Annotated in this window: 51 protein-coding genes and 3 tRNA genes (1 of these 54 cut by a window edge); 41 read left to right on the top strand and 13 right to left on the bottom strand. The window is 74.2% G+C overall.

The window, feature by feature from the left end:
- Both AB0442_RS00725 and AB0442_RS00720 read left to right on the top strand, forming a co-directional pair.
- On the top strand, nucleotide 1 holds a 1-nt sliver of the coding sequence (locus tag AB0442_RS00725; RefSeq protein WP_366159804.1) for a VOC family protein. 383 nt of this gene lie to the left of the window's left edge; only 1 of the gene's 384 nt is visible here; its start codon lies beyond the left edge, outside the window; its stop codon straddles the left edge of the window (only 1 of its three bases is visible, at nucleotide 1).
- A 77-nt stretch (nucleotides 2–78) separates the two neighbouring features.
- Nucleotides 79–1026, top strand: coding sequence for a glycoside hydrolase domain-containing protein (locus tag AB0442_RS00720; protein WP_366159803.1), 948 nt, complete (start codon nucleotides 79–81; stop codon nucleotides 1024–1026).
- Between the two features lie 28 nt (nucleotides 1027–1054).
- Here the strand turns inward: AB0442_RS00720 and AB0442_RS00715 are convergent, their stop codons facing one another.
- Together AB0442_RS00715 and AB0442_RS00710 are read right to left on the bottom strand one after the other, a co-directional pair.
- Nucleotides 1055–1771 (bottom strand): MOSC N-terminal beta barrel domain-containing protein, encoded by a 717-nt coding sequence (locus tag AB0442_RS00715; protein ID WP_366159802.1) that lies wholly within the window; start codon nucleotides 1769–1771, stop codon nucleotides 1055–1057.
- Nucleotides 1772–1824: 53 nt separating this feature from the next.
- Nucleotides 1825–2565 (bottom strand): cyclase family protein, encoded by a 741-nt coding sequence (locus tag AB0442_RS00710; RefSeq protein WP_366159801.1) that lies wholly within the window; start codon nucleotides 2563–2565, stop codon nucleotides 1825–1827.
- An 89-nt stretch (nucleotides 2566–2654) separates the two neighbouring features.
- Between AB0442_RS00710 and AB0442_RS00705 the strand changes: the two genes are divergently transcribed.
- The 6 genes from AB0442_RS00705 to AB0442_RS00680 all read left to right on the top strand — a co-directional run bounded on the left by AB0442_RS00705 (nucleotide 2655) and on the right by AB0442_RS00680 (nucleotide 8534).
- A complete protein-coding gene (locus tag AB0442_RS00705) occupies nucleotides 2655–3296 on the top strand; it encodes a UbiX family flavin prenyltransferase (protein WP_344621385.1) in 642 nt (213 codons plus the stop codon).
- A gap of 119 nt (nucleotides 3297–3415) precedes the next feature.
- Entirely contained in the window at nucleotides 3416–3877 is a 462-nt protein-coding gene (locus AB0442_RS00700) for an Lrp/AsnC family transcriptional regulator (RefSeq protein ID WP_344621386.1), read from the top strand.
- A 27-nt stretch (nucleotides 3878–3904) separates the two neighbouring features.
- Nucleotides 3905–4867: a threonine/serine dehydratase gene (locus AB0442_RS00695; protein WP_366159800.1), complete on the top strand. Its 963-nt coding sequence runs from the start codon at nucleotides 3905–3907 to the stop codon at nucleotides 4865–4867.
- A 282-nt stretch (nucleotides 4868–5149) separates the two neighbouring features.
- Nucleotides 5150–6313, top strand: a complete 1164-nt coding sequence (mqnE, locus tag AB0442_RS00690) for an aminofutalosine synthase MqnE (protein ID WP_366159799.1) — start codon at nucleotides 5150–5152, stop codon at nucleotides 6311–6313.
- A gap of 236 nt (nucleotides 6314–6549) precedes the next feature.
- A complete protein-coding gene (locus tag AB0442_RS00685) occupies nucleotides 6550–7485 on the top strand; it encodes a hypothetical protein (protein ID WP_366159798.1) in 936 nt (311 codons plus the stop codon).
- A gap of 104 nt (nucleotides 7486–7589) precedes the next feature.
- The gene (locus AB0442_RS00680) at nucleotides 7590–8534 is read left to right on the top strand and encodes a beta-ketoacyl-ACP synthase III (RefSeq protein ID WP_344621390.1); all 945 of its coding nucleotides are present in this window, start codon (nucleotides 7590–7592) and stop codon (nucleotides 8532–8534) included.
- A gap of 189 nt (nucleotides 8535–8723) precedes the next feature.
- Here AB0442_RS00680 and AB0442_RS00675 read toward each other — a convergent pair whose 3' ends face one another.
- Nucleotides 8724–9365 (bottom strand): TetR family transcriptional regulator, encoded by a 642-nt coding sequence (locus AB0442_RS00675; protein ID WP_344621391.1) that lies wholly within the window; start codon nucleotides 9363–9365, stop codon nucleotides 8724–8726.
- Between the two features lie 424 nt (nucleotides 9366–9789).
- On the opposite strand from AB0442_RS00675, the gene AB0442_RS00670 reads away from it, so the two are divergent.
- On the top strand, nucleotides 9790–12081 hold the full coding sequence (locus AB0442_RS00670) for a PQQ-binding-like beta-propeller repeat protein (RefSeq protein ID WP_366159797.1): 2292 nt from the start codon (nucleotides 9790–9792) through the stop codon (nucleotides 12079–12081).
- Nucleotides 12082–12109: 28 nt separating this feature from the next.
- On the opposite strand, the gene galE is transcribed toward AB0442_RS00670, so the two are convergent.
- A complete protein-coding gene (gene galE / locus AB0442_RS00665; RefSeq protein ID WP_366159796.1) occupies nucleotides 12110–13084 on the bottom strand; it encodes a UDP-glucose 4-epimerase GalE in 975 nt (324 codons plus the stop codon).
- A 152-nt stretch (nucleotides 13085–13236) separates the two neighbouring features.
- On the opposite strand from galE, the gene AB0442_RS00660 reads away from it, so the two are divergent.
- From AB0442_RS00660 to AB0442_RS00650, 3 genes are all read left to right on the top strand, one after another.
- Nucleotides 13237–14874: a glycosyltransferase family 2 protein gene (locus AB0442_RS00660; RefSeq protein WP_366159795.1), complete on the top strand. Its 1638-nt coding sequence runs from the start codon at nucleotides 13237–13239 to the stop codon at nucleotides 14872–14874.
- Between the two features lie 192 nt (nucleotides 14875–15066).
- A complete protein-coding gene (locus tag AB0442_RS00655; protein WP_366159794.1) occupies nucleotides 15067–18006 on the top strand; it encodes a bifunctional glycosyltransferase family 2 protein/CDP-glycerol:glycerophosphate glycerophosphotransferase in 2940 nt (979 codons plus the stop codon).
- Complete coding sequence (locus AB0442_RS00650) at nucleotides 18003–19145, top strand: glycosyltransferase (RefSeq protein WP_366159793.1); 1143 nt, start codon at nucleotides 18003–18005, stop codon at nucleotides 19143–19145. Before AB0442_RS00655 ends, AB0442_RS00650 begins: the two co-directional genes overlap by 4 nt.
- Before the next feature lie 296 nt (nucleotides 19146–19441).
- Here AB0442_RS00650 and AB0442_RS00645 read toward each other — a convergent pair whose 3' ends face one another.
- A complete protein-coding gene (locus tag AB0442_RS00645) occupies nucleotides 19442–20629 on the bottom strand; it encodes a sensor domain-containing protein (protein ID WP_366159792.1) in 1188 nt (395 codons plus the stop codon).
- 337 nt (nucleotides 20630–20966) lie between these two features.
- Between AB0442_RS00645 and AB0442_RS00640 the strand changes: the two genes are divergently transcribed.
- The 15 genes from AB0442_RS00640 (at nucleotide 20967) to AB0442_RS00570 (ending at nucleotide 36490) form a co-directional block, all read left to right on the top strand.
- Nucleotides 20967–21374, top strand: coding sequence for an NADH-quinone oxidoreductase subunit A (locus AB0442_RS00640; protein ID WP_263104867.1), 408 nt, complete (start codon nucleotides 20967–20969; stop codon nucleotides 21372–21374).
- Nucleotides 21365–21988: an NADH-quinone oxidoreductase subunit B family protein gene (locus AB0442_RS00635; RefSeq protein ID WP_366159791.1), complete on the top strand. Its 624-nt coding sequence runs from the start codon at nucleotides 21365–21367 to the stop codon at nucleotides 21986–21988. The genes AB0442_RS00640 and AB0442_RS00635 overlap by 10 nt, the downstream gene beginning before the upstream one ends.
- A 128-nt stretch (nucleotides 21989–22116) precedes the next feature.
- Nucleotides 22117–23097: an NADH-quinone oxidoreductase subunit C gene (locus AB0442_RS00630; RefSeq protein WP_366159915.1), complete on the top strand. Its 981-nt coding sequence runs from the start codon at nucleotides 22117–22119 to the stop codon at nucleotides 23095–23097.
- Complete coding sequence (gene nuoH / locus AB0442_RS00625; RefSeq protein WP_366159790.1) at nucleotides 23094–24053, top strand: NADH-quinone oxidoreductase subunit NuoH; 960 nt, start codon at nucleotides 23094–23096, stop codon at nucleotides 24051–24053. The genes AB0442_RS00630 and nuoH overlap by 4 nt, the downstream gene beginning before the upstream one ends.
- Nucleotides 24053–24604 (top strand): NADH-quinone oxidoreductase subunit I, encoded by a 552-nt coding sequence (locus AB0442_RS00620; RefSeq protein ID WP_363540512.1) that lies wholly within the window; start codon nucleotides 24053–24055, stop codon nucleotides 24602–24604. Before nuoH ends, AB0442_RS00620 begins: the two co-directional genes overlap by 1 nt.
- Nucleotides 24601–25287 carry an NADH-quinone oxidoreductase subunit J gene (locus AB0442_RS00615; protein ID WP_366159789.1) on the top strand — a complete coding sequence of 229 codons (687 nt, stop codon included), beginning with the start codon at nucleotides 24601–24603 and terminating at the stop codon, nucleotides 25285–25287. The genes AB0442_RS00620 and AB0442_RS00615 overlap by 4 nt, the downstream gene beginning before the upstream one ends.
- Before the next feature lie 5 nt (nucleotides 25288–25292).
- Nucleotides 25293–25652: an NADH-quinone oxidoreductase subunit NuoK gene (nuoK, locus tag AB0442_RS00610; RefSeq protein WP_366159788.1), complete on the top strand. Its 360-nt coding sequence runs from the start codon at nucleotides 25293–25295 to the stop codon at nucleotides 25650–25652.
- Complete coding sequence (locus tag AB0442_RS00605; RefSeq protein ID WP_363540509.1) at nucleotides 25649–27625, top strand: NADH-quinone oxidoreductase subunit L; 1977 nt, start codon at nucleotides 25649–25651, stop codon at nucleotides 27623–27625. Before nuoK ends, AB0442_RS00605 begins: the two co-directional genes overlap by 4 nt.
- A 52-nt stretch (nucleotides 27626–27677) precedes the next feature.
- Nucleotides 27678–29231 carry an NADH-quinone oxidoreductase subunit M gene (locus tag AB0442_RS00600; RefSeq protein ID WP_366159787.1) on the top strand — a complete coding sequence of 518 codons (1554 nt, stop codon included), beginning with the start codon at nucleotides 27678–27680 and terminating at the stop codon, nucleotides 29229–29231.
- 48 nt (nucleotides 29232–29279) lie between these two features.
- A complete protein-coding gene (locus AB0442_RS00595) occupies nucleotides 29280–30797 on the top strand; it encodes an NADH-quinone oxidoreductase subunit N (protein WP_366159786.1) in 1518 nt (505 codons plus the stop codon).
- A gap of 126 nt (nucleotides 30798–30923) precedes the next feature.
- On the top strand, nucleotides 30924–31781 hold the full coding sequence (htpX, locus tag AB0442_RS00590) for a zinc metalloprotease HtpX (protein WP_363540506.1): 858 nt from the start codon (nucleotides 30924–30926) through the stop codon (nucleotides 31779–31781).
- A gap of 223 nt (nucleotides 31782–32004) precedes the next feature.
- A complete protein-coding gene (gene ctaD, locus AB0442_RS00585) occupies nucleotides 32005–33717 on the top strand; it encodes a cytochrome c oxidase subunit I (protein WP_366159914.1) in 1713 nt (570 codons plus the stop codon).
- A gap of 152 nt (nucleotides 33718–33869) precedes the next feature.
- Complete coding sequence (locus AB0442_RS00580) at nucleotides 33870–34289, top strand: YciI family protein (RefSeq protein WP_366159785.1); 420 nt, start codon at nucleotides 33870–33872, stop codon at nucleotides 34287–34289.
- A gap of 70 nt (nucleotides 34290–34359) precedes the next feature.
- A complete protein-coding gene (locus tag AB0442_RS00575) occupies nucleotides 34360–35676 on the top strand; it encodes an RNA polymerase sigma factor (protein WP_366159784.1) in 1317 nt (438 codons plus the stop codon).
- A 49-nt stretch (nucleotides 35677–35725) separates the two neighbouring features.
- Nucleotides 35726–36490 (top strand): hypothetical protein, encoded by a 765-nt coding sequence (locus tag AB0442_RS00570; protein WP_366159783.1) that lies wholly within the window; start codon nucleotides 35726–35728, stop codon nucleotides 36488–36490.
- Between the two features lie 150 nt (nucleotides 36491–36640).
- On the opposite strand, the gene AB0442_RS00565 is transcribed toward AB0442_RS00570, so the two are convergent.
- Both AB0442_RS00565 and AB0442_RS00560 read right to left on the bottom strand, forming a co-directional pair.
- On the bottom strand, nucleotides 36641–37879 hold the full coding sequence (locus AB0442_RS00565) for a cation:proton antiporter (protein ID WP_366159782.1): 1239 nt from the start codon (nucleotides 37877–37879) through the stop codon (nucleotides 36641–36643).
- A 4-nt stretch (nucleotides 37880–37883) separates the two neighbouring features.
- Nucleotides 37884–38369, bottom strand: coding sequence for a TrkA C-terminal domain-containing protein (locus AB0442_RS00560; protein ID WP_366159781.1), 486 nt, complete (start codon nucleotides 38367–38369; stop codon nucleotides 37884–37886).
- A 178-nt stretch (nucleotides 38370–38547) separates the two neighbouring features.
- On the opposite strand from AB0442_RS00560, the gene AB0442_RS00555 reads away from it, so the two are divergent.
- The 3 genes from AB0442_RS00555 (at nucleotide 38548) to AB0442_RS00545 (ending at nucleotide 40579) form a co-directional block, all read left to right on the top strand.
- The gene (locus AB0442_RS00555) at nucleotides 38548–38949 is read left to right on the top strand and encodes a YccF domain-containing protein (RefSeq protein WP_366159780.1); all 402 of its coding nucleotides are present in this window, start codon (nucleotides 38548–38550) and stop codon (nucleotides 38947–38949) included.
- 132 nt (nucleotides 38950–39081) lie between these two features.
- Complete coding sequence (locus AB0442_RS00550) at nucleotides 39082–39984, top strand: squalene/phytoene synthase family protein (RefSeq protein ID WP_366159779.1); 903 nt, start codon at nucleotides 39082–39084, stop codon at nucleotides 39982–39984.
- Between the two features lie 79 nt (nucleotides 39985–40063).
- On the top strand, nucleotides 40064–40579 hold the full coding sequence (locus AB0442_RS00545; protein WP_366159778.1) for a YbaK/EbsC family protein: 516 nt from the start codon (nucleotides 40064–40066) through the stop codon (nucleotides 40577–40579).
- A gap of 15 nt (nucleotides 40580–40594) precedes the next feature.
- Here the strand turns inward: AB0442_RS00545 and AB0442_RS00540 are convergent, their stop codons facing one another.
- The gene (locus tag AB0442_RS00540) at nucleotides 40595–41593 is read right to left on the bottom strand and encodes an NADP-dependent oxidoreductase (RefSeq protein ID WP_366159777.1); all 999 of its coding nucleotides are present in this window, start codon (nucleotides 41591–41593) and stop codon (nucleotides 40595–40597) included.
- 134 nt (nucleotides 41594–41727) lie between these two features.
- On the opposite strand from AB0442_RS00540, the gene AB0442_RS00535 reads away from it, so the two are divergent.
- Nucleotides 41728–42666 carry a LysR family transcriptional regulator gene (locus tag AB0442_RS00535; protein ID WP_366159776.1) on the top strand — a complete coding sequence of 313 codons (939 nt, stop codon included), beginning with the start codon at nucleotides 41728–41730 and terminating at the stop codon, nucleotides 42664–42666.
- Here AB0442_RS00535 and mug read toward each other — a convergent pair.
- Nucleotides 42639–43223 (bottom strand): G/U mismatch-specific DNA glycosylase, encoded by a 585-nt coding sequence (gene mug / locus AB0442_RS00530; protein WP_363540496.1) that lies wholly within the window; start codon nucleotides 43221–43223, stop codon nucleotides 42639–42641. The two genes, AB0442_RS00535 and mug, sit on opposite strands and share 28 nt — an antisense overlap.
- Nucleotides 43224–43300: 77 nt before the next feature.
- On the opposite strand from mug, the gene AB0442_RS00525 reads away from it, so the two are divergent.
- Entirely contained in the window at nucleotides 43301–43777 is a 477-nt protein-coding gene (locus tag AB0442_RS00525) for a hypothetical protein (RefSeq protein ID WP_344621419.1), read from the top strand.
- A 40-nt stretch (nucleotides 43778–43817) separates the two neighbouring features.
- On the opposite strand, the gene AB0442_RS00520 is transcribed toward AB0442_RS00525, so the two are convergent.
- Together AB0442_RS00520 and AB0442_RS00515 are read right to left on the bottom strand one after the other, a co-directional pair.
- Nucleotides 43818–44375: a hypothetical protein gene (locus AB0442_RS00520; protein WP_366159775.1), complete on the bottom strand. Its 558-nt coding sequence runs from the start codon at nucleotides 44373–44375 to the stop codon at nucleotides 43818–43820.
- Nucleotides 44376–44591: 216 nt separating this feature from the next.
- A complete protein-coding gene (locus AB0442_RS00515; RefSeq protein ID WP_363540493.1) occupies nucleotides 44592–45080 on the bottom strand; it encodes a YajQ family cyclic di-GMP-binding protein in 489 nt (162 codons plus the stop codon).
- Between the two features lie 213 nt (nucleotides 45081–45293).
- On the opposite strand from AB0442_RS00515, the gene AB0442_RS00510 reads away from it, so the two are divergent.
- A tRNA-Tyr gene (locus tag AB0442_RS00510) sits at nucleotides 45294–45374 on the top strand.
- A gap of 107 nt (nucleotides 45375–45481) precedes the next feature.
- Here AB0442_RS00510 and AB0442_RS00505 read toward each other — a convergent pair.
- Nucleotides 45482–46408: a hypothetical protein gene (locus tag AB0442_RS00505; RefSeq protein ID WP_366159774.1), complete on the bottom strand. Its 927-nt coding sequence runs from the start codon at nucleotides 46406–46408 to the stop codon at nucleotides 45482–45484.
- A gap of 463 nt (nucleotides 46409–46871) precedes the next feature.
- Complete coding sequence (locus tag AB0442_RS00500) at nucleotides 46872–48113, bottom strand: hydrolase (protein ID WP_366159773.1); 1242 nt, start codon at nucleotides 48111–48113, stop codon at nucleotides 46872–46874.
- Between the two features lie 231 nt (nucleotides 48114–48344).
- On the opposite strand from AB0442_RS00500, the gene AB0442_RS00495 reads away from it, so the two are divergent.
- From AB0442_RS00495 to AB0442_RS00460, 8 genes are all read left to right on the top strand, one after another.
- A tRNA-Thr gene (locus AB0442_RS00495) sits at nucleotides 48345–48417 on the top strand.
- 42 nt (nucleotides 48418–48459) lie between these two features.
- Nucleotides 48460–48532: transfer RNA gene (locus AB0442_RS00490), tRNA-Met, on the top strand.
- A gap of 84 nt (nucleotides 48533–48616) precedes the next feature.
- Nucleotides 48617–48781: a 50S ribosomal protein L33 gene (gene rpmG / locus AB0442_RS00485; protein WP_004571794.1), complete on the top strand. Its 165-nt coding sequence runs from the start codon at nucleotides 48617–48619 to the stop codon at nucleotides 48779–48781.
- Between the two features lie 92 nt (nucleotides 48782–48873).
- Nucleotides 48874–49332, top strand: a complete 459-nt coding sequence (locus tag AB0442_RS00480; protein WP_363540488.1) for a MaoC family dehydratase N-terminal domain-containing protein — start codon at nucleotides 48874–48876, stop codon at nucleotides 49330–49332.
- A 5-nt stretch (nucleotides 49333–49337) separates the two neighbouring features.
- Entirely contained in the window at nucleotides 49338–49760 is a 423-nt protein-coding gene (locus AB0442_RS00475) for a MaoC family dehydratase (protein WP_030263677.1), read from the top strand.
- A gap of 758 nt (nucleotides 49761–50518) precedes the next feature.
- A complete protein-coding gene (locus tag AB0442_RS00470; protein WP_234443387.1) occupies nucleotides 50519–50791 on the top strand; it encodes an acyl carrier protein in 273 nt (90 codons plus the stop codon).
- Nucleotides 50775–51671: an alpha/beta fold hydrolase gene (locus AB0442_RS00465; RefSeq protein ID WP_366159772.1), complete on the top strand. Its 897-nt coding sequence runs from the start codon at nucleotides 50775–50777 to the stop codon at nucleotides 51669–51671. The genes AB0442_RS00470 and AB0442_RS00465 overlap by 17 nt, the downstream gene beginning before the upstream one ends.
- A 79-nt stretch (nucleotides 51672–51750) precedes the next feature.
- A partial coding sequence (locus AB0442_RS00460) for a beta-ketoacyl synthase N-terminal-like domain-containing protein (protein WP_366159771.1) occupies nucleotides 51751–55575 on the top strand: 3825 nt, incomplete at its 3' end.

Genomic DNA, 55575 nt, shown 5'->3' with positions numbered 1-55575 from the left:
AGCGGCCCTGCCGCGGCGCCCCGCGGCGGCGGGTGATAGGTCTTCGTGCCACCTGTCGTCCGTCCCGGAGGGGCCCGCGTGCCGAAGGAACGATCCCCGCGCCGCCGTACCGCCGCGCTGTCCGTCGCGGCCGTGGCCGTGCTCGGCGGTGCGGCGCTGACCGCCCGGGCCGGGGTCGTCGGAGCGGCCGACCGGACGGCCGCGGTCGCCCCCGCCGGCGGGACCTCCGCGCCGCCGCCCGCACGGACCTCGCCCACCGCCTCCGCCGCGGCCCCGCCGGGATCGGCCTCCGCCCCGGCCCCGACAGGCGACCCGGCGGTCTTCACCGGCCTCGCCTTCGACACCTGCACCGCCCCCGCACCGTCGGCGATGAAGGCCTGGCACGGCACCTCGCCGTACGGCGCGGCGGCGGTCTACATCGGCGGCAGGAACCGCGGCTGCGCCCAGCCGCAGCTGACCCCGTCCTGGGTGGCCTCGGTGACGGCCACCGGCTGGCGGCTGATCCCGCTGTACGTCGGCGCGCAGCCGCCCTGCCGGAGCGGCAGCGACCCGGAGAAGCTCACCGCCGGCACGGCGGTCGACCTCGGGTCCGCGGACGGCGCGGACGCGGTGGCCGCGGCCGGGGCCCTCGGCATGAGGCCCGGCAGCACCCTCTACCTGGACGTGGAGTCCTACGACGCCGCCGACACCGCGTGCGCGGCGGCCGTCCTCGCGTACACCCGGTCCTTCGACCGGGCGGTGGAGGCGCGCGGCTACCGGCCGGGCTTCTACGGCTTCGCCGCCTCCAGCGCCGCGGGCATCGCCCGGGCGGCGGCGGACGGCACCCCGGACCTGCCGACGGCGCTCTGGTACGCGGAGTACGACGGCGTGGAGGACACCGTGACGGGCTTCCCCTTCGCCGCCGGGCTCTTCACCGGCCACCGCCGCGGCCACCAGTACCGGGTCGACCGGAGGGAGACCCACGGCGGAGTCACGCTGACCGTCGACCGCAACGCCTGGGACGCCCCGGTCGCCGTCGTCGGCTGAAGCGTGCCGCCGACGGCGTACGGCTGCGTTACCCGGCGGTGAGGACCAACGGGTCGCCTACCCTCAGCCGGCCGGGGGAGACCACGGTGGCCAGGGCGTCCAGCCGGTTGTCGTGGCCGCGGGCGACGGCGCGGAGGATCTCCGGTGCGTGCGGCAGCCCGGGCTGCGGCGCGCCGACCATCGCGCACCGCTCGTTGGCCCGGACGAAGGCCAGCCGGACGCCGTCGCCGAACCGGCCCTCACGGCCGAACCAGCCGTCCTCGGTGAACGGCGGGGTGCCGGGCGGGGTGCGCAGCAGGACGTTGGGGCGCAAGCGCCGTTCGTCGACGACGGCGTCCGGGACCTCGGCGCGCACCCAGTCCAGGGTGGCGGTGGTGAGCACCGAGACGGGCAGCTGGTCGAAGTGCGAGACGGAGTCCTCGCGGGCGAGCGCGACGTCCTCGCGCTCCAGGTAGGCGCGGAGGAAGGCGTCCGGGTCCTCGACGGGGCTGCCGAGCGGGTCGAGGAGCTCCGGGGCGTCGAGCCGGTGGCCGAGCCGGGAGGAGAGCCGCAGCAGGCCGTCCATCCGCCGGAAGCGGCGGGTGTTCTTGCCGGAGCCGAACCTGCCGGAGCCGTCCCGCACCGCGTAGAGCCGGTCGCCGGCCAGGCCGCGCCCGTCCACCTCGACCGCGTCGAGGAGTTCGCCGCCGGTGGACTTCACCGGGTAGCGCCAGATGCGCTCCACGACACCGGAGATCTCTGCCATGGCGGGAGCCTATCCGGCCCTCCCGATCGTGGTCTAGACCTATTGGCGGACCGTCAGCCCACCCGCGCGACCGCCCGGACGGGCGCGCCGTCCGCCGCCGCCAGCCGCAGCGGGAACAGCGACACCTCCACCGGCGCACCCGCCTCCCGGGCCGCCAGCAGCGGGGTCAGGTCGGTGAGGTTCTCGGCGATCACCCCGCCGCCGTCCCTGCCCAGCAGCACCCGGTGCGCGGCCAGCGAGGGCTCCTGGCCCGCCGGGTCGTGCTCGTCCGCCAGCTCCGCGAGCAGCGCCGCCACCGCCGGATCGGCCGGTCCCTGCTCCGGCGTCGGGTCCACCGACAGCGCGTCCACCCCGACGGTGCGCACCCCCGCCGCCACGATCGCCTCCGCGGCCTCCCGGGACAGGTAGGGGTGCGCCAGGTACAGCTCGCTGCCCCAGTGCCGCGGCCAGCCGGTGGCCAGCAGCAGCACCGCGCCCGGCGTGCACTCGGCCAGCGCCGGGGCGAGCTGATCCGCCGTCACCGCGGTGCGCGGGGCCAGCCCGCGCAGGTCCGCGACCACCGCCGGGCCGGTGAACAGCTCCAGCGGCAGCCCGTCCAGCGTCGGCCAGGTCACGTCCACGTGGTACGGGGCGTCCACGTGCGTGCCCGCCTGCGAACCCAGGTGCATCGCCAGCACGTTGACCCCGGCGGTGTCGGTGGTGAGGGCGGGCCGCAGCTCCACCTCCGGGTCGCCGGGGTAGACCGGCATGCCGGTGGTGAGCGGATGGGTGAGGTCGATCAGCGTCGGCGCCATGCCGTCCATCCTGCCCCGCCCGGCCCGCCCGGCGCAGCGCTCCCGGGCCACTGCTCCGCCCCCGGCGCCCCACGGCCTAGGGTCGGAGCATGAACGATTCGCAGGTGCGCAGGCCGTGGGTGGTGGGGGTGTCCGGCGCGTCCGGGACGCCGTACGCGGCGTCGGTGATCCGGGCGCTCCTCGCCGCCGGCGAGGCGGTCGACCTGGTGGTCTCCCGCGCCGCCCGGCTGACCATCCTCGACGAGACCGGCATCGCCTACCGGGACGCCCACTGGCGCGAGGACCTGGCCCGCTGGATCGGCACCGACGACCTCGACGGCGTGCGCCACTGGTCGGCCGGCGACTTCGCGGCCGGCCCGTCCTCCGGCTCCTACCCGGCCAAGGGCATGCTGGTCGTCCCGGCGACCACCGGCGCGGTGGCCGGCATCGCGCTCGGCCTCAGCAAGGACCTGCTGCAGCGGGCCGCCGCCGTCACCCTGAAGGAGCGTCGCCCGCTGGTGGTGTGCCTGCGCGAGACACCCCTCAATGGGGTGACGTTGAAGCACCTGGTCGAGCTGGACGCGCAGGGCGCCGTGGTGCTGCCCGCCTCGCCGGGCTTCTACGCGGGTGGCTCCACCGCCCGCGAACTGGTCGACTTCGTGGCCGGCCGGGTGCTCGACGCGGTCGGCGTGCCGCACGCGCTCTACCGCCGCTGGGACGGCGAACTGGGCGCTGCGGCCAAGGCAGAGTGAGACCGTGCGGATCGGGAGAGTATGTTCATTGCGATATCCGGGTTGACGGGCGTACGCCGCCTTCGAATCCGGATAATGATCTCGGGTCCGGTGAGGTTCGGAAGGGCGCTGGCAGGTATATGGACACAGTGGACAGACAGCTCATCCAGGCACTGCGGGAGAACGGCCGCGCCTCGTACGCGGAGCTCGGCCGACTGGTCGGCCTGTCGGGTCCGAGCGTCACCGACCGCATCAACCGGCTGGAGCAGGCCGGGGTGATCACCGGCTACCGCGCCACCGTCAACCCGGCGTCGCTGGGCTTCGGCGTGACCGCCCTGATCGGTCTCCAGCTCACCGACGCCGCCGACCACGAGGACGTCGCCCACCGCCTCAAGGACCTCTCCGAGGTCGAGGACTGCTGGTTCATCGCCGGCGACGACTCGTACATGCTCAAGGTGCGCGTCCCGGACGTGGAGGGGCTGGAATCGGTCGTCAAGCGGATCTCCGGCACCAAGGGCGTGGCCCGCACCCGTACGACCGTCGTACTGTCCACCAAGTGGGAGAGCCGGGTCAGCGACCTGCCGCTGGGCTCCGGCGAGTGACCCCGCGGACGACGGAGGAGTGACACGATGACGCTGGTCGGACTGGAGGAGCTGCGCGCCGCGCAGCGGCGGATCGCCGGGGTGGCCGTACGGACCCCCCTGCTGCCCTGTCCGTGGGCGGCGGACGGCGAGCGCCGCCTCTGGCTCAAGCCGGAGAGCCTCCAGCCGACCGGCGCGTTCAAGATCCGCGGCGCCTACAACCGGCTCGCGGCGCTGACCGCCGAGGAGCGGGCGCGCGGCGTGGTCGCCCAGTCCAGCGGCAACCACGCGCAGGCGGTCGCCTACGCGGCCGGACTGCTCGGCATCAAGGCCGTCATCGTGATGCCGGACACCTCCCCGGCGGTGAAGGTCGAGAACACCCGCGGCTTCGGCGCCGAGGTCGTCCTCGTCCCGCCGCACGAGCGCGACACCCTGCCCGCCGAGCTGGTCGAGAAGCACGGCTACGTCTGGGTGCCCCCGTACGACGACCGCCACGTCATCGCCGGCCAGGGCACCGTCGGCCTGGAGATCGCCGAGGACGCCCCCGACGAGCTGGACACCGTGCTGGTGCCGGTCAGCGGCGGCGGCCTGATCTCCGGCACCGCAGCCGCGCTCAAGCTCGCCTGCCCGGGCGTGCGGATCGTCGGCGTCGAACCCGAACTCGCCGCCGACGCGCAGGCCAGCCTGCGGGCCGGCGAGCACCTCGCCTGGCCGGTCGCCGACACCTACCGCACCGTCGCGGACGGCCTACGCACCCCCTCGGTCGGCAAGCTGCCCTTCCGGCACCTGCAGGCGTACGTGGACGACATCGTCACCGTCACCGAGGACGAGATCCGCGACACCGTCGCCCTGCTGGCCCGCCGCGGCCGGCTGGTCGCCGAGCCGTCCGGCGCGGTCGCCCCCGCCGCATGGTTCCACCGCGCCTCCGAGGTCGGCGGCCGGGTCGCCGCGGCCGTGGTCAGCGGCGGCAACCTCGACCCGGCCCTCCTCAGCGAGCTGCTCGCCCGCTGAGCGGTCCCCGGGGGCATGCGGCGGCGCCCATCGGCCGAAGGGCCGGGGGAACTGCGCAGTCCGGGGCGGTGGTCCTGGCGAATCCGGCACCCACTCAGGGGCGCGGGGAACTGCGCAATTCGGGAGCGGCATTCCCGAAGGAACCGGGCTCGCCCCCGGTCCGTACGGTGGCCCGCATCCGAATCGCGCAGTTCCCCGCGCCCCTGTGGCCGGGCCCCGCATACCGAGGCGTAGGCTCGGTTCCGGCATTGTTTCGGCAGGTACGAGAGGCGGGGTCACCGCATGGACGCAGGGCTGAAGCGCGAGCTGGAGGCGAAGGTCTACGCGGGCGAGCGGCTCACCCGCGAGGACGGCATCGCGCTCTACGAGAGCGACGACCTGGCCTGGCTGGGCGGTCTCGCCCACCACGTGCGGACGCAGAAGAACGGCGACGTCGTCCACTTCAACGTCAACCGCCACCTCAACATGACCAACGTGTGCAGCGCCTCCTGCGCGTACTGCTCCTTCCAGCGCAAGCCGGGCGAGAAGGACGCGTACACCATGCGCATCGAGGAGGCCGTCCGCCTGGCCAAGGCCATGGAGGTCGAGTCCCTCACCGAGCTGCACATCGTCAACGGCCTGCACCCGACGCTGCCCTGGCGCTACTACCCGCGCTCGCTGCGCGAGCTGAAGGCCGCGCTGCCGAACGTCTCGCTGAAGGCCTTCACCGCCACCGAGATCCACTGGTTCGAGAAGATCAGCGGTCTGACGGCGAGCGAGATCCTCGACGAACTGATCGACGCCGGTCTGGAGTCGCTCACCGGCGGCGGCGCGGAGATCTTCGACTGGGAGGTCCGTCAGCACATCGTGGACCACGCCACCCATTGGGAGGACTGGTCGCGGATCCACCGCCTGGCGCACGAGAAGGGTCTCAAGACCCCGTGCACCATGCTGTACGGCCACATCGAGGAGCCCCGGCACCGGGTCGACCACGTGCTGCGGCTGCGCGAGCTGCAGGACGAGACGGGCGGCTTCCAGGTCTTCATCCCGCTGCGCTACCAGCACGACTTCCACGACTCCAAGGACGGCGTCGTGCGCAACCGGCTGATGGACCGCACCGAGATGGCCACCGGGGCCGAGGCGCTGAAGACCTTCGCGGTCTCCCGGCTGCTCTTCGACAACGTCCAGCACGTCAAGGTGTTCTGGGTGATGCACGGCGTCACCACCGCGCAGCTGGCGCTCAGCCACGGCGCCGACGACATGGACGGCTCGGTCGTCGAGTACAAGATCACCCATGACGCGGACAACTTCGGCACGCCGAACAAGCTCGGCCGTGACGACCTGCTCGACCTGATCCGCGACGCGGGCTTCCGCCCGGTCGAGCGGAACACCCGCTACGAGGTCATCCGCGAGTACGACGGCCCGGACCTGTCCCGCCGGGAGACGCCGCAGGCGATGCGCCTCTGACACCCCGCCAGTCGCGGGCGGCCGTGCCACGCCGCCGCACCGGGGCCCGTCGGCACCGAGCCGACGGGCCCCGGCGCGTGTCCGGCGCCCGCGCGCCCCGGCCGCGACAACACCCCTGCGGGGTTTGTCCGATCGGCGCAGCCTTTCCACTGGCGCCCCGCCGACCGCGTATGCTCACAGGCTCACCACACGCCCCGGGTTTCTTCCAGGCCCGGGACTTTGGGAGGATCGTCCCCATGTCCGGTTCCCATCGCGCCACCAGCCACGTCCACCCGGCCGACGTGCCGGGTCCCCGCAGCAGTGCGGACGGTCAGGCACCACGGCCGCGCGGACACCGGCGGAAGGCCAAGCCGAAGCGCCGCGGCGGCAAGGCCCTGATGGGCGGTACGGCGGTGCTGCTGGCCGCCACGGCCGGCTGGTTCACGGTCGGCCAGGGCCGGTCCCTCCCCTCGTTCACCAGTGCCGGCGCGGCCGAGCGGCCCGAGGCCGACACCACGCACGCCGACATCGCCCCGCTGTCGGCCGGCGGCCACACCGAGGGCCCGTCCACCGCGGACCGCTCCGACCGCACCGACGGGACGGTCGCGACGATCCCGGGTCTCGGCCCGTCCTTCCTCGCCAAGATCCCGGCCGAGACCAAGCAGGTCGTGGTCGCCTCCGGCAAGGACAAGGACTCCGCCGACACCGTCGTCACGCTCTGGACGCGCACCCCGGACGGTCGCTGGCGGGCCGGTCAGGCGTGGGCGGCCCACAACGGCTACAAGGGCTGGTCCGCGGAGAAGCGGTCCGGCGACCTGCACAGCCCGATCGGCGTCTTCGGCCTCACCGACGCCGGCGGCCGCAAGGCCGACCCGGGCAGCAGGCTGCCCTACGACAAGGACCCGAACTTCGTGGTCGGCGGCAAGGGCTTCAACGGCGAGCCGCTGGCCGGCTCCTTCGACTACGTGGTGGCGATCAACTACAACAGGGTGGCCGGCCGCTCCCCGCTGGACACCGCGTCGCCCGAGGGCAAGGCCAAGGGCGGCGGCGTCTGGTTGCACGTCGACCACGGCGGCCCCACGCACGCCTGCGTCTCGCTGCCCGAGGCGAACATGATCGAGCTGATCCGCGCCCTCGACCCTGCCGCCCACCCGGTCATCGCGATGGGCGACGCCGCGGCACTGGCCGTCTGACCCTGCGGTTTGCGGGGATTTGTCACCCTTCTACAGCCAAACTCCCCGGATACTGTTCCGGTGCGTCACCGGGCGACTGATGGGTAACCCGGTTGAGTTGATGTATGACCGCCTCCCGCATCGTGGCGCTCGGCCACTACCAGCCGCCCAAGGTCCTCACCAACGACGACCTGGCGAAGCTGGTCGACACCGACGACGAGTGGATCCGCTCCAGGGTGGGCATCCGCACCAGGCACATCGCGGTCGACGAGACACTCGTCGACCTCGCCGCCGAGGCCGCGCAGAAGGCGCTCGCCGCGAGCGGGCGCCAGGCCCACGAGGTCGACCTCGTGGTGGTCGCCACCTGCACGGCGGTCGAGCGCAGCCCCAACACCGCCGCCGCGGTCGCCGCCCGGCTCGGCATCACCGCCCCGGCCGCGTACGACATCAACACCGTCTGCTCGGGCTTCTCGTACGCGCTGGCCACCGCCGACCACGCGCTGCGGGCCGGCGCGGCGACCCGGGCCCTGGTGATCGGCGCCGAGCGGATGTCCGACACCATCGACTGGACGGACCGCTCCACCTGCGTGATCTTCGGCGACGGGGCCGGCGCGGCGGTGGTGGAGGCCGTCCCCGACGAGCAGGCCGGCATCGGCCCGGTCGTGTGGGGCTCGGAGCCCGCGAAGGGCGACGCGGTGGTCATCACCGGCTGGGACCCGACCATCAGCCAGCAGGGCCAGGCGGTGTTCCGCTGGGCCACCACCCGGATCGCCCCGCTGGCCCGCGAGACCTGCCTCAAGGCCGGGCTGGACCCGTCGGAGCTGCGCGGCTTCGTCGCGCACCAGGCCAACCTGAGGATCATCGACGCCATCGCGGCCAAGCTCGGCACCGCCCCGGACGCGGTGATCGCCCGTGACGTGGTGGACTCCGGCAACACCTCGGCCGCCTCGATCCCGCTCGCCCTCAGCAAGCTCGTCGAGCGCGGGGAACTGCGCTCGGGCGACCCGGTGCTGCTGTTCGGCTTCGGCGGCGGTCTGGCGTACGCCGGCCAGGTGGTGCGCTGCCCGTAGCACGCCGGGCGCGCGTCCGACCCGGACGGACAGCAGTGGGGCGCCGGAATCCGCGGATTCCGGCGCCCCACTGCTGCTCGGGCACGTCACGGTGCGTCGGCGAACCTCCCCCGAGGACACGGCCGCCGCCCGCCACGCCCCGGACAGGAGGCCGGGGCGAACGTGCGAGGTGGACGGTGGTGGAGCGGGCTACTTGGGCGGCTTCTTGCCGGCGACGCCCAGGTAGACCTGGAGGGCCAGGTTGGGCTTGAGGTCCTTCACCTTCACGCCCCACGAGGTGAAGGCCTTCTGGTGCTCCGCCGCGGAGGCGAGCAGGGAGACCAGCGAGCCCGCCACGGCGGCCGGATCGATCGTCTTGTCGGTCTTGCCCTGGTTCGACCGGACGGCCTCGGTGAGCGGGGCGACCACCGAGTTGAGCACCTTCATCCGGATCTTGAAGAACCGTTTGTCCCCCTCGGCAGCACCGAGAGTGACCACTCGAAGAATGGCATCGTTCTTGCGCCAGAAGGCGAGGAAACCGTCCACCAGTTCTTCCGAAGTGGCGGCGCCGGTCTTTCCCGCCCAGGACTTTCCTTCGACGAGCTCTTTGAGCCCGCCGCTGTCCTCGGCCATTTCCTCTGCGATCTCGAGGACAGCGCCCTCGACATCCGGGAAGTACTGGTAGAAGGTCGCGGGGGAGGTACCCGCCATACGGGCGACGTCGATGACCTTGACGTCCCGGTAAGGCGACGTGCTGAGCATCTCGCGGAGGCAGTCGAGCAGCTTCTGCCGCGTCTCCTGTCCGCGTCGCCCGGCGACGCGACCGTCGACGGTGCGAACTTGTCCTGTCATGCCGTCAGCTTACCGTGGCACGATCTTGGCGCGATTCGGTGATGCGACAATTAGGCCGCTCGTGGCGGTAATGGAGCGCCCGGACGGATATTCAGCGCTCCTGTTGTAGCCCCCCCGTGCACTGATGACCCCACAGCGTGACGACCGGTCTGCTGAGGGGTGGTCGGATGACAGGCAGTGATCGCCGCGGCGGTCGGACCCGGCTCCGCCGGAGGGGTCGGCCGGCCCGTGCGCGGTCGCGTCCGGGGCGTGTCCGGGCCCGCCCGGGGCGGCGCCGGGCGCACGTCCGGAGCGGACGCGGCCCGTCCGGAACGGCCTGCCCCGCGCGGCGCGGGCGGGGGAGATTGGCTCCCGGGGGGTGGGCATTGGAGAATCGGGTGCGCACCCCGGACGGGGGACGGCACAACGGGGAGGTGGCAGCTCAGTGGACCAGCTGACGGCGCACGATCCAAGGCGGATCGGGCCCTTCGAGGTGCTGGGACGGCTCGGCGCGGGCGGGATGGGGCTGGTCTACCTGGCGCGCTCCGCATCGGGCCGGAGGGTCGCCATCAAGACCGTGCGCACCGAGCTGGCCGAGGACGACCTGTTCCGGGTCCGCTTCGCCCGCGAGATCGCCGCCGCCAAGACGGTCGGCGGCTTCTACACCGCCGCCGTGGTCGACGCCGACGCCGACGCCCGGGTGCCCTGGCTCGCCACCGCGTACGTGCCGGCGCCCTCGCTGGAGGACCTGGTCAACCACTGCGGTCCGCTGCCGGTGGACGCGGTGCGCTGGCTGGTCGCCGGCATCGCCGAGGCGCTCCAGTCGATCCACGCCGCCGGCCTCGTCCACCGCGACCTCAAGCCGTCCAACGTGCTGGTGGTCGAGGACGGCCCGCGGGTGATCGACTTCGGCATCGCCGCCGGCGTCTCGCACACCCGGCTCACCATGACCAACGTCGCGGTCGGCACCCCGGCGTACATGTCGCCCGAGCAGGCCCGCGACAGCCGCAGCGTCACCGGCGCCAGCGACGTCTTCTCGCTCGGCTCGCTGCTGGTCTTCTGCGCCACCGGCCACCCCCCGTACCGCGGCGCCAACCCGGTCGAGACGGTGTTCCAGCTGCTGCGCGAGCAGCCGGACCTGTCCGGGCTGCCGATCGAGCTGGCCGACCTCGTCCGGGCCTGCATGCGGCCCGCGCCGGAGCACCGGCCGACGCCCGCGCAGATCCAGGCCGAGCTCGCCCCGCACCTGTTCTCCCGGGACGACGCCCTCGGCGACGCCGGCGACTGGCTGCCGCCCAGCGCGCTGCAGCTGATCGAGCAGAAGCGCGGCCGCCGCTCGCTCGCCCCGCCGGTCGCGCCCCCCGTCGCCCCGCCGCCCGTGCCGCCGGTGCTGCCGCCGCAGCCGTCCGCGCCCCCGGCCGACAGCCGGGGCAACGGTTCGCTCGGAGGCGAGGCCGCCACCGAGCGGATGGCGCCCGGCCGCCGGCCCGCCCGGCAGGAGGAGGTCCGGCTCTCCGGCGGACCCGTCCGGATAGGGCCGGGCCCGCGCGCCGACCAGTCCGTGGCCGGGCAGTCGGCCGCCGCGCCGGCCGCGCCCGCGGCCACCGACTGGGTCCGCCGCGCACCCGTCCCGGCGCCCGCCCCGGTGCCGCGCTGGCGGCCCTGGCGGTTCCGGATGTCCAACGACGTCTGGGGCACCCCGGTGGTCGCCGACGGCACGCTCTTCGTCTCCAGCTTCGAGGTGCACGCCCTGGACATCGCCTCCGGCGAGCGGCGCTGGAAGACCCGCGACGTCGCCTGGGCGCTCGCGGTCGCCGACGGCCGGGTGCACGCCGCCGACGGCCCGCACCTCTACACCGTGGACGTCGCCGACGGCACCGAGCGCTGGCGCAACTCCCTCGACGGCTGGGTCTACTCGCTGGACGCCGCCGACGGGGTGCTCTGCTGCGGCATCAGGGGCGGCGGCGTGCAACTGCGTTCGGCCGCCAACGGCGCGGAGCTGTGGCGCGCCGACGACGCCCAGCAGGACTACGAGAACCCGCAGTCCGGGCCCGCCCTGGTCGGCGGCTGCGCCTACTACTACGGCGGCGGGCGGCTGCGCTGCGTCGACCCGCGGGGCGGCGGGCTGCGCTGGTCCGTGCCGGTCGGCGAGGACGTGCCCTCCCGCCCGGTCGAGCGCGGCGGCGTGCTGTACGTCACGGCCGGCCCCCGGGTGTACGCCCTGGACGCCGCCACCGGCGCCGAGCGCTGGCGCTTCGACGCGCCCGTGGTGCTGTTCACACCACCCGCGCTGGACGCCGGCGCCGCGTACGTCGCCGACTACCTCGGCACGCTCCACGCCGTCGACCTCGCCACCGGGCGGGAGCGCTGGCGCGGGCGGACGGGCAGCCGGCAGGGCGCCGAGCCCGCCGTGGTCGCCGACGGCGCCGTGCTGCTCGGCTCGGGGGAGACCCTCCACGCCTTCGACACCGCCACCGGGCGGGAGCGCTGGCGGTACGCCGCCCGCGGCGAGATCGTCGGCTCCCCGGCCGTCGCCGACGGCCTGGTGCACCTGGGCAGCCGGGACCACTCGCTGCACACCGTGGACCTCGCCACCGGCCGGCTCCGCTGGGAGCTCGGCACCAAGGGCGAGCTCACCGGCTCGCCGGTGGCCGTCGCGGGACGGGTGTTCGCGGGCAGCAAGGACCGCTGCGTCTACGCGCTGGACTCCTACTACGGCACCGCGGTGCCGCAGTAGGACGCAGAAAGACCCCGGGGCCGGCCCGTCACAGCCCCGGGTGGCGGGCCCGCCAGCCCGCCCAGGCGGACTCGATCATGTCGTCGACGCCGTACCGCGCCGACCAGTCCAGCTCCTTGTGGATGAGGTCGGCCGCGGCGACCACCCGGGCCGGGTCGCCCGCGCGGCGCGGGGTGACCTCGGGCTCCACCGCGAGGCCGGTGATCCGGGCGATCGCGTCCAGCATGCCGAGGACGGAGACGCCCTCGCCGCGGCCGATGTTCAGGGTCAGGCTCACCGGCTCCCCGGCCGCGTCCAGCCGGCGGACGGCGGCCAGGTGCGCGGCCGCCACGTCCTCCACGTGGATGTAGTCCCGGATGCAGGTGCCGTCCGGGGTCGGGTAGTCGTCGCCGAAGACCAGCGGCGGCAGGCCGTCGGTGAGCCGCTGGAAGACCATCGGCACCAGGTTGGTGACCCCGTCGTCGGCCAGCTCCGGCGAGGCCGCGCCGGCCACGTTGAAGTACCGCAGCGAGACCGCCGACAGCCCGTGCGCCTTCGCGGCCGCGGCCAGCAGCCACTCGCCGATCAGCTTGGTCTCGCCGTACGGGTTGATCGGCTCGCACGGGGTGGACTCCGTCACCAGGTCGGTGTCCGGCATGCCGTAGACCGCGGCGGAGGAGGAGAACAGCACCTTGCGGACGCCGCCCGCGACGGCCGCCTCCAGCACCGTCCGCAGGCCCTCGACGTTCTCCCGGTAGTAGAGCAGCGGCTCCGCCACCGACTCGCCGACCTGCTTCTTGGCCGCGACGTGCAGCACCCCGGTGACGCCGTGCTCGCGGACGGCCGCGTCCAGCAGCTCCCGGTCGAGCGTCGAACCGACCACCAGCGGCACCCCGGCGGGCAGCCGGTGGGCCGAACCGGAGCTGAGGTCGTCGAGGACGACCACCCGCTCGCCGGCCTCCGCCAGCTGCCGCACGACATGTCCGCCGATGTAACCGGCGCCGCCCGTGATCAACCAAGTCATGCCCGAGATCCTATGCGGCACCCGTTCGAAACCCCGGTGACCGGCGGCCGGTGCGGGCCGGGCGTGTTCGAGTCGAGTTGTCCGACACCCCGATAAGTACGGTCCGGTACGATCGCAGGCGGTTATCGTCAGCGGGAGGAGCAGGTCGCGGGATGACCGCCAGCACTCCCGGCACGGCGCCCAGCACGTCACCCCAGGTCAGCGTCGTGGTGATCGTCTTCGACGACGCCGCGCACATCACCGCTGCGGTGCGCTCGGCGCTCGCCCAGGGGGACTCCGTGGCCGAGGTGATCGTCGTCGACGACGCCTCCACCGACGCCACACCCGAACGCCTGGCCAGGCTCGCCGCCGCCGACCCCCGCGTGAGAGTGATCACTCGCACGGAGAACAGCGGCGGCTGCGGCACCCCCCGCAACCAGGGCCTCGCCGCGGCCCGCTCGCCGTACGTCATGCTGCTCGACAGCGACGACGTGCTCGCCCCCGACGCCGCCCGGACGCTGCTGCGGACCGCCGTCGCCGAGCAGGCCGAGGTGGTCGCCGGGGTCTGCGTCCGCCGCGAGCTGCCCGCCGGCACCGACACCCCCTGGCAGCGCGACCTCTTCCCCGCGGCCGGCGCCCCGGCCCGCCGCTACGAGGGCATCGACGAGCGCCCCGAGTTCCTCCGCGACACCCTCTGCGTGAACAAGCTCTACCAGCGGGACTTCCTCGACAAGCACCAGGTGAGGTTCGCCGAGGGCCCGGTGCACTACGAGGACTTCGTCTTCACCGCCCGGCTGTACGCGGCCCGGCCGCGGCTGGTCGCCGTCGGCGACACCGTCTACCTGTGGCACGTCCGCCGGGAGGCCGGCCGCCAGTCCATCTCGCTCCGCCGCGACGAGGTCCGCAACTGGCAGGACCGGGTGGACGCGCACGCCGATGTGGTGCGGATCCTCGCCGAGGCCGGCGAGCCGGACCTCGCGGACGCCGCCCGCACCAAGTTCATCGACCACGACCTGCGGATGTACATCCGCGAACTGCGGCAGAAGCCCGCCGCCTACCGCGCCGCCTGGTGGCGGATCGCCCGCACCCACCTGGCCGGCTTCGGCCCCGCCCCGCTGCGCGGCGCCACCCCGGCAGGCCGCTGGCTGAGCGAACTGCTGCTGGCCCGCCCCGAACCGGTCGAGGGCACCGACCTGGCCCGCGCCTGCGAGCTCGCCGCCGCCCCGCCCCGGCTCGCCCCGCCCTACCTCGCCGACGAGGACGGCCGCCCCGTCCTGGTCGACGGAGTGCCGCTCACCGGCCTCGACGAGCTGCCCCCGGCCGGGCTGCCGCTGGCCGTCGACGGCACCGTCCGGCTCGGCCCGGTCTGCAGCGTCCGGCTGCGGCTGCACGACCCGTACGGGCTGGCCTCCGCCGCCCGCCCGGTCCACGCCCGCCTGGAGCTGCGCACCCGGCTCGGCCCGCCGCTCACCGTCGGCCGCGCCCTGGAGCTGGACGCGCACCCCGACGGCGGCTGGACGGCCGAGACCACCGTGGACGCCTTCGAACTGCGCGACGTCGGCGAGATGACCGCCTGGTCGCTGCGGGTCGTGCTGGGCTTCGAGAACGGTGACCGCGCCGCCACCGCCGTCCGCGCCCCGGGCCTCGGCAAGCGGCACGCCGTCGTGTACCGGCCGCTGCTGCGCCTCGCCCTCGTCCAGGCGTACGGGACGACCAACGGCGAGCTCGGGATGCGGGTCGCCGACGGGGTGCGCGGCGGCTGGGAGGTCGTCCGGGCCCGGCTGCGCCGGGTGCTGGCCCGCCTCGGCTGAGGGCGAACGGCCCGCCCCGGCCGGGCGTGCGACGGCCGTCGGGGCGCCCGCGGGACGGGGCACTCCCCGCGCGGTGGGAGAATTCATCCCATTCCCATGATGCCGTGGCTCAATCGGCAGAGCCGCCGCGGCAGCGTCGGAGACCCTCAGCACGCACCCTCAAGCACCACCCGACGACAAGGACCCCCGTCCATGCCCTCCAGTCAGGCGCAGCCGCTGGTCAGCGTCATCGTGATCGTCTACAACGACGCCGCCCGGCTGCCCCGGGCGGTGGCCTCCGCCCTCGGACAGTCGCTGCGCGGCCTGGAGGTGCTGATCGTCGACGACTGTTCGACCGACGACAGCTTCGCCGTGGCCCGGCGGCTGGAGCAGGAGAACCCGGGCCGGGTGCGGGCCCTGCGACTGCCCGCCAACAGCGGCGGCTGCGGCGCCCCGCGCAACCACGGCGTGGCCGAGGCCCGCGGCGAGTACGTGATGTTCCTGGACAGCGACGACGAGCTCGCCGAGCACGCCGCCCGCAACCTGTACGAGGCTGGCTCCCGCACCGGCGCCGACCTGGTCTCCGGCCTGAGCGTGCGGCGCTTCCTCGGCAACCGGTACGGCAAGACCGACGCCTGGTACCCGTGGATCTACTCGCGCACCCGCACCCTGGAGTCGATCGCCGAGCTGCCCGACCTGCTGGTCTGGGACACCCTCTCCACCAACAAGGCCTACCGCCGGACCTTCCTCGCCGAGCACGCGCTGACCTTCCCGGTCGGCATCCTCTACGAGGACCTGCTCTTCTCCTCGCAGGCGTACCTCGCCGCCGAGCGGATCACCCTGATCCCCAACCGGGTCTACTGGTGGGACGTCGCCCCGCCGACCAAGGGCGAGCGCTCGCTCTCCAACCGCCGCCACGAGATCCGCAACTTCACCGACCGGCTGGAGATCCACCGCCGGATCGACGCGATGCTCGCCGACCGCGGCATGGTCGAGCTGAAGTACCGCAAGGACGTGAAGTTCCTCAAGCACGACCTGGTGCTGCACCTGCGCGACCTGCCCTTCCTGCCCGAGGACTTCCGCAAGGAGTTCGCCGAGCACGCCCGCGGCTACCTGGCCGGGCTCGCCCCGGAGGCGTACGAGGAGGTCGGCAGCCCGCAGCGGATCTGCGCCTACCTGCTCGGGCAGGACGACTGGGACAACCTGCTGCCCGCCGTCGACACCCTGATCAACCGGGACAAGCTCGCCGCCCCGCTCACCGAGCAGGACGGCCGGGTGTACTTCTGCGCCGAGCACCTCGACGACCCCGAGGGCCGCAAGGTGCTCGACGTCACGGCGCACGGCTACCACGCGTCCCCGCTGCGCAAGCTCTTCCTGCGCAACCGGCTCACCCACTACGCGGCCGGGCCGCAGGGCGTCGAGCTGGCCGGCCGGATCGTCAACCCGCTCGGCCGGATCCCCGCCGACGCCAAGCTCGCCGCCCGGCTGGAGTTCTCGCCGCGCCGCAAGGGCCTCAAGTCGTTCACCTTCCCGGTCGCCGAGGTCCGGCACGACGGCGACGGCATCGCCTGGCGCGCCACCGCCGACCTCGCCCGCCGGCTGCGCCCGCTCGGCATCCTGGACGCCGTCTGGGACGTCCGCTGCGTGTTGACCGCCAACGGCGAGCGCACCACCACCCGGCTCACCGTCGGCGACCTCGACCTCGCCTCGGCGGCGGCCCCCGCCGTCCGGCCCCGGCTGACCCGGCTCACCGGCGACCGGCTGGCCCCGCACGCCACCGCCCGCGGCCACCTAGCCTTCGAGATCGCGGCGGAGGGCGCGGCCGCCCGGCGCGGCACCGACCTCGTCGAGCGGGCCCTGCGCGGCGAGGCCTCGGCGCTCGCCAACACCGCCGCCGACCGGGCCCGGCGCACCGCCCGCGGCGCGCTGCAGCTCAAGCGCACCCTGAACAGCGGCGACACCAAGCTGAAGGTCTACCACCGGCTGCTGCAGCGGCTTCCCGTGGTCAAGGGCCAGGTGGTCTTCGAGAGCCAGCAGGGCCGGCAGTTCAGCGACAGCCCGCGCGCGGTCTACGAGGAGCTGGTGCGCCGCGGTGCGCCGATGAAGCCGGTCTGGTCGTACGCCAAGTCGACCGAGGGCTTCCCGTCCGGCGCCGCCCTGGTGCGCCGCTGGTCCTGGAAGTACCTGCGGGCGCTGGCGCAGGCCGAGTTCTGGGTGGACAACCAGGGCTACCCGTACCGGCTGCGCAAGCGCCCGGAGACCACCTACATCCAGACCTGGCACGGCTCGGCGCTCAAGAAGATGGGCTTCGACCTGGCCTCGCTGAAGCGGCAGACGCCCGTCCAGCAGGCCGAGTACCTGGCCGGGCTGAACCGCTTCGACCACTTCGTCGTCCGCTCCGAGCACGACGTGCGCACCCTCGCGCCGGCGTACCGGATCGGCGAGGAGCGGCTGCTGCGGGTCGGCTACCCGCGCAACGACGTTCTGCTGCGCGAGGACGCGGGCAAGGACCGGCAGCTCGCCGGCGAGCTCGGCATCGACCTCACCAAGCCGGTGGTGCTGTACGCGCCGACCTTCCGCGCGGACGCCCGCGGCAGGGTCCGCGCCTTCGAGCTGCCCTTCGACGTCGAGGAGTTCGCCGAGCGGTTCGGCGACCGGATCACCCTGCTGGTGCGCTGCCACTACCTGAACCGGGTGGTGCTGCCGCCGTCCGTCCGCGGCCGGGTGATCGACGTCTCCGAGGTCCAGGACGTCACCCCGCTGTACCTGCTCTCCGACGCGCTGATCACCGACTACTCGTCCCTGATGTTCGACTACGCGCTGCTCGACCGGCCGATGCTGTTCTTCGCCCACGACTGGGAGGAGTACGCCGAGGACGTCCGCGGCACCTACTTCGACCTGCTGCGCGAGGCGCCCGGCCCGGTGCTGCGCGACGCCGGCGAGCTGTACGCGGCCCTGGACGAGCTGGAGGCCACCGGCAAGGAGTACGCAGACCGGCGGCGGGAGTTCGCCGCCGCCTACGGCGAGTACGACCGGGGCGACGCCGCGGCCCGGATCGCCGACCTGATGTTCGGGCCGGCCCCGGCGGCCGCACGCCCCGGGCACGACGAGCAGGACCAGCAGGACCAGCAGGAGCGGGAGGCCGGCCGGTGAGCCGCGACATCTTCATCGTCAGCAACAGCGTCGACGAACTGGGCGGCGTCGCCAGCTGGTCGCACCGGATGGCCGAGCTGCTGACCGGCCGCGGCCACCGGGTCGAACTGATCGGCATCTGCCCAGCCGTGCTGCACAAGGACTTCGGCGACGGCCTGCCGTACGGGATGACCACCCTGTACGACGGCCAGCCGCCCGCCGCCTGGACGCCCGCCTACCCGTGGCAGCGGCTGGACGTCGGGGCCCGCCGCCGGCAGTCCGCCCGCGCGGCCGGGATGCGCGAGGCCGCCGAGCGGATGAGCGCGATGTTCCGCGCCGCCCGGCCCGGCGCCGTGGTGATCGTCACCCAGGTCTGGGCGATGGAGTGGGTGGCGCTCGCCGACCTGAAGGGCCTCCAGGTCGTGGGCATGAGCCACGAGTCCTTCGAGACCTGCCGGGCCTCCTCGCGGTTCGGCCGGGTGCAGCGCCACTACGCGGACGTCGACCGCCTGGTGGTGCTCACCGACGAGGACGCGGACGCCTGGATCCGCCAGGGCATGAACTCGACCTGCGGCATCCCCAACCCGCTGCCCTTCCCGGTGCCGGAGACGGCCGCCCCCGCCGCCCGCACGGTGGTCTCGATCGGCCGGCTCGCCCAGGAGAAGGGCGTCGACCTTCTGCTGGAGACCTGGGCCGAGGCGATCCGCGGCCGCGAGGGCTGGCGGCTGAAGGTCTACGGCCTCGGCGAGGAGGAGGAGGCGCTGCGCGCGCAGTGCACCGCCCTCGGCCTCGACGACTCGGTCGAGTTCTGCGGGCGGACGGACGACGTGCCCGGCGCGCTCGCCGGCGCCGGGATCTTCGTGCTCTCCTCGCGCGGCGAGGGCTTCCCGATCTCGCTCATGGAGGCGATGGCCTGCGGCGTGCCCTGCGTGGCCTTCGACTGCGCGCCGGGCGTGCACGAGATCGTCCGGGACGGCGAGGACGGCCTGCTGGCCCCGGTCGGCAACACCTCCGCGCTGGCCCGCCAGCTCGGCCGGCTGATGGACGACGACGAGCTGCGCGACACCATGGGGGCGCGGGCCCGGGAGGCGATCGTGCGGTACTCGCCGGAGCGGGTGCTGGACCGGTGGGAGGAGCTGTTCGCCCTGCTGGAGGCATGAGCCGGGCAGGTGCGGCGTGCTCGGGCGCGCCGCGGCGGTGATTCGGACATACAGCTGAAATGCTGACAAAGTCGGCCCGTCCGTCGCGCCCGCGCACAGCCTCGGGAGGAGCCCCGGTGCGCCCGAAGAAGGAACCCACCCGACCGTCGCCGGCCGGCCCGCGCCCCACCGGGCCGAGGCTCCGGGTGCCGACCGGCGGCTGACCCCCGCCACCGGGGCCGGGCCCGGCGACCGCACCGCGCAAGGGTGGCGGTTGCCGGGCCCTCCAACGCCCGGCCCTCCGGCGATCGGCGCCGTCAGACCCGTGCGGCCCGCGTCCGCCAGGGCAGCTCGATCGTCACCGAGGTCGGGCCGCCGGCCGGGCTCTCCACCAGGAACACCCCGTCCACCGCGCCCACCCGCTCGGCCAGCCCCGCCAGGCCGCTGCCCGTGCGCGGGTCGGCCCCGCCCCGGCCGTCGTCCTGCACCACCAGCATCAGCCGGTCGTCGGACCGCCAGACGTCCACCGTCGCCGTCCGCGCCCCGGCGTGCTTGGAGACGTTGGTGAGCAACTCGCTGACCGTGAAGTAGGCGATTCCCTCGACCGCCGGGTCCGGCCGCTCGGCCCCCTTCAGGTCGACGTGCACCTTCACCCCGCCGGGCACCGTGCAGCGGGCCGCCACCGCCGAGAGCGCCGCGTCCAGCCCGCGGTCGGTGAGCACCGCCGGGTGGATGCCCCGGGCCAGGTCGCGCAGCTCCCGCAGGGCCAGCTTCACCTCGCCGTGCGCCGCGTCCACCATCCGCGCGGCCCCCGCGACCGCCTCGGGCGTCGTGCTCTCGGAGAGCCGCTCCTTGGCCAGGCCGAGGTCCATCGCCAGCGCCACCAGCCGGGCCTGGGCACCGTCGTGCAGGTCCCGCTCGATCCGGCGCAGGTCCGCCGCCGCGGTGTCGACCACCGCGCCGCGGTCCTCCTCCAGCTCCCGCACCCGCTCGGTCAGCGCGCTCGGGCACAGCAGCACCCCGACCAGCATCCGCTCGACCGCCGCCAGCCCCCGCATCGCCCACGGCAGCACCGGCCAGCCGACCAGGACGAGCACCAGCGTCACGGCGAAGCCGATGATCCCCCACGGCAGCAGCAGCACCCCGTACAGCACCGAGCGCCAGCTCAGCCCGTCCGTCAGGCAGGCGATCACCCAGCCCGCCGGCCCCGGCCGGACCGGCGCCAGCGGGGCGGCCTCCGGCACGTCCGAGCCCAGCGCGGCCCGGGCCCGCCGCCGGGCCAGCGCCCCCAGCCACCGGCTGCCGGCCAGGCCCGCGGCCAGCAGCGGCAGGCCGAGCACCGTCACCGCCAGGCCCAGGCCCACGCACAGCGTCACCACCGTGAAGACGAAGCCGGCGATGCCGAGCGGCAGGTTCAGCAGCATGTGCTGCACCTGGAGCCACAGCGGCCGCCCGTACAGCGAGGGCCGGGCCGCCGCCTCCTCCTGGCCGACCTGGTCCTTCATCCGTGCACCGCCCTCCCGACGGACCTCGCCCCGTCACCGCCGGCGGACCGGGCGCCCCCTCGGCGCCCCGCCGTCCGCTGCCCGACCAGCATCGCGGGTCGCCGCGGGCCGCCGCCATGGGGGTGGACGCCGTCCCCGCCCGGGGGTTAACCCCACCCCGGGACACCCGCTCCGGGTGGTGCCGGCGGGGCGGGTGTCCAGCATGCGTCTTGCGGATCGGGCGGGTTCAGGAGTAGACGGGCGGTGCACTTAGACTCACGCCTGAGCAATGGTTATGAGCGCGTAAAGAGATCGGATCCCGCCGCGCGGCGGGCCCGGCCGATGTGGAGGCGAACGCATGGAGGGGCAGCTGGCTGCTGCCGGCCCTGCCGCGGGCAGTGGCTACTTCGACGCGTACGCGGCGGTGGGCTTGCTCGCCGTCGTCGGCGTGCTGTTCGTCGCGGTGTCGTTCACCGCCAACCGCCTGCTGCGCCCCGTCGTGTACTCGCCGGAGAAGCTGCTGGCGTACGAGTGCGGAGTGGACCCGGTCGGCGAGGGGTGGGCGCAGACCCACATCCGGTACTACGTCTACGCCTTCCTTTACGTGATCTTCGCGGTCGACGCGATCTACCTCTTCCCGTGGGCGACGGTCTTCGCCGCCGCGGGGTACGGGGCGGCGACGCTGGTGGAGATGTTCGTCTTCATCGGCTTCCTCGCGGTCGGACTGCTCTACGCCTGGAGGAAGGGCGTTCTGGAATGGACGTGACCCACGCCCACGCGCACGGCGGCGACGGCCCCGTGCCGCTCGGCATCCCCGACCCGGCCCACCCGGGCGCCGTCGAGCCGCGCCGGCTCGGCCCGCTGGCCCGGCTCGCGCCGGACCCGGTCAAGGTGGTCCTCAACTGGGGCCGCCGCTACAGCCTCTGGTGCTTCAACTTCGGCCTCGCCTGCTGCGCGATCGAGTTCATCGCCGCGTCGATGGCCAAGCACGACTTCATCCGGATGGGAGTCATCCCGTTCGCGCCCGGCCCCCGCCAGGCCGACCTGATGATCGTCTCCGGCACGGTCACCGACAAGATGGCCCCGGCCGTCAAGCGGCTCTACGAGCAGATGCCCGAGCCCAAGTACGTGATCTCCTTCGGCGCCTGCTCCAACTCCGGCGGCCCCTACTGGGACTCGTACTCCGTCACCAAGGGCGTCGACCAGATCGTCCCGGTCGACGTCTACGTGCCGGGCTGCCCGCCGCGGCCCGAGGCGCTGCTCCAGGGCATCCTCAAGCTCCAGGAGAAGATCGCCGCCGAGTCGCTGCCGCAGCGCTACACCGCGCCCACCTCCGCGCTCCGCCGCGGGCTGGTCGCCGGACCGGAGGGCGCGCAGTGACCACCCCCGAGCAGCCCGGGACCGAGCCCGTGCCGGGCGCCGAGCCCGCCGGGCAGCCCGCGGCCGAGCAGCCGGTCGCCGAGCAGCCCGCCGCCGAGCCGACCCCGGCCGAGCGGACGGCCGCCGGGATCGGCCCCTGGGCGAGCGCCACCGAGGCGTACGGCCTGCTGACCGTCGACGTCCCGGCCGAGCACTGGATCGAGGCGCTGACCGCCGCCCGCGACGGCCTCGGACTCAGCTACTTCGACTGGCTGAGCGCCGTCGACGAGCTCGCCGAGGGCTTCTCCGTCTCCGCCCACCTCGCCGACGTCGCCACCCCCGGCGCCGTCCGCCATCTGCTGGTGCGCACCCGGGTGCCGCGCGAGAAGGCCGCCCTGCCCACCGCCGTCGGCGTGTACGCCGGCGCGGCCTGGCACGAGCGGGAGACCCACGAGATGTTCGGCATCGACTTCGCCGACCACCCGCACCTGGTCACCCTGCTCCTTCCGGACGGCTTCGAGGGCCACCCGCTGCGCAAGGACTTCGTGCTCGCCGCCCGGGTCGCCAAGGCCTGGCCCGGCGCGAAGGAGCCCGGCGAGTCCGACCACGGCGACGGCCCCGCCCGCCGCAAGATGCAGCCCCCCGGCGTGCCCGACCCCAACGAGTGGGGCCCGCTCAAGGGCACCCTGCCGCCGGTGGCCGAGCGCCCGGCCCGGGCCGCCCGCACCCCGCGCGCGGCCGGCGCCGCCCCCCGCGCCGCCGGAGCCGGTCCCCGGGCGGCCGCCGCCGGGGCCGAGGGCGCACCCGTCCGGGCCGACCGGCCGCGGCGGACCCGCTCGATCAGCGAGGGCTCGGTCAGCCAGACCGCGCCCGAGGCACCCGCGGCCCAGCCCGAGGCCCCCGCCGAGGAGCGGCCGCGCCGGACCGCCCGGACGCAGTCCTCGGACGCACCCTGGCACGCACCCGTCCCGGCCCACGACGAACCCCCGGCCGAGCCCGCGAAGCCCGAGCCCGCGAAGCCCTCCGAGCCCGTGGAGCCCGAGCCCGCGAAGCCCGAGGCCGCCGGGCCCGAGGCCCCGCAGGACCCCGACACCCCGCAGACCCCCGGCCAGGACGGAGACGGCGCGTGAACCTCCTCGACACGCTGCTGCGCTGCGTCGCCACCCTGGTGGTCTTCCTGGTGCTGCCGCTGGTGATCGGCCAGACCGAGCACAAGGTCATGGCGCACATGCAGGGCCGTCTCGGCCCGATGTACGCCGGCGGCTTCCACGGCTGGGCCCAGCTCGTCGCCGACGGCGTCAAGTTCGCGCAGAAGGAGGACGTCGTCCCGGCCGGTGCCGACCGGCGGGTCTTCCGGATCGCCCCGGCCGTCGCCCTGCTGCCCTACCTGCTGGTGCTGCTGGCGATCCCGGTCGGCCCGAACGGCTTCGTCGGCCAGGCGATCGACGCCGGCATCTTCTTCGTGCTGGCCGTGATGGGCATCGGCGTGCTCGGCTCGCTGATGGCCGGCTGGGCCTCCGCCAACAAGTTCTCGCTGCTCGGCGGCCTGCGCACGGCCGCCCAGCTGATGTCCTACGAGCTGCCGATGCTGCTCGCGGCCGCCTCGGTGGCGATGGCCGCCGGCACGGTGTCGCTGCCCGGCATCGTGGACGCCTTCCACTGGTGGTGGATCCCGTGGCAGGCGATCGGCGCCTTCGTCTTCTTCACCGCCGGCCTCGCCGAACTCCAGCGGCCGCCGTTCGACATGCCGATCGCCGACTCGGAGATCATCTTCGGCGCCTACACCGAGTACACCGGCCTGCGGTTCGCGCTCTTCCTGCTCTCCGAGTACGCGGGCATCCTGGTGGTCTCCGGCCTGACCACGGTGCTCTTCCTCGGCGGCTGGCACGGCCCGCTGCCGGACTCGCTCGGCTGGCTGTGGACGCTGCTCAAGACCTTCGCGCTGGCCTTCGTGGTGATCTGGCTCCGGGTCACCTACCCGCGGCTGCGCGAGGACCAGCTGATGCGCTTCGCGTGGACGGTGCTGATCCCGCTCGCGCTCGTCCAGCTGGCCCTCACCGGCATCGTCAAGGTGGCGATCTCCTGATGGCTCTCAACATCCCCGGCACCGGCCTCGCCAAGGGCCTGGCCGTCACCCTGCGGACCATGACGCGCAAGAGCGTCACCGCGCAGTACCCCGAGGTGCAGCCCGTGCTGCCGCCGCGCTCCCGCGGCGTCATCGCGCTGCTGGAGGAGAACTGCACGGTCTGCATGCTCTGCGCGCGCGAGTGCCCGGACTGGTGCATCTACATCGACTCCCACAAGGAGACGCTGCCCGCCGCCGACCCGAACGCCCGCGCCCGCACCCGCAACGTGCTCGACCGCTTCGCGATCGACTTCTCGCTCTGCATGTACTGCGGCATCTGCATCGAGGTCTGCCCCTTCGACGCGCTGTTCTGGTCCCCGGAGTTCGAGTACGCGGAGACCGACATCCTGGAGCTCACCCACGAACGGGAGCGACTGCGCGAGTGGATGTGGACGGTGCCCGCGCCGCCCGCCCTCGACCCCGCCGCCGAGGAGCCCAAGGAGATCGCGACCGCCCGCAAGGCGGCCGAGAAGCTGGCCGCCGCGGCCGCACAGGAGGGTGAGGACGCATGAGCACCCTGCTCGCCGCCACCGGCTCGCTGGAGCCGGCCGCCCGGTCCTTCCTCTCCCCGACCGGGGCCGAGGTCGTCTTCCTGCTCGTCGGCCTGGCCGTGCTCGGTGCCGCCGTCGTCTCGGTGACCACCAAGCAGCTGGTGCACGCCGCGCTCTGGCTGGTCGTCGCGCTCGGCGGGCTCGCCGTGGAGTTCCTGCTGCTGACCGCCGAGTTCATCGCCTGGGTGCAGGTGCTGATCTACCTCGGCTCGGTGGTCGTGCTGGTGCTGTTCGGCCTGATGCTCACCCGGGCGCCGATCGGCCGCTCGCCGGACGCCGACTCCGGCAACCGCTGGGCGGCCCTGCTGGTGGCGCTGGCCGCCGCCGGCACCCTGGTCACCCTCGTCGCCGACGCCTTCCGCACCAGCTGGATCGACCTCACGGCGGGCGGCGGCTCCACCCGCGCCACCGGCGAGTACCTCTTCCGCCACTGGGTGCTGCCCTTCGAGGCGCTGTCGGTGCTGCTGCTGGCCGCGCTGGTCGGCGCGATCGTGCTCTCCCGCAGCACCTCCGGCACGCTGCCCCGGCCGCGGGCCGGGAAGCTGCGCGCCGGCAAGCCCGTCGGCCGGCCCGCCGCGGCGACCGTTCCGACGACCGCCAATCCCCCCGCGGCCGCCCCGACCGCCCCCGCGCAGGAGCGCTGACGCCGATGCACCTCGTCTACCCAGCCGTCCTCGCCGCGCTGCTGTTCTGCGTCGGCGTCTACGGCGTGCTCGCCCGGCGCAACGTCGTCCTGGTGCTGATGTCCGTCGAGCTGATGCTCAACGCCGTCAACCTCGACCTGGTCGCCTTCGACGCCTGGCTGCGCGACGCCGTCCACGCCGGACAGGCGCTCACCCTCTTCACCATCACGGTCGCCGCGGCCGAGATCGGACTCGGCCTCGCCGTCGTGCTGCTGGTCTTCCGCACCCGCGGCACCGCCGACGTCGACCGGCTCACCCTGCTCGGCGACCCGTCCGAGGCGGCCCCCGAGGCCGCCGCGACCGAGCCGGAGGGCCGGGCCGCATGAACCTCGCCCTGCCCCTCCTCGTCCCCGCCCTGCCCGCGCTCGGCGCGGCCGCGGGCCTCGCCACCGGCAAGAAGCACCCCGGCCTCGCCCGGCCGCTGGCCGTCCTGCCGGTCGCCGCCTCCGCGGTGCTCGCCGTGGTCGTCGCGCTGCAGCTCGGCACCGGGCGGAGCCTCGACGCCGCCACCCGGCTCACCCCGACCGGCGGCCCCGACGTCTCGCTCGCCCTCCACCTGGACGGCTTCTCCGTCCTGATCTCCCTGCTGGTCGGCCTGGTCGCCACCCTGGTGCAGATCTACTCCACCGCGTACCTCAAGGACGACCCCCGCTACCCCTCGTACGCGGCGCTGGTCTCCCTGTTCACCGCGGCGATGTTCCTGGTGCTCTACTCCGGCGACCTGATCGTGCTCCTGGTCGCCTGGGAGATCATGGGCATCTGCTCGTACTTCCTGATCGGCCACCACTGGGAGACCGAGGACGCCCGCTCCGCCTCGCTCAAGGCCTTCCTGGTCACCAAGCTCGGCGACGTGCCGTTCGTGTTCGGCATCTTCGTGCTCGGCGCCGACGCCGGCAGCTTCCGGATCACCGACGTGCTGGCCGCCGCGACCGAGGGACGGCTCGGCCACCCCACCCTGGCCGCCCTGCTGCTGCTCGGCGGCGTCGCCGGCAAGAGCGCGCAGTTCCCGCTGCACACCTGGCTCCCCGACGCGATGGCCGGCCCCACCCCGGTCTCCGCGCTGATCCACGCCGCGACCATGGTCGCGGCCGGCATCTACCTGGTCGCCCGGCTGATGCCGGTCTTCCTGCTCTCCGCCGCCGCCCTGGTGGTGCTCGCCGCGATGGCCGCCGTCACCATGGTCGGCTCGGCGCTCTGCGCCCTCGCCCAGGACGACCTCAAGCGGGTGCTCGCCTACTCGACCGTCGGCCAGCTCGGCTACATGGCCGGCGCCCTCGCCTCCGGCGACCGCGACTCGGCCGTCTTCTACCTGGTCGGCCACGGCGTCTTCAAGGCCCTGCTCTTCCTCACCGCCGGCGTGGTCATCCACGCCGCGCACACCAACTCGATCTCCGCGATGTCCCGGATGCCCGACCTGCGCAAGCGGGTGCCGGACGCCTACTGGGCGATGGGCATCGGCCTGGTCGCCCTGATGGGCCTGCCGCCGTTCACCGGCTTCTTCTCCAAGGAGTCGGTGTTCACCGCCGCCGAGCACGCCGCCCACGGCGAGGCGCTCACCCGCGGCGTCGGCCCCGCCTCGGCGGTGCCCGAGGCGGCCGGCTGGATCGTCCTGGTCGCCGCCGGCCTCACCGCGCTGCTCACCGCCGCCTACTCCACCCGGCTCTGGCTGGTCGCCTTCCACGGCCGGGCCGCCGCGGCACCGGCCGCCGGGGCGCCCGCCGCCGAGGCCGGCGCCCCGTACTCGCCCGAGATCGACGAGGCCGACCCGGCCACCGCCGAGCCCGCCGCGATGCGCTGGCCGCTCTGGGTGCTCGCCGTCCCGACCATGGCCTTCGGCCTGCTCGGGCTGCGCGACGGCTGGCTGCCCTCGCTGCTCGACGGCGGCTCGCTGCGCCCGACCCTTGCCACCTCGGTCACCGGCACCGGCCTGGCGCTGGCCGGCGTCCTGATCGCCTACGCCGCCTGGCGGGCGGCCGGGGCCCGGCAGGCGGCCACCGCCGGGGCCGTGCCCGATCCCGGCCGGCTGCTGCTCGGCCCGGTGCACCGGTTCGCCCAGCACGGCTTCGGCGTCGACCGGCTGTACAGCGCGCTGTTCGTCCGTCCGACCGCGGCCGCCGCCCGGCTGGTGAACTTCCTCGACCGCGAGGTCGTCGAGACGTACGTCCGCGGCGCCGGCAACGGCACCAACGCCCTCGGCTGGCTCGTCCGCCGGGCCCAGACCGGCAACGCCCAGAGCTACCTCGGCGCGCTGCTCGCCGGGGCCGTCCTGCTCGCCGTCCTGGTGGCGGTCGGCACATGATCCGTACCCCGCACCCGACCCGACCCGCCGCAGCACGAACCTGGAGCCCCCGATGAACGCAGTCCTCATCGCCCTCCTGCTGCTGCCGCTGGCCGGCGCCGCCGCCACCCTCGTCCCGTTCGGGACCGACCGCGCCGCCGCCGACCGCCGCGCCCTGTGGTTCGGCACCGGCGTCACCGGCGCGACCCTGGCGCTCGCCGTCACCCTGGCGGTCGGCTTCGACCAGGACCGCCCCGCCGTGATGCAGGCCGTCACGAACGTCCGCTGGATCCCGGCGATCGACGTCCGGCTGCACCTCGGCGTGGACGGCATCTCGTTGCCGCTGCTCGTCCTCACCGCGCTGCTGACCTTCCTCTGCGCGCTGTACTCCACCCGCCGGCTGCCCGCCGGCGAGGGCGTGCCCTCCGCGCGGTCGTTCACCGGCCTGCTGCTCCTGCTGGAGGTCGGCATGCTGGCGACCTTCGCGGTGCTCGACCTGGTGCTGTTCTTCGTGGCGTTCGAGGTCGTGCTGATCCCGATGTACTTCCTGATCGCCCGCTGGGGCAGCGGCGCGAAGGTGCCGGCCGCCAACCGGTTCATCCTGTACACGCTGCTCGGCTCGGCCGTGATGCTGCTCGGCTTCCTGCTGATCGGTTTCAACGCCGGCACCTTCGACATGACCCGGCTGGCCGCCGCCCACGGCGCCGGACTGAGCCACACCACCCAGGTGGTCGCGGCCCTCGCGATCCTGGTCGGCCTCGCCGTGAAGGCCCCCGCCTGGCCGCTGCACAGCTGGCTGCCGGACGCGCACACCGCCGCACCGACCGTCGGCTCGGTGCTGCTGGCCGGCGTGCTGCTGAAGATGGGCACCTACGGCCTCGTCCGGGTGCTGCTGCCGGTCGTCCCCGAGGGCGCCGCGACCTTCGCCCCCTACCTGGGCGCGTTCGCCGCCGTCGGCATCCTCTACGGCTCGCTGGCCTGCCTCGCCCTGGCCCGCCAGGGCGCCAAGGGCGACCTCAAGCGCCTCATCGCCTACTCCTCGGTCGGCCACATGGGCTTCGTGCTGCTCGGCATCGCCACGCTCACCCCCGCCGGGGTGAACGGCGCGCTGTTCGGCAACATCGCCCACGGCCTGATCACCGGCCTGCTCTTCTTCCTCGTCGGCGCGGTCAAGGACCGCTACGGCACCTCCGACCTGGACACCCTGGCCGGCGCCACCGGCGCCGCCCTGTACGGCCGGGCCCCGCGGATCGGCGCGCTGCTCGCCTTCGCCGCCGTCGCCAGCCTCGGCCTGCCCGGCCTGGCCGGCTTCTGGGGCGAGCTGCTCGCCATGTTCGGTGCCTTCGACCCGGCCGCCGGGCTCTCCCGGCCCGCGTTCGTCACCTACATGGTGCTGGCCGGCCTCGGCACCCTGCTGACCGCCGGCTACCTGCTGGTCGTCGTCCGCCGGGTCTGCATGGGCGACCCGAAGCAGCCCGCACTCGTCACCGAGCTGCCCGACATCAAGGCGTACGAGGCGGCCAGCTGGACACCGCTGGCCGCGCTCACCCTGGTCGCCGGCGTCTGGCCGGCCCTGCTGCTCAGTCTGTCCGACCCGGCCGTCAAGCACCTGCTCGGGGGTGGCTGAGCCGTGATCAGCACCCCGCTCGGATCTCCTCTCCTGGGGCAGCCCGCCATGAACCCACTCGCCGTCGCCGACCCCGGCGGCCTCATCCAGTCCGTCGACTGGGTGGCCGTCGCGCCGCCGCTGGTCGCGGCGCTCGCCGCACTCGCCGTGCTGGTCGCGGACCTCTTCCTGCCGGCCGGCCACAAGCGCGTCCTGGGCTGGGCCTCGGCCGCGGGCCTGCTGCTGGCCCTGCTGTCGATGCTGCCGCTGGTGCGCGGCGACGCCCGCTCCACCTTCTGCCTGAAGGCGGCCGGCGGGGCGTGCAGCTACACCGCCGACCACTTCGCGCTCGCCTTCCAGCTGCTCGCGCTCGGCGGCGCGCTGATCGCCGTCCTGCTCTCCCTGCACACCGTGGACGAGGAGCGGCTGCCCGGCGGCGAGTACTGGTTCCTGCTGCTCTCCAGCGCCTCCGGCGCCGCCCTGCTGCCCGCCTCCCGCGACCTGGCGACGCTGATCATCGCCCTGGAGGTGGCCTCGCTGCCGGCCTTCGCCCTGGTTGCGCTGCGCCGGGACGGCCGCGGCGCCGAGGGCGCACTGAAGTTCTTCCTCTCCTCGGTCACCGCGACCGCCGTGATGCTGCTCGGCGTCGGCTTCGTCTACGCCGCGACCGGCTCGATCCACCTCGTGGCGATCGCCGACGGCCTGACCCGCGTGCCCGGGCAGCTGAAGCCGCTGGCCGAGGCCGGCGCGGTGCTCACCCTGGTCGGCTTCGCCTTCAAGGTCGCGGCCGTGCCCTTCCACTTCTGGCTGCCCGACACCTACACCGCCGCGCCGATCCCGGTGGCCGGCTACCTCTCGGTGGTCGGCAAGGCGGCGGGCCTGGCCGGGCTCGCCCTGGTCACCACGATCGCCTTCCACCCGTACGGGCACACCTGGGGCCCGGTGCTGGCGGTGCTGGCCGCTCTGACCATGACGGCCGGCAACGTCGCCGCCGTCCGGCAGCGCGGCGACACCCCGTTCAGCGCGGTGCGGCTGCTCGCCTGGTCCTCCGTCGGCCAGGCCGGCTACCTGCTCGTCCCGCTGGCCGCCGCCGGCCACCAGGGCTCGCCGCAGCCGCTCGGCGCGACCGTCGCGTACGCGCTGATCTACGGCGTGGTCAACCTGGGCGCGTTCGGCGTCGCCGCCGTGGTGGCCAGGACGGCCGGCACCCGGCTGGACGACCACCGCGGACTGTTCGCCCGCGGCCGGTGGAGCGCCCTCGCGATGGCCTTCTTCCTGCTCTGCCTGGCCGGCCTGCCGCCCGGCGTGATCGGCCTGTTCGGCAAGGTCGTGGTCTTCCGCGCCGCCGTCGACGCGAAGCTGGGCTGGCTGGCCGTCGTGATGGCGGTCAACGTGGTGATCGCCCTCTACTACTACCTGCTGTGGACGGCCCGGCTGTTCGCCCCGGCGGAGGCCGGCGCCGAGGTCCGCGCGGTCCGCACCCCCGGTCCGCTGGCGGCCGCGCTGGCGCTCACCGCGGGCGGTGCGGTGGTGCTCTCGGTCGCTCCGCAGCTGGTCCTGCAGGTGGTCGGGGGCACTCTGTTCTGACCGCCCGGGGGCACCCGGGCGGCCCGCCCGACGTGCGGCGGGGAACGAACGAGCGGCATCCTTCCGTTGATTCCCACGAGGGCGCCGCCACCGGGCTCCCCGTCGCACCACCACGGAGGGCCTGCCGTGCACCGCCAGCACAACGGGTTGAGGACGGCCGTACTTCTCGGCGGCCTGTCGGCACTGATCCTGCTGATCGGCAGCTTCTTCGGACGCACCGGGCTGCTGGTCGCCCTGGTCATCGCGATCGCCACCAACGCCTACGCGTACTGGAACAGCGACAAGCTCGCCCTGCGGGCGATGCGGGCCCGGCCGGTGAGCGAGATCGAGGCCCCGCAGCTCTACCGGATCGTCCGGGAGCTCTCCACCTCGGCCCGCCAGCCGATGCCCCGGCTCTACATCTCGCCGACCCCGGCACCGAACGCCTTCGCCACCGGCCGCAACCCGCGCAACGCCGCGGTCTGCTGCACCGACGGCATCCTGCAGCTGCTCGACGAGCGCGAGCTGCGCGGCGTCATCGGCCACGAGCTCAGCCACGTCTACAACCGGGACATCCTGATCTCCTCGGTCGCCGGCGCCCTCGCCTCGGTGGTGATGTTCCTGGTGAACTTCGCCTGGCTGATCCCGGTGGGCCGCAGCGACGACGACGAGGGCCCCGGCCTGATCGGCATGCTGATGATCATGATCCTCGGGCCGATCGCCGCCTCGCTGATCCAGCTGGCCGTCAGCCGCTCCCGCGAGTACCAGGCCGACGCCGACGGCGCCCGCATCACCGGCGACCCGCTCGCCCTCGCCAGCGCACTGCGCAAGCTGGAGACCGGCACCCAGCGCCTGCCGCTGCCGCCCGAGCCCCAGCTGCAGACGGCCAGCCACATGATGATCGCCAACCCGTTCCGGCCCGGCGAGGTCGGCGCCAAGCTCTTCTCCACCCACCCCCCGATGCCCGAACGCATCGCCCGCCTGGAACGCATGGCCGGCCGCTGACGGCTCGGGCACCCCGCTCCCCGGGGGCGGGGGGCCACCAGACCAGGGCGCGCGCGGGGGTACCTCCCGCCCCTGAGGTGGTCCCGACCTCCCGGGGCGAAGCGGGTGACTCCGTCCACCGCTCCGGCGCGCCTCCGTCCGTTCGGGGGCCGGGCTGGTACTGATGGGCCGGTTACCCGTTGAACGGCCGGTGGGCCTGGCGCGGAGGAGTGGTGCAGTGACGATTCTCCCGACCGACACCGAGCACCGGCCCCCGCCGCGCGAGCCCCGCCGCGGTTTCGGCTCGGCCCGCCGCGGTGGCCGCGGGCGCAAGCTGGTGGGCTGGCTGACCACCACCGACCACAAGCAGATCGGCACGCTCTACCTGACCACCTCGTTCGCCTTCTTCCTGATCGGCGGCGTGATGGCCCTGGTGATGCGGGCCGAGCTGGCCCAGCCGGGCACCCAGATCGTGTCGAACGAGCAGTACAACCAGCTGTTCACCATGCACGGCACGATCATGCTGCTGATGTTCGCGACCCCGCTGTTCGCCGGCTTCACCAACTGGATCATGCCGCTGCAGATCGGCGCCCCGGACGTGGCCTTCCCCCGGCTCAACGCGCTCGCCTACTGGCTCTACCTGCTCGGCTCGATCATCGTCGTCGGCAGCTTCCTCGCCCCGGACGGCGCCGCCGACTTCGGCTGGTTCGCCTACACGCCGCTCTCCGGCGTGGTCCACTCGCCCGGCATCGGCGGCGACATGTGGATCATGGGTCTGGCGCTGTCCGGCTTCGGCACCATCCTCGGCGCGGTCAACTTCATCACCACCATCGCCTGCCTGCGGGCGCCCGGCATGACCGTCTTCCGGATGTCGATCTTCGTCTGGAACGTCCTCTTCACCAGCATCCTGGTGCTCTTCGCGTTCCCGGTGCTGGCCGCCACGCTGTTCGCCCTGGAGGCCGACCGCAAGTTCGGCGCGCACGTCTTCGACCCGGCCAACGGCGGGCCGATCCTCTGGCAGCACCTGTTCTGGTTCTTCGGGCACCCCGAGGTCTACATCATCGCGCTGCCGTTCTTCGGCATCGTGACCGAGGTCATCCCGGTCTTCAGCCGCAAGCCGATCTTCGGCTACACCGGCCTGATCGCGGCCACCATCGCCATCACCGGCCTGTCGGTCACCGTCTGGGCGCACCACATGTTCGTGACCGGGCAGGTGCTGCTGCCGTTCTTCTCGTTCATGACCCTGCTGATCGCGGTGCCGACCGGTGTGAAGTTCTTCAACTGGGTCGGCACCATGTGGAAGGGCTCGCTCAGCTTCGAGACCCCGATGCTCTGGAGCATCGGCTTCCTCGTCACCTTCCTGTTCGGCGGCCTCACCGGCGTGCTGCTGGCCTCCCCGCCGATCGACTTCCACGTCTCCGACTCGTACTTCGTCGTCGCCCACTTCCACTACGTGGTCTTCGGCACCGTCGTCTTCGCGATGTTCGCCGGCTTCCACTTCTGGTGGCCCAAGATGACCGGCAAGATGCTCGACGAACGCCTCGGCAAGATCACCTTCTGGACGCTGTTCATCGGCTTCCACACCACCTTCCTCGTCCAGCACTGGCTCGGCGCCGAAGGCATGCCCCGCCGCTACGCCGACTACCTCGCCGGGGACGGCTTCACCGCGCTGAACAGCCTCTCCACCGTCGGGTCCTTCCTGCTCGGCCTGTCGATCCTGCCGTTCCTCTACAACGTCTGGAAGACCGCCAAGTACGGCGAGAAGGTCGCCGAGGACGACCCCTGGGGCTTCGGCCGCTCGCTGGAGTGGGCGACCTCCTGCCCGCCGCCGCGGCACAACTTCGCCGCACTGCCCCGGATCCGTTCGGAGAGCCCCGCCTTCGACCTCCATCACCCCGACATCGCCGAGTGGGACCGCCTGCAGAACGCCGTCGAACCCCGCCGCGAGCACCGCTGACGGCCCGGCGGAGGAATCCGCGGAAATATTCTCCGCGGCCGTGTCGATCCGGGCCCGTCCCGTTCGACGCACAGACGGAAGCCGGAACGACCGGCGCCCCGGCCCGCACCGGGCGGAGTCCGACACCCGAGGAAGGCACCACCATGCGCTTCATGCTGATCGTCAAGGCCAACGAGGACTCCGAGGCCGGCGTCATGCCGACCAAGGAGGCGATGGACGCGATGAACCGGTTCAACGAGGAACTGATCAAGGCCGGCATCATGCTCGCCGCCGACGGCCTGCACCCCAGCTCCAACGGCGCCCGGCTCACCTTCAAGGGCGGGAAGGCCACCGTCACCGACGGGCCCTTCGCCGAGACCAAGGAACTCATCGCCGGCTTCTGGGTGCTCGACGTGAGCTCCCGCGAGGAGGCCCTGGAGTGGGCCGGCCGCGCCCCGTTCGAGGACGGCGCGGTGCTGGAGCTCCGCAAGGTCTTCGAGGCCTCCGACTTCCCGGCCGAGATCCTCGACCCGGAGGACGCCGCCAAGGAACAGGCCTGGCGCGACGAGCACCAGAAGCCGATCACCGGCTGACCCGTCCCGGCCCGTCCGGGGCCGCGCCGCGCTGGCCGCGGGCGGCCCCGGACTGCTGTGATGGGGAGCTGTGACGGCACCCCACACCCACCGCACCGTCGAAGCGGTCTGGCGGATCGAATCGGCCAGGATCATCGCCGGCCTGGCCCGGCTGGTCCGCGACGTCGGCCTCGCCGAGGAGGCCGCCCAGGACGCGCTGGTCGCCGCCCTGGAGCAGTGGCCCGAGGCCGGCGTGCCCGACAACCCGGGCGCCTGGCTCACCGTCACCGCCCGCCGCCGCGCCGTCGACCGGATCCGCCGCGAGGCCGGGCTCGCCGAGAAGCTCCGCCTGGTCGGCCACGACCTGGAGACCGACCCGCCGCAGGGTCCGCAGCCGGAACAGGCCGTCCTCGCCGACGAGATCGAGGACGACCTGCTCCGGCTGGTCTTCACCGCCTGCCACCCGGTGCTCTCCACCGAGGCGCGGGTCGCCCTCACCCTGCGGCTGCTCGGCGGCCTGTCCACCGAGGAGATCGCCCGCGCCTTCCTCACCGCCGAGGCCACCGTCGCCCAGCGGATCGTCCGTGCCAAGCGCACCCTCGCCAAGGCCGAAGTCCCCTTCGAGGTGCCGGAGGGCGAGGAACTCGCCCCGCGGCTCGCCTCGGTGCTCGAAGTCGTCTACCTCGTCTTCAACGAGGGCTACGCCGCCACCGCCGGTGACGACTGGATGCGGCCCGCCCTCTGCGAGGAGGCGATGCGGCTCGGCCGCGTGCTCACCGGCCTGATGCCCCGCGAACCCGAGGTGCACGGCCTGATCGCCCTGATGGAGATCCAGGCCTCCCGCACCCCCGCCCGCACCGGCCCGGGCGGCGAACCCGTCCTGCTGCTCGACCAGGACCGCAGCCGCTGGGACCGGCTGCTGATCCACCGCGGCCTCGCCGCCCACGACCGTGCCGAGGCCCTCGCCGCCGAGCAGGGCACCCCGCCCGGCCCGTACGCCCTGCAGGCCGCCATCGCCGCCTGCCACGCCCGGGCCGGCACCGCCGAACAGACCGACTGGGTGAGGATCGCCGCCCTCTACACCGCCCTCGCCGCCCGCAGCCCCTCACCGGTGGTCGACCTCAACCGGGCCGTCGCGCTCGGCATGGCCTTCGGCCCGCAGACCGGCCTCGACCTGGCCGACGAACTCGCCGACGAGCCCGCCCTGCGCGGCTACCACCTGCTGCCCGGCGTCCGCGGCGACCTGCTGGCCAGGCTCGGCCGGCACGGCGAGGCCGCCGCCGAGTTCACCCGCGCCGCCGGCCTCACCCGCAACGCCCGCGAGCGCGGCGTGCTGCTCGCCCGCGCCGAGGAGAGCGCCCGGGCCGCGGACGGCCGACCCGCCCCGCCGGACCGTCCCGGCCCCTGACGTTCGGGCAGACTGGACGGGACGTCATCCGGCCGAGGGGGAGCGGGACATGGGGGTGCGCGACGGCGCGCAGGAATTCGGCCGCCGGGCCGGCACGGCGCTCGGCACGGCCGCGCGGACCGGCCGGGCCAAGGCCCGCAACGTCGTCGGCGAGGGCGACTGGGTCCGGCGGGCGCTCGCCACCCTGCCGCCGCCCGAGGCACCGGCCACCGACGACTGGGAGGTGTCGATCGCCGCGTTGATCGGCCGCCACCCGCGCGTCCCCGGGCCGGCCGTCTGGCTGCTCCACCAGCTGGACGGGCTCGGCCAGGTCGCCTTCGGTCCGGAGAAGGTCGGCTTCGACGGCGAGGACGTCCCCTGGGCGAAGGTGCAGGAGCTGCGCCTGCACTCCACGCTCGACCTGCTGCCCGACGTCGTCCTCGACAAGGAGGTCGACCGGATCAGGGAGTTCCTGCCGCCGGTGCCCGGCCGCAAGTGGGTCGTCGCCCGCGCCGCCGGCCGCGAGGAGCGGCTGCTGCCCTGCGAGATCGTCCACCGCGGACTGCTCGGGCGGCCGCGGCAGCTCGGCGGCGGCCTGTTCGCCGCCACCGCGCTCGCCGCTCTGCCGGCCGCCGCCGACGGCCTGGTGGCCACCGCGAAGGCCCACGGCGTCCCGGTCGTCCCCGTGGAGCCGACCGGGACCCGCGCCGACCGCGCCGAACGCCTGCGGGCCGCCTCCGGCCGCCTCCGCGACCGCCTCGGCACCCTCCTCGCCGAAGCCCCGGACACCCCCGAGATCCCCCACCCGACCGAACCCCCCGAGGCCCTCGGCTGACGGACTCGAAGCCGGAGGGCACCCCCCGGACAGGTCCGGGCGCACCCTCCAGGGGCGCGTGGGGGCACCTCCCGGCCGAAGGCCGGGGGAGAACCGCGCAATCCGGATGCGGCGAACGGTGCGAGACCGGCTCGCCACGGTGACCGCATGTCAGGACTGCACGGGCTCCACCGCTTCCTCGTCCGGCGCCGGCTGCGCCGCCCCGCGCTGCCGCACCGGTGTCCACCGGCGCCTGCGCAGTGCGGCCAGGCGTCCGGCCGCGGGCTCCGTCCAGCGGGCCGCCAGCGGGCCGACGATCACCAGGACGAGCACGTAGGCGGTGGCCAGCGGGCCGAGGTCCGGTTCGATGCCGGCGGTGACCGCCAGCCCGGCGATGACGATGGAGAACTCGCCGCGGGCGACCAGCGCTCCGCCCGTCCGCCAGCGTCCCCGCGGTCCGATGCCGGCCCGGCGGGCGGCCCAGTACCCCGTGGCGATCTTCGTGAGCGTGGTGACGAGCGCGAGGGCCAGTGCGGGCAGCAGCACCGGCGGGATCGAGGTCGGGTCGGTGCTCAGGCCGAAGAAGACGAAGAAGACCGCCGCGAAGAGGTCCCGCAGCGGGCTGAGCAGCGTGTGCGCACCCTCGGCGGCCTCGCCGGAGAGGGCGATGCCGACCAGGAAGGCGCCGACCGCGGCCGACACCTGCAGCTGCTGGGCGATGCCGGCCACCAGCAGGGTGAGGCCGAAGACCACCAGCAGCAGCTTCTCCGGGTCGTCGTGCGAGACGAACTTCGAGATCAGCCGGCCGTAGCGGAGCGCGACGAAGAGCACCGCGCCCGCGGTGGCCAGGGCGATCGCCAGGGTGATGCTGCCGGCGAGCAGTCCGGCGCCGGCCAGCAGGGCGGTGAGGATCGGCAGGTAGAGGGCCATCGACAGGTCCTCCAGCACCAGGACGCTGAGGATCACCGGGGTCTCCCGGTTGCCGAGCCGGCCGAGGTCGCCGAGCACCTTGGCGATCACTCCGGAGGAGGAGATCCAGGTGACGCCGGCCAGCACCACGGCGGCCACCGGGCCCCAGCCGAGCAGCAGTCCGGCGGCCGCGCCCGGCAGCGCGTTGAACGCGAAGTCGACGGCGCCGGCCGGGTACTGCTGCTTGAGGTTGGTCACCAGGTCGGCGGCGGTGTACTCCAGGCCGAGCATGAGCAGCAGCAGGACGACGCCGATCTCGGCGCCGGTCGCGACGAACTCCTCACTGGAGCTGAGCGGCAGCAGCCCGCCGTGGCCGAAGGCCAGGCCGCCGAGGAGGTAGAGGGGTATCGGGGACTGCCCGTACCGGCTCGCGAGCCGGCCGAGCAGGCCGAGGACGAGGACGACGGTGCCGAGTTCGATGAAGACGGTGGCGGTGTGCACCCGATCACTCCCGTCCCAGGATCGCGGCGGCGGCGTCCACGCCCTCGCGGGTGCCGATGACGATGAGGGTGTCCCCGCCGGCCAGCCGGAAGTCCGGGCCGGGCGAGGGCACCGCGCCGGTGCGGCGGAGCACCGCGACGATGGAGACGCCGGTGGCCGTGCGCATCCTGGTGTCGCCGAGCAGCCGGCCGTTCCAGTACGAGGTGCCGCCGAGCGGGATGCATTCGGCGACCAGCCCGAGGTCGGTGGTGTGCAGCACGCCGGGGCTGTGGTGGGCGGGCATCAGTGCGTCGACCAGGGCGGTCGACTCGTCCGCCGTCAGGTGCAGGGCCTGCGCGCAGGCGTCGGGGTCGTCGGCGCGGTAGACGTTGAGGCTGCGGGTGCCGTCGCGGTGGGCGATGACGGAGAGGTGCCGGTGTTCTCGGGTCGTCAGGTCGTACTGGATGCCCACACCGGGCAGGCTGGTCGTCCGGACCCGGGGAACGGGCATGACGTCTGTCCTCTCGTCAGCGGATCCGGGCAGCGCGCAGCGCGGACCGCCGCGCGGGGCGCGGTGCCAGGATGCGGAATCGGCCGTCCTATAGTAATGAAACGGTAAAGCGGCTTGTCCGGGCGGATCGCGGACGTCTCGATGGCCGCCCGGCCCGGCGCATGCCAGGCTGGACGGTATGAAGGTGATCGAGCTCATCCTCAACGTCCTGTGGCTGCTGTTCTGCGGCCTCTGGATGGCGATCGGCTACGCGGTGGCCGGGATCATCTGCTTCATCCTGATCATCACGATCCCGTTCGGCATCGCGTCCTTCCGGCTCGCCGGCTACGTGCTGTGGCCGTTCGGCCGCACGACGGTGGACAAGCCCGACGCCGGTCCCGCCTCCTGCGTCGGCAACGTGATCTGGCTGATCTTCGCCGGCTGGTGGCTGGCCATCGCCCACTTCGTGACCAGCATCCCGCTCTTCCTGTCGATCATCGGCATCCCGTTCGGCTGGGCGAACCTCAAGATGATCCCGATCTCGCTCGCGCCGCTCGGCCGCGAGGTCGTCAGCACCGACGAGCGGTTCGCGGGCTGGTGAGCCCCGGCCCCGGGACGCGGCCGGAGGCCCGGGCGCCCGACCGGACCTGACGCCCCGGCACCGGGAGGCCGGGGCGGTGCACGGCACGCGCTACGGTGGGCCGGTCCCCACGCCCCGCCGCCGAGGAGAGCCGTGCCCAGCTGGCGCGCCACCCTGACCGCCGCCGCCGTCACCGAGGCGCCGCTGCGCGCCGACTACACGGCCGCCGCCCGGCGCGTCCTGCGCCGCGAGCAGGCCCCCTACCTGGCGCTGCGGCTGCTCGCCGCCCCTCCCCTGGTGCCCTACCTGGCCGCCGGGCTCGCCTTCATGAACCTCGTCGACGACACCGCCGAGAACGGCACCGCCCGGGAGCGGGCCGACGGCCTCAAGGACCTCGCCGAGCGCACCGCCGAGGCGCTCGACACCCCCGCCCGCAGCGCCGACCCGGTGCTGCGGGCCTACGCGCACGCCGTCCGCACCCGAGGACTCCCCGAGCACTGGGTGCACGGCTTCCTCGCCGGAGCGGCCACCGCCGAGGCCGCCTTCACCGGCTTCGGCACCGAGCAGGACTACCAGGACTACCTCGACGCCTACGCCCTGCCCGGCATCCTGGTCTTCACCGGCCTGCAGTACACCGGCGGCCCCGACGGGGAGCAGACCCGGGCCTGGCGCCGGTTCGTCGACGCCGCCCAGCGCGTCGACTTCCTCGCCGACCTGGCCGGCGACCTCGCCGCCGGACGGCTCTGCATCCCCCGCGAACGCCTCGCCGAGCACGGCGTCACCCCCGAGGACCTGCGGACGGCCCGCGACACCGCCGCCGTCCGCGCCCTGCTCGCCGACCAGTGCGCCCGGGCCCGCCGCGCCCTGGACGCCTCCGCGGACGTCGTCGACCGCGCCGACCCCGGCCTGCGGGCCGTCGGCCGCACCATGACCGACCTGATGGCCCACCAGCTCACCGCCGTCGAACGGGCCGGCGCCGGCGCCCTCCGCCGCGACATCGGCTACGGCCTCCTCGCCCCGCTGCGCATCCTCGCCCGGGCCCGCCGCCGTCCCTGAAACGGTTGGACAACCCGCCCGCCCGCGGAGCAGGCTGGCGCCCAGTACGGATCGGCGCCGCCCCCGAGCGAGGAGCCCCATGACCGCGACCCCGTCCACCGACCCGGCCGCCGGCCCCTCCGGGCTGCCCGAGCGTAGCCGTCGGGTCGCCGAGGCCCTCGCCGCCGCCGGTGTCGGCGCCGCGATCCGGGTCCTGCCGGACTCGGCACGGACGGCAGCCGAGGCCGCGGCCGCCCTCGGCTGCGAGGTCGGCGCGATCGCCAACAGCCTGGTCTTCGTCTGCGACGGCGCCCCGCTGCTGGTGATGACCAGCGGCGCCCACCGGGTGGACACCGCCTTCCTCGCCGAGCGCCTGGGCACCGGGCCGATCACCCGGGCCGGCGCGCAGCAGGTCCGCGAGGCCACCGGGCAGGCGATCGGCGGCGTCGCCCCGGTCGGCCACCCGGCGCCGCTGCGCACCGTCGTCGACACCGCACTGGAGGCCCACCCGGTGCTCTGGGCGGCCGCCGGCCACCCGCACACCGTCCTCCCGCTGACCTACCGCGAGCTGTTGCACCTGACCGCGGGCGAACCCGCCCCCGTCACCGTGGACTGACCGGCCGGGCGGCGCTCACACCCGGACGAGCGCCTTGCCGACGGTGTCGCCCCGCAGCATGCCGAGGAAGGCGTCGACGATCCGGTCGAAGCCGTCCACCACGGTCTCGTCCGACCGGACCAGGCCGCTCCGCAGGTGGGGCACCAGGAAGCCGTACAGCTCGTCGCGCACCGCCAGGTGGTCGCGGACGAGGAAGCCCTCCAGCCGCAGGCTCTTGCCGACGACGTCGTACAGGTTGCGCGGCGCGGCGGGCGGCTCGGCGCCGTTGTACTGGGCGACGGCGCCGCACCAGGCGATCCGCCCGTGGTCGCGGAGCACCTCGATCGCCCCCTCCAGGTGGTCGCCGCCGACGTTGTCGAAGTAGACGTCGACGCCGTCGGGGGCGGCCGCCCGCAACAGGTCGCCGATCCGGCCGTCGTGGTGGTCGAAGGCGGCGTCGAAGCCGAGCCGGTCGGTGAGGTGGGCGACCTTCGCGGGGGAGCCTGCGCTGCCGACGAGCCGCCCGGCGCCGAGCAGCCGGGCGATCCGGCCGACGGCGCTGCCCACGCCGCCCGCCGCCGCGGAGACGTACAGGTCCTCGCCGGGCTGCAGCCGGGCGATCCTGGTCAGGCCGACGTACGCGCTGAGGCCGGTGCCGCCGAGCAGCCCGAGGTGGGCGCTCGGCGGGACACCGGGCAGGTCCGGCAGCACCCGGGCGTCGTCCGCGCCGACCAGCGCGTGCGTCCGCCAGCCGTGGCGGTGGAAGACCAGGTCGCCGACGGCCAGCGCCGGGGTGCGGGACTCCACCACCCGGCCGACCGTGCGGCCCTCCAGCGGCGCGTCCAGCGCCCATCCGCCGTCCATCTCCTCCCGCATGTACGGGTCCACGGAGAGCAGCACGTTCTCGACCAGGGCCTGGCCGCCACCGGTCGCGGGGAGCGTCCCGTCGACGAAGGCGAAGTCCGCGGGGGACGGCAGGCCTGTCGGCCGGGCGACCTGGTGGACGGCGGTGAAGGGGGTGGCGGTACGGGTCACGGCGCTGCTCCTGACACGGGTTCGGGGATCGGTGACGACCGTAGGACGGCGTCCGGGCGCCGGGCAGGGGTCGCCGTCGATGGGAGGCCGCCTTTCCATGAATCCTGTTCATGGGCCGACGGTAGGGTGGCCCGATGACCGACGGATCCCCGCGGCGGGACACCGACCTCGCCCCGCACGAGCTGCGCATCCTGGCCGCCGTCGACCGGGAGCGGAGCTTCACCGCGGCGGCGTCGGCACTCGGCCTGACCCAGTCCGCCGTCTCGCACGCGGTGCGCACCCTGGAGGGCAGACTCGGCGCGGTGCTCTTCGACCGCGGCCGGCACGGCGCCCGCCCCACCCCGGCCGGCGAACGGGCCGCCGCGCACGCCCGGCAGGTGCTGCGGCTGCTCGCGGCCCTGCCGGCCGAGGTCCGGGAGGCGTCGACCGGCGAGGTCACCGGGCGCCCGGTGGTGGCCGCCTTCCGCAGCGCGGCCGCCCAGCTGCTGCCCGCCGTGATCGCCGGGGTCACCGCCCGGCACCCGGGGCTCGCCCCGCAGGTGCGGATCGTGCGGGAGCTGGGGTCCGGCACGGCCGGCGAGGTCGCGGACGGCCGGGCCGACCTCGGCATCGCCACCGTCGACCCCGCGGCCGGACCCCCGCCCGGCCTCGTCGTGGTGCCGCTCTTCGAGGAGTCCTACGCCCTCGTCCACCCGGCCGGCCACACCCGGCCCAAGGAGCTCCCGCTGGTCGACTGGGACGAGAACTGCAGCTCCTACACCAGGAGCTGGTGGTCCGAACAGGACTGGCTGCCGCCCGCCACGATCCGGGTCGAGGACGACACCGTGGTGCTCTCCCTGGTCGCCCAGGGCGTCGGGATGGCCGTGGTGCCCGGACTCAGCCTGCTCGGCGCCCCGCCCGGCCTCGCCGTCACCGACCTCGGCCCGAGACCGCCGAGCCGCCGGATCGGGTACGTCACCACTCCCGCGCTCGCCCGCACCGCGGCCGTCCGCGCACTCGTCCGCGAGCTGCGGTCGGCGCCGCTGCCGGCCGGGCTGGCGGCCGTTCAGCGGCCGTCCCGTTCGCCTTCCTGATCCGCCTCGACGGCCTCGCGCAGCCGGCGGAACTCGGCGGCGATGCCGTCCGGCGTGTAGTGCGCGTTGAGCCCGCTCGGGTTGGGCAGCACCCAGACCGCGGTCGCGCCGATGCCCTCCGGCTGCGGCCCGACCCGGGCCTTCGGCCGCCCGAACGCCGCTCGGTAGGCGCCGATGCCGAGCACCGCCAGGACCCGGGGCCGCAGCCGCTCGACCCGCTCGACCAGGGCGGCCCCGCCCGTCCGGTACTCGTCCGCGGTCAGCTCGTCCGCCCGGGCCGTGGTGCGCGCCACCACGTTGGTGATGCCGAGGCCGTACCCGAGCAGCTCGTCCTGCTCGTCGGGACGCAACTGCCGCGGGGTGAACCCCGAGCGGTGCAGCGCGGGCCAGAAGCGGTTGCCCGGCCGCGCGAAGTGCCGGCCCGTGGCGCCGGACCACAGGCCCGGGTTGATCCCGCAGAACAGCACCCGCAGCCCGGGAGCCGCCACGTCCGGGATCGTCGCGTCGTGCGCGGCCGCCAGCTCCTCGGCCGTCGGACGGCGGAAGGGACTCGTCATGCCCCCATCCTGACCGATGGATAGTCAGTTCGAATATTCGGCTGACCCGACGGTGCTGATCAGCGCAGAATGACGGAATGTCATACGAACTCAACGCTCTGCTCGCCACCGCCGACCTGCTCGACGTGGTGGCGGCCGAAGTGCCGGTCGCGCAGGTCGCGCGACTGGCGCAGGGCCTGGCGCTGATCCCGATGACCGAGCGGCTGCACGGCGTCCTGAACGTCCCCGGCGACCGTGCAGAGCCGGGCTTCACCCGCTTCCCCGCCGGATTCGGTCGCAGACTGGAGGCCTGGTCGCAGGCCGGCCCGATCGCCTACGTCGAGGCCGACTTCTTCGGCGGCGCCGGCACCCAGCAGGCGGCCGTCTGGCTGCACGGCCGGATCGACCTCGGACCGCTGCGCATCGAGGAGGACGAGCCGCGGTCCGCCGACGGCACCCCCATCTCGCAGGCGCTGCGCCGGCTCGGCGCGACCGTGCCGGAGGGGCGCTTCGACGAGTTCGACGCCGTCGGGCTCGGGGCGCAGCGCCACTCGGCCGACTGGGTCCGCGGCTGACCCGCCCGGCCGCAGGCCGCTCCGGGGCTGCGGCCCCCGGTCAGGGGCCGACGTGCGCGAGGATGCGCCTGAGGTACTCCGTCCGGTCGGACAGCAGCGCGATGCTGACGGCGATCCGGTCCCCGCCGAGCGGCAGGAACACCGGGCCGGCGACGGGGAGCGCGGTCACGCCGAGCCGGAACCCGGCCAGCCGGACACCGGTGGCCTGCTCGTGCTCGCGCAGGAAGTCCCGGATCCGGGGAACGGCGTGACCGGGGCCGGTGGCGCGGGCGACCTCACGTTTACGGGCGGCGCTCCACGTCTGCAGGGCGCCGAAGTTCTCCGCGACGACACGGTCCAGCGGAGCATCCGGCAGGACGGGGGAGCCGGGCCCGTCCTGCCCGGTCGGCGGCAGGACGCGGTCCCACCAGTGCCGCCACGCCGCGCCGGCTCCGTCGGCCGGGGCGGCCGGGTCGACGGCCAGCTCCGGCAGGGGCGCCACCGGAGGCAGCCCCGGTGGGCCGGCGATGCCGAGCGCGTCGCGGATCGCCAGCGCGAACGCCGCGTCGTGCGAGTAGTCCAGGGACACCGACCACGGCGCGCCCGACATCGCTGTCATGCGGTCGTCCTCCGATCAGACCACGTAGTCGCGGTCGCTCGGCCCTGCGCTCGGTCGGCGCGCTCCGGGTGGCGCGGGACGACCGGGCCAGGGCCGAACCGAACGGTCGCCAGCGGCGCCCGACACTCCGGCGCACCTATGACGGGAGGGCCCATCGAGGGCGGCAGGGGCCGTTTCCGGCCCTCCGCCCCGATGCGCCCTCCTGGGGTGGAGCGACTAGCGGTAGTTCACGAACTGGATCGCGAAGTCGAGGTCCTTGCCCTTGAGCAGCGCCTGGACGGCCTGCAGGTCGTCACGGCTCTTCGAGCTGACCCGCAGCTCGTCGCCCTGGACCTGCGCCTTGACGCCCTTCGGGCCCTCATCGCGGATGATCTTGGCGACCTTCTTGGCGTCGTCGGTGGTGATGCCCTCCTTGACGTCCGCGAAGATCTTGTACTCCTTGCCGGACAGCTGGGGTTCGGCGGCGTCCAGGGCCTTCAGCGAGAGCCCGCGCTTGATGAACTTGCTCTGGAGGACGTCCAGGATCGCCTTGACCCGCTCCTCGCCGTTGGCCTTCATCTCGATCTTGTCGCCCGACCGGCTGATCTCACCGCCGACGCCCTTGAAGTCGAAGCGCGTGGCGATCTCGCGGGAGGTCTGGTTGATCGCGTTGTCGACCTCCTGCCACTCGACCTTCGAGACGATGTCGAAACTGGAGTCGGCCATGGGTGTTGGTCTCCTTGGGTACTGGCTGCACGGTCACTGCCCGGCCGTACGGCGCGGGCACCGCCCAAGCCTATCCAGCACGGCCCTGCGCTGCCCCCGTCCGCCGCGGCCGACCCGTGATCGCACCCCCGGCAACCGAGTGGCGAACCACCCCCGTCCATCAGGTATTGTTTACCGCGTCGAACGGGGCAGCGCCCCGGGGGACACCATCCTGGCTGGTTGCCCGAGCGGCCAAAGGGAGCAGACTGTAAATCTGTCGCGCAAGCTACGCAGGTTCGAACCCTGCACCAGCCACAGGATAGAAAACAGCCCCTGATCTGCGGAAATGCAGATCAGGGGCTGTTTCGTTGTGCCAGCGCTGTCGCCTGCCGGCCGTGCAGCGGCAGTACGGCCGCCGGAGGTCAGCCGGCGGCCCGCCAGAGCAGCGCCGGTGTGAGCAGCCGCCGGTACGGCTCGCTCTGGAACTGCAGGGGCGGGGCCATGTCTCCGAAGGACGCGGCGAAGGCGCGCGGCGAACGGGCCGGTTCCGCGAGCACCCGGGCCGCCGTGTCGTCGTCGGCGAGTCCGGGGGCCAGGGCCGCGCAGCCCCGGACACCCAGGTGCGGGTCGCCGAGCCAGGGGCGCGTGTCCCCGCCGAGCCGCCCGATGGCGAGGACGACCGGCGCCAGGTCGTAGGGGGAGTCGGCGGCCCGGGCCGTCGAAACCAGCCGTTCCAGCAGCGCCGGACGCCGCGCCGCGGCCGACGGGTGCCGGGCCGGTGACCCGACGGCCGCGGCTGCGCACGCCCGGTGCCTGGAACGGCCCGACGCCAGGTGCGGCAGCACCCGCGTCAGGATCCCGGGGACCGCGTCGAAGCAGGTCAGCCCCGCCCGGTCGAGGACGAGCCCGCCCGGCCCGGTCGCGTCCGCCCACATCCGGGCCCGGCCGTCGTCGTCGGTCGACAGGTAGTCGGCGGTCCATGACCGCAGCTCCCGCGCGCGGCCGGCCACCCGGGCCCGGATCTGCTCGGCGCGGTCGCCGAGGTCGGCGACGACGGCGACCGCGTGCAGGTAGGCGAGCAGCGCCTCCGGCAGTGAGGGATCGTCCCGCCCGAGCAGCGGATCGTCCAGGAGCCCGGCGACGAGCAGTGCCGTGGGCGCCGTCGCCGGCCAGGCCCTGCCGTCCTGTCGGAGCGTCGCCGACCAGAGGTGCGTGTACCCGGCCGTGAAAGCCCTCGCGTCGTCGCCGAGGAGCGCCGCCGGCTGCCGCGGTGTGTCGGAGGCGGGGCCCAGGGCGTGGAACAGCCCGGACCAGTCCGTGTCCTCCACGTCCTCCACCCGCGCAGTCACGGTGGGGATGGTGCCACGACGACGGAGGGGTCTCACCGGGCGAGGTCCAGGGGCCGGCCGTGGCAGCGGAAGACCCGGGTCCGGTGTTCGCCGCCGTTGCCCGAGGCGGTGCGGGTGAGGAACGGGTGCTCGCCGACGGTGCTCTTCGGGCTCGCGCCGTCGGGACCGGTGAGCCTTGAGCCGGGCCCGCGTCCCGTCGGTGAGGAACGACTTCCGGCGTCGACGGTGCGCTCAGCCGTTGCCGATCCGGTGTTTATCCGTCGCGCGCAGAGTGGTTGCCGGGCCTCGGTGAAGTCCCGGGGCCGAACCTGCACGGGGGAATCACGGGAGCTCGCCCCGGATCGCGGTACGGGGGGAGTCGCGCCCCGGGGTGAGCGCACGGGACCAGGGGGAGCAGGGCGGGCGGGCCGTCACGGGGGTGCGGCCCGCCCGCACCGCGTGCCCGGCGTCCGGCTCCGGCGGGTCAGTCCTCCGGGAGGGGTTGCCGGGGCAGGGTCAGGGCCACGGTGTCGGCGAACTCCCGGACGGCGCTGGTGCGGGACACCACCCGGCCGCGGTGCACCACCAACCGGCTGTGCCCGCCCGCTAGCACCCCGGCCAGGCCGTCGCCGCGCACCGCCAGCAGCTCGGCCGGGAAACCCGCGTCCACCCGGACGGGCGGCAGCCCCAGCACGGCCCGCGCCCGGCCGGCGACCGCGTCGTACGCCTCCTCCGGGCCGAGCGCCCCCGAGGACGCCAGCAGGAAGGCGGCCTCCAGCGGATCGGCCCGACCGACCGGCGCCGCGAGATCGCGCAGCGCCCCGCTGCCCGCCGCCAGCGGCACCCGGGCCTGCGTCAACTCGCGCACCACGGAGGGCCGCAGACCGCCGGGAGGGCGCTCGCCGCCGGCGCAGCCGCCGAACTGCGGCAGGCAGACCACCCGGACGCCCGCGCTCGCCAGCACGGTGGACGCGCCCGGGGCCAGCGCGTCGCACGGACCCAGCGTCACCCTCGGCCGGAGCGGCGCCAGCACACCCGTCATCCGGGCGAGCCGGCCCGGGTCGGCACCCGAACAGTGCAGGTCGACGGGGAGGTCCGCCTCGCGGGCGGCCTCCAGCAGCACCTGCACGTACCCGACCGGGTCGGGGTCGGCCTCCGGGCAGCCGCCCACCGCCGCGGCGCCCAGCCGGAGCGCCTCGCGCAGCTGCGCCCGGCCGTCCGCGCCGGCCCGGCCGGTGAGCAGCCGGGGCATGGCGACCGCCTGGAGGTCGGTCAGACCGCGCAGCGCCTGCGCCGCGGTCAGCACCGCCTCCAGTCGGCCGAGCCCGTGCACGTCGCCGATCCGGGCGTGGGTGCGCTGGGCGGTGGCGCCGTAGGCGAGTGCGGTGAGCGCGGCTTCGGTGACCCGGCGGACGAGCTCCGGCGGGCCGTCCGGCGGCGGGCCGGGCAGCGCCGCGGAGAAGGCGGTGTCGTAGTGGGCGTGCGGCTCGGCCGGGGCGGGCAGCAGCAGGTAGCCGGTGAGGTCGATCCGCGTCCCGCCGCTGCCGTCCGCCGCGCCGGAGGCCGGCGGCAGCGGACCGAGGCCGCCCGGGGTGCCCACCGCCAGGATGCGCTCGCCGGCGATCCGGACGTCCACCACCCGGCCGTCGGCGAGCCGGGCGCCGGTGAGCAGCAGGACGGGCTCCCGGCCGGGCGGCCCGTCGGCGGGTGCGTCTGCCCCGGTCATCGGCGCTCCTTTGGATCCTGTCGGCCGCGGCCTGCCGGTCGAGCCTAGGACGCAGGCGCACGGTCGCCGTGGAGGCGGGCGAAAGTCGTATCGGTCGGGCCGCCGGGATGCGCGGAGCCTCGAACGGCCGTACGGCCTGCGGGTGTCCGTGCGGCCCGCCCCACCTGGGATCTTCCGTGGCGGATACGGATTTCACCTCTGGCCCGGAACCGTGTAATCTCTTCCTCGTTCGCCCCTATAGCTCAGTCGGTAGAGCGTCTCCATGGTAAGGAGAAGGTCTGCGGTTCGATTCCGCATGGGGGCTCTGGTGAAAGGCCTTCCGCTCCGGCGGGCGGTCGCTCATCAAAGCGGTGTAGCTCAGTTGGTAGAGCAAGCGGCTCATAATCGCTGTGTCACCGGTTCAAGTCCGGTCACCGCTACCCCGCGTAGTCGATCGGGGGGTCATCCTCCCGATCGGCTACACTTGTCTGTGTTCTTATTCGTTGTCCCAGGAAGGCACTCCCGTGGCTGCCACCGACGTCCGCCCGAAGATCACGCTGGCCTGCGTGGAGTGCAAGGAGCGGAACTACATCACCAAGAAGAACCGGCGCAACGACCCGGACCGTCTTGAGATGAAGAAGCACTGCCCGCGTTGCAACGCCCACACGGCGCACCGCGAGACCCGCTGACTTTGCCTCGACTCCAGGCCGCTCCCCCTCGCGGGGCGCGGCCTGGAGTCATTTCTGCATGTCTGCATGACGGTTGATCAGAGGAGTTGCCCATGCCGCTCGACCCCTCCTTCATCGGGCGGACCTACCCGCCCACCGCGCCGTACGAGGTCGGCCGGGAGAAGATCCGCGAGTTCGCCGTCGCCGTCGGCGACGCGAATCCCGCGTACACCGACCCGGAGGCCGCCAAGGCGTTCGGCCACCCGGACGTGATCGCGCCGCCGACCTTCCCGTTCGTCATCACCTACGCCGCCGCCGCGCAGGTCGTCACCGATCCGGAACTCGGCCTGGACTACAGCCGGGTGGTGCACGGCGACCAGAAGTTCGTGTACACCCGCCCGGTGCGGGCGGGTGACCGGCTGACCGTCACCGTGACGATCGACTCGATCAAGTCGCTGGCCGGCAACGACGTGCTGTCAGTGCGCGGCGAGGTCGACGACGAGTCCGGCGAGCACGTGGTGACGTCGGTCATGACCCTGGTCGCGCGTGCGGCCGACGAGGCGGGGGAGTGAACCCGATGGCGATCAGCTTCGACGAGGTCGAGGTCGGCACCGAGCTGCCGGCGCAGTCCTTCCCGGTGACGCGCGCCACGCTGGTGCAGTACGCGGGCGCCTCCGGCGACTTCAACCCGATCCACTGGAACGAGAAGTTCGCGCTGGAGGTCGGCCTGCCGGACGTCATCGCGCACGGCATGTTCACCATGGCCGAGGCGGTCCGCGTCGTCACCGACTGGGTCGGCGACCCGGCCGCGGTGGTCGAGTACGGCGTCCGGTTCACCAAGCCGGTGCCCGTGCCGAACGACGGCGTCGGCGCGGTGATCGAGGTGTCCGGCAAGGTCGCGGCGCTGCTGGACGGCCGCCGGGTGCGCGTCGACCTGCTGGCGACCAGTGGCGGCCAGAAGGTGCTCGGCATGTCCCGCGCCGTGGTGCAGCTGGGCTGAGAAGGTGTCGGAGGGGCGGGCCTGCCGGGCGGCGGGCCCGCCCTTCGTCGTTCGCCGCCGGGGGAGTCCGGGCCGAGGACCGTCGCCCGACGGCCGCTTCCGATGCCGGTCCGCGGGCATGGCGTCCTCGATCCCCCTCCGTGCGGTGGCCGGCGCACGGCCGCGGGGTCGCCGCGGCGCGCTGACGTGACCATAACCAGGCGCCGGAGCGGCCTGCAAGGTGTCGTTGAACTCTGGACCGTGCCGGCGGCGCCGGCCGCCCGGGCCGCCGCCCGCCCGCCGGCCGGACGCGGCAAGGCGCGTGCGTATTCGAAGCACGAGTCGGACGGCGCATCAATTTTCTTTTTCCGGAACGAGTTTCGGCGGGATATTCCGTCCGGTCAGTACATTTCTGCGGCGTTGCATCCGCGTTGATTTACGCGGAGTTGGTTGCATGCGCGAATGTCACTCGCGTACGGTCCTGACCCGGGACGCGGCGGAACTGCCCGCTGTGCGCCCACCGTCACCGCTCACCCACTGAACGATCGTCCGCCGTACCGGAGTTGTCGCAGGCTGTGGCCTGTCCTGCGCCGGTCGCGGCCGGTCGAACCATCGTGTGAAGAGCCCGGATTCCGTGTCTGCCGCGCGCTGCGAGCGCGTGATTCGGGCTGCCTTCCCGCAGTCTCGGCTTTGCCGCCGATTTACCTGCGGGTGGCTCTCGGAAATGTTCCGACCGGACGAAATCACCGTACCCTGGGGAAGGACCGACCGTGCCTGTCGTGACCGCCGTTGAGGCCCAGCAGTGGCTGATCGAGAAGATCGCCCACCGGCTCTCAGTGCCCTCGGAGGACGTTCCGCCGGAGACGTACTTCGACGAGCTCGACCTCGACTCGACCGAGGCGCTCATCCTCGCCGGGGAGATGGAGAACTGGCTCGGCTTCGAACTCGGGACCACCACCCTCTGGTACCACCCGAGCATCAAGGACCTGGCCGAGTACATCGCGGAGGAGTCCGCCGCACGCGCCGGGGAGAACCATGCGGCCTCGGCGTGACGCCGGCCCCGCCGTCGTCCACCGGCTGGCCGAGGCCGGCGACGGCCTCGGCACGGTCTTCCTCGTCCACCCCGGCGCACTCGCCGCCGGCGTCCACCGCACCCTCGCCGAAGCCCTGCCGCCCGGAACCGGACTGACCGTCCTCGACCTGTCGGGGCACCCCGCCTACTGGGAGGCCGCACTCACTGGCGGCCGCGCCGACACCACCGTCGAGGAACTCGCCGACCGCACCGGCGACGAACTCGACGCCCTCGACGACGGAGGGCCGCGGACCCTGGCCGGCTGGTCCTTCGGCGGCGTGGTCGCCCAGGCCCTGGTCGAACGGATGCCGGCCGGGCGCCGGCCCGACCGGCTCGTCCTGCTCGACAGCATCGCGCCCACCCCCGAGTACCAGCAGCCCGACGACGCCCTCGAACCATCGCTGCTGCTCGGCTGGTTCGCCATGTACCTGGGCGCCAAGCGCGGCCGACCGGTCGACGTCGACCCGCACCTGCTCGCCGGCGGCGGCACCGAGGACGGCCTGCGCCACGTCCTCGCCGCCGCCGCGGCCGGCGGCGCCCTGCCCGCCGACACCGCACCGGTCGGCCTGCGCAAGCTCTACGACACGTACGTGGACGGGCTGCTGCGCAACAACCGGCTCACCGCCCCCTACACCGCCCGGCCCTCCACCGTCCCGCTGGTGCTCGTCACCGCCGAACGCAGCCTGCTGCCCGGCGACCGCACCCTCGGCTGGGGGCCGCTCGCCCCGCACGGGCTGGAGGTGCACCGCAGCCCCGGCGACCACTACACCATGCTCAGCCGGCCGGACGCCGCCGCCGTGATCGCGCGCCTGGTCCGCCCCGCCGCCCCCGCGCGGCGCGCACCCGCAACGAAGGTCTGACGCAGGCCCGTCCGTACGGGCCCGGCCGCCCGCAAGCCCAGGCCGGCGCCCGGCCCTCCGAGTTCGAGAGAGCCCTGCCGTGAACACCTCGAAGCCCACCAGCCCCCTGCCCGACGCGGAACTCGGCCGCCGGCTCGCGGACGAGCCGATCGCCATCGTCGGCCTCTCCGCGCTCTTCCCCAAGTCCCGCGACCTGCGGGAGTTCTGGGGCAACGTGATGTCCGCCGCCGACTGCATCGAGGACGTGCCGAGCACCCACTGGGACGTCTCCGAGCACTACGACCCGGACCCGTCCGCGCCCGACAAGACCTACGCCAGACGGGGCGGCTTCATGCCCACCGTCCCGTTCAACCCGATGGAGTTCGGGCTGCCGCCGACCACCCTGGAGGTCACCGACGTCCTCCAGCTGCTCAGCCTCGTCGTCGCCCGCGACGTGCTGCGCGACGCCGGCGCCGACCGCCCCTGGTACCGGCCCGACCGCACCGGCGTGGTGCTCGGCGTCACCGGCGCCAACCAGCTCACCCAACCGCTCTCCGCCCGGCTGCAGACCCCCGTGCTCAAGGAGGTCGTCCGCAGCTGCGGCCTCAGCGAGCGCGACGCCGAGGAGATCGCCGAGAAGTTCAAGCTCGCCTTCGCCCCCTGGGAGGAGAACTCCTTCCCCGGCATGCTCGGCAACGTCGTCGCCGGCCGGATCGCCAACCGGCTCGACCTCGGCGGCACCAACATGACCATCGACGCCGCCTGCGCCAGCTCGCTCGCCGCCACCAAGGCCGCCGTCAGCGAACTGCTGGAGCACCGCGCCGACACGATGATCGCCGGCGGCTGCGACGCCGAGAACACGATCTTCATGTACCTCTGCTTCAGCAAGACCCCCGCCTTCTCCAAGGCCGGCCGGATCCGCCCCTTCGACAAGGACGCCGACGGCACCCTGATCGGCGAGGGCATCGGCATGTTCGCGCTGCGCCGCCTCGCCGACGCCGAACGCGACGGCAACGAGGTCTACGCCGTCATCCGCGGCATCGGCTCCTCCAGCGACGGCCGCTTCAAGTCCATCTACGCCCCGCGCAAGGAGGGCCAGATGGTCGCCCTGCGCCGCGCGTACGAGGACGCCCGCTGCACCCCCGACAGCGTCGAACTCTTCGAGGCGCACGGCACCGGCACCGCCGTCGGCGACGCCACCGAACTCTCCGCCCTCGCCGCCGTCGTCGCCGACACCACCGGGGAACGGCAGTACGCCGCGGTCGGCAGCGTGAAGTCCCAGATCGGCCACACCAAGGCCGCCGCCGGCGCCGCCGGCATGATCAAGCTGGCGCTCGCCCTGCACCACAAGGTGCTCCCGCCCACCATCAACGTCGACGAGCCCAACCCCGCGATCGACTTCACCGCCGGCCCGTTCTACGTCAACACCGAGAGCCGGCCCTGGATCAAGGATCCGCGGCGCACCGACCGCCGCGCCGCCATCTCCTCCTTCGGCTTCGGCGGCACCAACTTCCACTTCGTGCTCCAGGAGCACGGCGACGGCGAGGACCTCAAGGTGATGTTCCCCGTCGCCCGGGTCCACCTCTGGCACGCCGCCGATCCGGCCGCCCTCGCCGCCCGGCTCGCCGACGGCGCCCCCGCCGCCGAGGGCCCCGCCCCCGCCGACCACGCCCGGCTCGCCCTCGCCGCCCGCGACGACGCCGAACTCGCCGAGCTGCGCGCCCTCGCCGCCGCCGAACTGCGCGCCGAGCCCGACGCCGCCGACTGGGCCCACCCCCGCGGACTCTGGTACCGCCGCCGCGCCGCCGACCACGGCAAGGTCGGCGCCCTCTACGCCGGCCAGGGCAGCCAGTACGTCAACCCCGGCCACCGTGCCGTCCTCGCCCTGCCGCCGCTGCGCGCCGCCTTCGACCGCGCCAACCGCGAGTTCGACGGCGCCGAACTGCTCTCCCGGGTGGCCTTCCCGCCGCCCGCCTTCTCCACCGCGGCCCGCACCGCCCAGGAGGAGTCGCTGCGCCGCACCGCGTACGCGCAGCCCGCGATCGGCGCGCTCGCCGCCGGCCAGTACCGCTACCTCGGCGAACTCGGCTTCGCCGCGGACGGCCACCTCGGCCACAGCTTCGGCGAGCTGACCGCCCTCTGGGCGGCCGGCGCCCTCACCGACGACGCCTACTTCGCCCTCGCCCGGGCCCGCGGCGCCGCCATGGCCCCGCCCGCCGACCCCGGCTTCGACGCCGGCGCGATGGCCGCCGTCAGCGCCCCCGAGGCGAAGGTCGCCGAACTGCTCGCCGACCACCCCGAACTGGTGGTGTGCAACCGCAACGCGGCCGACCAGATCGTGGTCGGCGGTCCGACCGCCGCGGTGGAACGGCTGGTCGCCTCGGCGGCCGGAGCCGGGCTGCGGATCTCCCGGCTGCCGGTCTCCGCCGCCTTCCACACCCCCTTCGTCGGCCACGCCGTCGAGGCCTTCCGCGCCGCCGTCGACCGGGTGGAGGTCCGCCCGCCGCTGCGGCCCGTGTACGCCAACACCCCCGGCGGCCGCTACGGCGACGACCCCGCGGCCAACGCCGCCCTGCTCGCCGAACAGCTGATCAACCCGGTGCACTTCGCCGACCGGGTCGAGGAGATGTACGAGGCCGGATTCCGCACCTTCGTCGAGTTCGGCCCCAAGGGCGTCCTCACCCAGCTGGTCGCCCGCATCCTCGGCGACCGCCCGCACCACGCCGTCCGGCTGGACGGCGGACCGGGCGCCGACGCCGACCTCGCCCTCAAGCGTGCCGTCGCCCGACTCGCCGTCCTCGGAATCCCGTTGTCCGTCGCCGACCGCTACGCCGCGGCCGCGCCGGAGACGCTCCCGAGCAAGGGCATGACGGTGCCGCTGAACGGCATCAACCACGTCTCGGACGCCCGCAAGGCCGCCTACCGCGAGGCCCTGGAGAACGGCTACCGGGTCACCCCGGCGGCCGTACCGGCGGTGCCCGCGCCGGGCGTGGAGCCCGTGACCCCCGCTCCGGCGGCCGTTGCCCCGCCCGCACCCGCACCCGCACCCGTCGCCGTGCCGGTCCCCGTGCCGCCGCCCGCCGCCGTACCGCCGGAGCCCGCACCCCTCCCCCTCCCCGCGAGGAACGCCGTCCAGGAGAACGCACCCGTGGACCACGACCACGCCGCCGCCGCGGCACCCGACCGACTGCCCGAGCTGATCGCCGACCACCTCGCACTCCACGACGACTACCTCAACGGCCAGCTGCAGAGCGCCCAGCGGCTCGCCGGACTGCTGGAGAACGCCGCCGGGCAGGGCCGGGTCGACGAGGTGCTCGCCGGCGTCACCGCCGTCAAGGAGCACGGCCTCGCCATCGGCCGCACCCACCTGCGGGCCAACGAGATCCTCCGCGACCTCGCCGCCCTGGAGCTCGGCGGTGCACCGGCCGCGCCCGCCCAGCCGCAGGCTGCCGCCGCGGCGCCGCCGGTGGCCGTCCCCGCACTGCCGGCTGCCGTCCCGGTCGCCGAGTTCGTGCCGGTGGCCGCCGAGCCGCTGCCCGCCGCCGAAGCCCCGGTCGCACCGGCCCTGCCGCCGGCCCCGGTTCCGGCCCCCGCGCCCGCACCTGTGGCCCCGGCGGCTCCGGCGCCGTCGGTGAGTGCCTTCGAGGTGTCGGCCGCGTTGCTGGAGGTGGTGGCGCAGAAGACCGGGTATCCGGCGGAGATGCTCGAACTGGGCATGGACGTGGAGGCGGATCTGGGGATCGACTCGATCAAGCGGGTCGAGATCCTGGGTGTGCTCTCGGAGCGGTTCCCGAGCGAGGTGCCGGTGGGTCCGGAGCAGTTGGGTGAGCTGCGCACCCTCGGCCAGATCGTGGACTTCATGGTGGGGGTCGCGGGTGCGGCGTCCGCCGCTGCGGCTCCGGCGCCGTCGGTGAGTGTCTCCGAG

This window comes from Kitasatospora sp. NPDC085895, assembly GCF_040702125.1.
Classification (GTDB): domain Bacteria; phylum Actinomycetota; class Actinomycetes; order Streptomycetales; family Streptomycetaceae; genus Kitasatospora; species Kitasatospora arboriphila.
The sequence above is the reverse complement of the archived record's forward strand: the minus strand, read 5'-3'. Positions and strand labels throughout refer to the sequence as shown.

What these genes read in the sequence shown, in the direction of transcription:
- AB0442_RS00570 (WP_366159783.1), top strand. Translation starts at nt 35,726, where the DNA reads ATGGGGGTGCGCGACGGCGCGCAGGAATTCGGCCGCCGGGCCGGCACG.
- AB0442_RS00560 (WP_366159781.1), bottom strand. Translation starts at nt 38,369, where the DNA reads ATGCCCGTTCCCCGGGTCCGGACGACCAGCCTGCCCGGTGTGGGCATC.
- AB0442_RS00710 (WP_366159801.1), bottom strand. Translation starts at nt 2,565, where the DNA reads ATGGCGCCGACGCTGATCGACCTCACCCATCCGCTCACCACCGGCATG.
- galE (WP_366159796.1), bottom strand. Translation starts at nt 13,084, where the DNA reads ATGACTTGGTTGATCACGGGCGGCGCCGGTTACATCGGCGGACATGTC.
- AB0442_RS00605 (WP_363540509.1), top strand. Translation starts at nt 25,649, where the DNA reads ATGAACCTCGCCCTGCCCCTCCTCGTCCCCGCCCTGCCCGCGCTCGGC.
- AB0442_RS00525 (WP_344621419.1), top strand. Translation starts at nt 43,301, where the DNA reads ATGTCATACGAACTCAACGCTCTGCTCGCCACCGCCGACCTGCTCGAC.
- AB0442_RS00715 (WP_366159802.1), bottom strand. Translation starts at nt 1,771, where the DNA reads ATGGCAGAGATCTCCGGTGTCGTGGAGCGCATCTGGCGCTACCCGGTG.
- AB0442_RS00675 (WP_344621391.1), bottom strand. Translation starts at nt 9,365, where the DNA reads ATGACAGGACAAGTTCGCACCGTCGACGGTCGCGTCGCCGGGCGACGC.
- AB0442_RS00580 (WP_366159785.1), top strand. Translation starts at nt 33,870, where the DNA reads ATGCTGATCGTCAAGGCCAACGAGGACTCCGAGGCCGGCGTCATGCCG.
- AB0442_RS00480 (WP_363540488.1), top strand. Translation starts at nt 48,874, where the DNA reads ATGCCGCTCGACCCCTCCTTCATCGGGCGGACCTACCCGCCCACCGCG.
- AB0442_RS00555 (WP_366159780.1), top strand. Translation starts at nt 38,548, where the DNA reads ATGAAGGTGATCGAGCTCATCCTCAACGTCCTGTGGCTGCTGTTCTGC.
- AB0442_RS00600 (WP_366159787.1), top strand. Translation starts at nt 27,678, where the DNA reads ATGAACGCAGTCCTCATCGCCCTCCTGCTGCTGCCGCTGGCCGGCGCC.
- AB0442_RS00695 (WP_366159800.1), top strand. Translation starts at nt 3,905, where the DNA reads ATGACGCTGGTCGGACTGGAGGAGCTGCGCGCCGCGCAGCGGCGGATC.
- AB0442_RS00475 (WP_030263677.1), top strand. Translation starts at nt 49,338, where the DNA reads ATGGCGATCAGCTTCGACGAGGTCGAGGTCGGCACCGAGCTGCCGGCG.
- AB0442_RS00655 (WP_366159794.1), top strand. Translation starts at nt 15,067, where the DNA reads ATGCCCTCCAGTCAGGCGCAGCCGCTGGTCAGCGTCATCGTGATCGTC.
- AB0442_RS00620 (WP_363540512.1), top strand. Translation starts at nt 24,053, where the DNA reads ATGGCTCTCAACATCCCCGGCACCGGCCTCGCCAAGGGCCTGGCCGTC.
- mug (WP_363540496.1), bottom strand. Translation starts at nt 43,223, where the DNA reads ATGACGAGTCCCTTCCGCCGTCCGACGGCCGAGGAGCTGGCGGCCGCG.
- AB0442_RS00465 (WP_366159772.1), top strand. Translation starts at nt 50,775, where the DNA reads ATGCGGCCTCGGCGTGACGCCGGCCCCGCCGTCGTCCACCGGCTGGCC.
- AB0442_RS00640 (WP_263104867.1), top strand. Translation starts at nt 20,967, where the DNA reads ATGGAGGGGCAGCTGGCTGCTGCCGGCCCTGCCGCGGGCAGTGGCTAC.
- AB0442_RS00700 (WP_344621386.1), top strand. Translation starts at nt 3,416, where the DNA reads ATGGACACAGTGGACAGACAGCTCATCCAGGCACTGCGGGAGAACGGC.
- mqnE (WP_366159799.1), top strand. Translation starts at nt 5,150, where the DNA reads ATGGACGCAGGGCTGAAGCGCGAGCTGGAGGCGAAGGTCTACGCGGGC.
- AB0442_RS00685 (WP_366159798.1), top strand. Translation starts at nt 6,550, where the DNA reads ATGTCCGGTTCCCATCGCGCCACCAGCCACGTCCACCCGGCCGACGTG.
- AB0442_RS00645 (WP_366159792.1), bottom strand. Translation starts at nt 20,629, where the DNA reads ATGAAGGACCAGGTCGGCCAGGAGGAGGCGGCGGCCCGGCCCTCGCTG.
- nuoK (WP_366159788.1), top strand. Translation starts at nt 25,293, where the DNA reads ATGCACCTCGTCTACCCAGCCGTCCTCGCCGCGCTGCTGTTCTGCGTC.
- AB0442_RS00520 (WP_366159775.1), bottom strand. Translation starts at nt 44,375, where the DNA reads ATGACAGCGATGTCGGGCGCGCCGTGGTCGGTGTCCCTGGACTACTCG.
- AB0442_RS00515 (WP_363540493.1), bottom strand. Translation starts at nt 45,080, where the DNA reads ATGGCCGACTCCAGTTTCGACATCGTCTCGAAGGTCGAGTGGCAGGAG.
- AB0442_RS00660 (WP_366159795.1), top strand. Translation starts at nt 13,237, where the DNA reads ATGACCGCCAGCACTCCCGGCACGGCGCCCAGCACGTCACCCCAGGTC.
- AB0442_RS00635 (WP_366159791.1), top strand. Translation starts at nt 21,365, where the DNA reads ATGGACGTGACCCACGCCCACGCGCACGGCGGCGACGGCCCCGTGCCG.
- AB0442_RS00535 (WP_366159776.1), top strand. Translation starts at nt 41,728, where the DNA reads ATGACCGACGGATCCCCGCGGCGGGACACCGACCTCGCCCCGCACGAG.
- AB0442_RS00705 (WP_344621385.1), top strand. Translation starts at nt 2,655, where the DNA reads ATGAACGATTCGCAGGTGCGCAGGCCGTGGGTGGTGGGGGTGTCCGGC.
- AB0442_RS00595 (WP_366159786.1), top strand. Translation starts at nt 29,280, where the DNA reads ATGAACCCACTCGCCGTCGCCGACCCCGGCGGCCTCATCCAGTCCGTC.
- AB0442_RS00680 (WP_344621390.1), top strand. Translation starts at nt 7,590, where the DNA reads ATGACCGCCTCCCGCATCGTGGCGCTCGGCCACTACCAGCCGCCCAAG.
- AB0442_RS00500 (WP_366159773.1), bottom strand. Translation starts at nt 48,113, where the DNA reads ATGACCGGGGCAGACGCACCCGCCGACGGGCCGCCCGGCCGGGAGCCC.
- AB0442_RS00545 (WP_366159778.1), top strand. Translation starts at nt 40,064, where the DNA reads ATGACCGCGACCCCGTCCACCGACCCGGCCGCCGGCCCCTCCGGGCTG.
- AB0442_RS00615 (WP_366159789.1), top strand. Translation starts at nt 24,601, where the DNA reads ATGAGCACCCTGCTCGCCGCCACCGGCTCGCTGGAGCCGGCCGCCCGG.